The following is a 56,669-nucleotide window of genomic DNA, read 5'->3' on the forward strand; positions in this document are numbered from 1 at the left end:
GTTGACAAATTTTCTATCCAGGAATTGACTGGTTCGGTCCTGATTCACTACAACCCCAAGCAAATACAGAAACACCAGATCGTCGAATTGCTTGATACCGCGCTCGAAAAGACCGAGGATTTTACTCTTTCCCCGATCGATCTCGATCTGCCTGTGTCGGCTGCCTCCATCATCGTTTCGGCGGCCAGCCAGTTCTTGTTCCCGCTACTGACGCCCCTGAGCGCTGCGCTGTTTATTTATTCAGTCATTCCAAGCTTCAAGGGTGCATACGACGTCGTCGTGAAGGAGAAACGCCTAGGCGTGGATTTGCTCGATGCGATCGTCGTTTCCGCGTGTTTGGCGACCAACCAAATTTTTGCCGGCTCGGTGCTGGCAATGACCTTGAGTATCTCACGTAAATTGGTCGAACGAACTGAGCGTGATTCCAAGCGCATGTTGCTCAACGTATTTGGCAAGCAGCCGCGCTTCGTCTGGCTTGATGTCGATGGCACCGCAGTAGAAACGCCGCTCGAAAAAATCAAGAATGGCGACGTCATCATCATTCATACCGGAGAATCGGTACCGGTAGATGGCGAAGTCGTCGATGGCATGGCGATGATCGATCAGCATGCGCTGACAGGTGAATCTGCTCCCGCTGAGAAGATCAAAGGGGACAAGGTACTGGCCTCAACCACGCTGATCGCCGGCAAGGTTCGCGTCGCTGTAACGAGCGCGGGTCAAGATACGACGGCCGCTAAATTGGCGAAAATCCTCAATGAGACTTCGGGGCATACCCTGAAAGCGCAATCTAAGGGCCAAGCGCTGGCCGATCGGGCAGTCGCTCCAACCTTGGGCTTGGGCGCATTGGGTTTGGTGACACGCGGTGCCAACAGTGCGGTCGCCGTGGCGAACTGCGATCTCGGCACAGGCATCCGCATGGCGGCACCGATCGCCATGCTATCGTCGCTGACGCTGGCTGCACAACGCGGGATTCTGGTGAAGTCAGGCCGCGCATTGGAAACCATGAGCGAAATCGATACGTTTCTGTTCGACAAGACTGGTACTTTGACGCGTGAACGGCCCGAGGTTGGTCGAATCCTGACCTTCGACAAGCACGATGAGAATCAAATTTTGGCGTGGGCCGCCGCCGCAGAGAATAAATTCAGCCATCCAATCGCGAAGGCGGTGCTTGATCGCTTCAACCAACTCGGCCAGCCGATACCCGAAACCGACGAGACCAAATATGCAGTCGGCTATGGCATCACGGTTGGAGTGGAAGGCCACCTCGTCCACGTCGGCAGCGCGCGCTTTTTGACGCACGAAGGTATCTCGCTGCCGACTGAGCTCGATCGGGAAATCGAGCGCGTGCATGACGAAGGCAATTCGCTCATCGTGATCGGTGTGGATGGCGTGCTGGGTGGCGCTCTCGAACTAAAGGCCGCGCAGCGCAACGAAGCACAATTTGTAATCGACGGCCTGCGCGCGCGCGGTGCCAAGCATTTGGCAATTATTTCCGGCGATCATGAACAGCCCACGCGCAACCTTGCGCATAAGCTCGGTATGGATCGTTATTTCGCGGAGGTGTTGCCGCAAGACAAGGCACGTTACGTCAGGAAACTACAGAAAGAAGGCCGCCGAGTCTGCTTCATCGGCGACGGCGTTAACGATTCGATCGCTTTGAAGCAAGCTGATGTCTCGATCTCGCTGCGTGGTGCCTCAAGCATCGCCATCGATACGGCACAGGTGGTATTCATGGAAGAGGATCTCGAGAAACTCCTTCAACTATATGATGTGGCCGACGCTCTTCAGCGTAATATCAAGCGTAGCTGGCGCATGATCGTGGGTGCCAATGCAGCCTGTATTGCCGGCGCACTATTTGGCAATTTTGGCGTCATGCACTCGATGGTATTCAACCAGATCGGCGGCTTACTGGCTGTAGGTAATGGCCTGCTGCCCTTGCGCGAAGCTGCAAAGCTACAGCGCGAAAAAGATGAACTTGCATATTTTATTGCTGCACATAGCGAGAGCATAGTCTCGAACTAAGCGATTGAACGCAGTGCCCTTTTTTAGTGGCCTGCCCAGCAACGAATCAGGAGATGAATTTGCCGCAACATTATGGTCGAATTCAATATCTGAGAGATGCGGCCCGGATGGGACTCGCTTCCGACGCTGCCTTCTCGCGAGAAAAATTACGGCAGCGCCGGAATCGATTGATGATCGATTATCACCCCGATCATGGTGGGTCGAACCATATAGCAAGCGAGATCAATGTTACCTACGCGCGGATGGTTGCTTGGCTAGATAAACGCGATGCGCGGGATCGTGCGCGCCAACGTCTCAGTGCGCAGTTGCCTGCAACTTCTACTTCCGGGAAGGTCGCACAACATACAGAGACAGAGCCGACTCGCTCGGCGCTGTCGGAAACATTGCGAGCTGGAGCAAGTCAACTCTGGGCAGTGGCACTGGTGGTGGTAGCGACCTATGCAGCACTTCGCCGAGACAAGAACGAGTGAGTTTGCAATACTTCAGGCCGTGGTTTCCGAAATAAAGCCTGCGCCGCGCAATACCGCTTCAAGTCGCTCTTTCAACTCCTCTTTGCGAGCCTTCGTAAATAAAAGACGCGCCCACGCTGGAGCTGCACCGTATACCTCAATTCGCTCGTTGAAGAAAACGATCTCGATCGTCACTGGATCGGCCAGGATGCGCAGAAATTTTTCCTCACCGCGCTTGAGCCATTTGTAGGAAACCTCTCGCTCGAAAAGCGCTGCATTTTCGTCGAGTTGTGCTTCAACGGCGTGTCGCTTTTGGGACGTCAAGGTTGAATTGACTGGGAATACGTAAATTTGTTCAAGATCCATGATGTTGGGTATATCTCTAGCAGTTAGGATTGGTCTGCGCGGTCTACTGGCATTCTCGCATTGTGGATACGTGCTCGCAGTATCGAAGGAAGTAGCTGAGCCAGTACGGCTCGTCCGGGGCGGACCCGCCGGTACAGGCCCCAGCATCATCAGCAGTAGCTGGCTCCATTTAAGTTGGACCAAATCACCCAACCCGTAGCAGCAATGATCCAGCACGGCAGCTAGCGCATTGAGGCGTAACTGGCGCGCGCACCCCAATAACCATGCTTTAATCTTTGTCCAGAGCTTCCTTCCCGAGGCAATGCTGAGTGCCGCGACAGCAAGCGATGCGATGCCGGCAATTGCGCCGGTCATCACGGCCAAGCCGTCGCGCTCCGCCAAGCCGAGCGCAACGAGAAAAGCCGATGCCGCATGCTGCACACCACCGCCAATAATTGGAGCCATGCTGGCAAGGCCAAGCAGAAACAAAATCAACCCTAGGACGACGTTCATCGCTGGATGAAACACCCAGCTCCAACGCTGGCATGTAGCCTGCTCGGTACCTTCGATCAGATTCGAAATGCCGTGAATCAAAAGGCTGAGCGAATTTCGGGGAATCTTCCGACGCAGCAGACAACGTGGTAAATTGATACGACGACGGCCCAGCATCATATGGGCTCCAAGCGCGGCGGTCACACCGCCAGACAGCGGCTTGACATTGGATATGTCAAACACTCCAGCAGCCGCAAAAAAGGTGATCGAAGAAGCCGGGGAGTCCTTGCCCAACGCTTCAATGATATGATGAACCGTGAAATGTCGTCTCTGCGGGTACTTCGACAGCACGTTCCGCAAGCGTGCTGAAAACCTCTCCCGGTCATGTGAACTACTCGTATCAGACAGCGACGCGGCACGCGCAAGACGAGCTTGGCCATTACGCTGATTAGCGCGATGGGCTGTATTACCATCTGGAGTATGAGTCGCCATAAAAAATAACGCATAAGGAATGAGAATTAAGTAATAAGAGCCAAAAACAATCTACCTCACATTATAAATAAACCGTGCTGCCTACCAATTTCATCTCTTCTTTCAGTAAATCATACTCTCCCTCCGGCATTATCCGCAAAATCCAAAACACGAAAATCTTATATTAAAAACGCATATCATAAACACGAAAACCCTATTGCTAATAAAGCCACAATCAATGTTTAATTAAACCATAATGTGTAATTCATACGTTTGACATATAGGTTATGGCAAGGCAGCAGTCAGCCAAAAGGTACGGTTATTTTATTTGTAAAAGTACAGTCATGCTGGCCTATAAATATCAATCGGTAAGTCTGGCGAACAACGATTTTTCTGCTCGAGTCTCCATTCTTAAACATAAATGGGAGTCTCCATTTTTAAACATAAATAAAGGGATGTTATGACGGCACAATCTATAAGTGATCCTGATGAATCAGCGATTGCCCCTGCCGCTAATCCGGGACTCAAGGCACAGTGCCTAAGTTATGCGGAAGTACTGGCCCAGTCTGTATCGGTTATTGCACCATCTACCGTACCCGCCGCTATTCTAGGACTTATATTTGCTACGTCGGGTAACGGTGCCTGGCTCAGTTTTCTGCTCGGAATGGCGGGGCTCGTTCTGGTCAGCATCAATATCAACCGATTCGCCCAGCGATCAGCTTCGGCCGGATCGCTCTACAGCTATATCGTTCAAGGCCTAGGCCCGACGGCGGGTGCGCTTGGTGGATGGGCCTTGCTGTTTGGTTATGTGCTGACAGGGATGTCGACTCTTTGTGGTTTTGTGATCGTCGCGCAAAATCTGCTGACAGCACTCGGTTTGTCCATTCCCGTAACGATCCTTGCCAGCGCTGCACTTGTGAGTGCCGGTTGGCTAGCGGCACGCGACGTACAGTTTTCCGTTAAAGCCATGCTGGCGTTCGAGAGTGCTTCAATTGCCGCTGTACTCATACTGGGTATCGCTGTCTGGCAACACCAGGGATTTTCGCTGGATCATGCGCAGCTGACCCTCTCGGGCGCGACGCCTGGAGGGGTTCTAATGGGGATTGTGCTGGTAGTGTTCGGTTTCTCGGGGTTCGAGAGTTCGACTGCGCTGGGCGAAGAAGCCAAAGATCCCCTCAAAACGATCCCACGCTCCGTTACCCATAGCGTTATTGTGTCCGGGCTGATCTTCATCTTCATGACCTACGTGGTCGTTCTCGGTTTTCGCGACCTCCCCGACAATCTCGCTGAAACCGATTCGCCACTATCCCTTCTCTCGAACAAATTGGGCCTCCCATGGCTCGGCACATTCATCGACATCGGCGTTCTGCTGAGCTTTTTCTCGTGCACGCTCGCTTCGATCAACGCGACGGCTCGAATCGTTTACTCCATGGCGCGGCAAGGTCTTGCGCCGCGTGTATTAGGTCGCGCTCACCGCGTCAACAAAACGCCTCATGTCGCGATTGCCTTCGCATCTGGCTTGACGTTGCTTGCGGTCATTGCACTGATTCTGTCCGGTGTATCAGCATACGATGGACAAGGCTATTTCGGGACCTTGTGCAGTTTTGGCTTTCTTTCCGTCTACATCTTGATCGCCATCGCTGCACCGGCCTATTTGAGAAAAATAGGCTCGCTCACCAAGAGCGCAGTCCTGATTGCAATTTTCGCCGTCGTGTTCATGGCCATTCCTTTTCTTGGCGTCATCGGTGTCCCCGGCAGTGCATTGTTTCCCCCACCAAGCTATCCCGACAATCTATTGATCTGGGGGTTCGTGGCGTACATGGTGGTCGGCGCGAGTTGGTTGATCACGCTGCGCCGCTTACGCCCGGAAACTATTACTCATGTATTCGAGGCCAATGACCGCTTGCATTGAGCCGCGCGAAGCAAGGTTTTTCCCCAACGGCCGAACTGCCGGCATAACTCTGGAGATCATGTAATGTCTACTATCCAACAAGAAGCGGTGCAACCCGACCCTCTCGTCAGTCTGGGCGAGGCGATCGAATCGGCGGCGGGTTCCGTCAGTGGGGTCGCGGCTAACGCAAGCGTCTCAGCCAAGGCTGCGGCTCGCAAAGTCAAAGCCACGGCCAATTCCGGTGCTTATCATGCAGCCTATGGTGTCGCATACGGTGTCGTATTCAGTGCGGTGTTCCTCGTCGAACTGTTGCCGGAGAACAACGTTCTCCGTCGTGGTCTCGAAAATGGCGCGGAAGAAGGCCTCGACGCGGCCATCACAAAATCTGCCGCGCGCCGTGCCAAGCATCGTGTACTCATCGAGGCAGAGGAAGAAGAGCTTGAATTCGATCAAGAGGATGACGCAGTTCCTCATGTAGAGGAAAAGACCGCGCCGTCGAAAAAGAAGAGTACCGATAAATCTAATTGACTCCCCCTATAAAGGGAGGGGGAGGGGACTCCTGCTTCAATGAGGATAGGGATCAAGAATAGAGCTTCAAGAACTATTTTCGAGAATGCAATGCCTTGATTCCTTGAGTCTGTCAGAAATTCTGTGTGTGAGCCGGTTGGTTAATCAATCAGTCAGCGAGGATCTTTCTCCGAACTGGATCGCGAACTGAGCCTTGGCCGCATGCCAGGCTATGGGGGACTCTTCCATTTTTCTGTAATCTGGCGCAGTGCCAGCCAAATCAGCTTGGTAGCGGCCGCGGCCTGGTCGCAGGGAAAATGCCTTTTGTTGCGCACGGCTTTGCCTACCGAAGCATTCAGGCTCTCGATGGCGAGGTGGTGTAAATGATCTGGCGCACCTCGGCCTGGAAGGCGAAGAACGGTGTCATCGCCTTCCAATCACCCCGGCATCCGGGCCTGATAGACTGGCTTGAGCGCTGCGCTGATCGCCTTGCGTTCCTTTCAAGAGGCAAACTGCATCGAATAACGGATCAGGTGCACGATGCAGGTTTGCGCCACTGTTTCAGGGAACACGGCGGTGATGGCTTCGGGAAACCCCTTCAGGCCGTCGACCACGGCGATCAAGATCTCGTGGGTGCCACGCGCGAATCTCATTCATTACCCGCAGCCAGAATTTGGCGCCCTCGGTTTGCTCGATCCACAGGCCCAGCACTTTCTTGCCACCACAGTGGGCAGAGTGAAGGCAGATAGATCTGGTCGAACACTCCCATGCGGCGGAACGATGTAGCCATGTGAGCTTGTTCCCCAAATTTTTTATTGATGCATGCGTATGCGTGGAGTAGAGAGTAGAAGGAATCAAATGTATTTAAATATCATTTAAAACCTCAATTATTCAGACTTTAAATAAATGTTTCTGGTGTTTTTAATATAAGAAGATAATTTATTATTATTTTATATACTAATTATTGTGGCTTATCATAGCTCTCACCTTCTTCAACTTATTCGCGGGAGATTGCATGTAGGGTCAAACTAGCGGAACTACACCGTAATCGTGAATCCCTCGTGCGCGATCGAAAAAAGATCGTCAACCAGATACACGGCTTTCTGCTCGAATTCAGTATCAGCCTACCCGTTTAGTTAACCTCATGCTGTGAGTCATATATAGATAATCATGGGCATTCCGATTGGTACCAGACAGTATGCTCTGGTTATTACGTTACTTGCATTGTTACTAAATTCGCATTCCTGTCATTCAGGAGAAGCTAGAGAAGACCAAGACTGTGATTTTTATTCAAACCTGTTTGGTAGTTTAGGCGGAGCGCGCTCCTGGTTATGCCAGCATGGAATCAATGTAGAAGCTCAAACGGATGATGAAACTTGGCGTAACCTCCGTGGTGGCAAGCGTGAGAGGACTACGTATAATGGGGTCTTGACGATCAATATAGTACTTGACACAGAAAAACTATTTAATCTTAAAGGCGGATTATTCAATGTCAGTTGGATGAATATCCGCGGTCGCTCGATCAGTTACAGCCAACTGGCGGACTACAACACTATCAGTACCTGGGAAGCCTATACATCCAATCGACTGTTTGAGCTCTGGTATCAGCAAAGTTTTCTGAGTGAGCTGATGGATATAAAAATCGGTCAGCAGGCGTTGGATAGTGAGTTTATTGTCAGCGATATGGCCAGTTTGTATCTTAATTCAAACTTTAGCTGGCCAATGGGACCTTCAAGCAACCTGTATTCAAGTGGTGGTCCATCTTCGCCATTGGCGGCGTTGGGGGTTCGTTTTCGCTACCGACCTTCAGAGCAAACCACGCTGATGTTTGCTGTTACGAATGACAACCCAACCGGCCACTCTTTTTACAATGAAAAAGACCCTTCGAATCAGAGTGTGCATCCCCATGGGGACAATTTCAATTTGAAAACAGGTGCTCTGCTAATTGGTGAGCTGCAACATTCCATCGATTTACTTACGGAGCGGGAAGAGGGATTGCCGGGGACCTATAAACTTGGTGGCATGTATGACACGGCATACTTTCCAGATCAGCGCTGGGACAAAACAGGCCGTAAGCTAGCCGATCCCCAAAGCTCAGGAGATCCGGCATACCACCAAGGTAACTGGATCCTTTACGCCGTCGCCGATCAGACCCTCTGGCGGTCCTCTGTTGACACCGCCCGTACGCTGGGAGTTTTCGGACGGGTGACCAAGAACCGTAGCGACCGTAACGTCATTGACTGGGGTGTGGATGCGGGATTCAATCTGACCGCGCCTTTACCGGGGCGTGATGAGGATTCATTTGGAGTCGCTTGGGGCATGGGACACACTGGACGCCGTGCTCGCCGAGCTGACCGAGATGTCCAACAGCTTTCCGGGAGTTATTATCCCATCCGTAAAACGGAACACCACATGGAGATAACTTACCGAGCGCAGCTCGCACCCTGGTTAAGTATCCAACCAGATATCCAGTATATCTGGAACCCTGGTGGCGGTGTGCTCAAAGAAAATACGGATCGTCGAATGCACAATGAATTCATAGTAGGAATGCATTCTCAAGTTGTTTTCTAGCGCTACAGTTGCATATTTGCAACTGTAGCGCTAACGATCCGGCGCCAGGGGACGCTCCTCCCCAGCCAGCAGCCCGCGCAGGTGCAAAAGCAGCAGCAAGAGATACAGCAGTGCCAAGCCCCGGAAGCCGGCGAACAAGCCGAAGCGATCACTGAGCAGCCCGCCGAGCACCGCGCCAGTCACACCGCCGGCCATCCGGCCCCGCCTGAACACCCTGGTCAAGGCGGCCTCGTGAGATTTTGAACAAGTTCTCAAGTCGGGATCAGCTGCAATTGCATCCGTGCGGCGAAAGCCTGGACTTCGGGTCGATCCGCTGCCATGAGCGACAATGGCAGGCCTGCCTCCCGGGCCAGGCGGCAGGCTTCGTCCAGCAGGCGCTTGGCCACGCCGCGCCGCCGGGTGATCTTGCGCACGCACAAATGCGACAGTTGCCAGGCTTGCTCGCCACGCTGCAGGAGGGCGGCACCCAGTAGCCTGCCATTGAAGCGCCCGGCAATCAGGCTGCCCTGGCTCATACTGGCTTCGATCAAGGCTTCGGCGTTTGCATGGGGGGCCAGTAGCCAGGCCGGGGCGTCGGCGAAGATCTGCAGCAGATCGTTACGATCCTGTGCGCAAGGCTTGGTGATGGTTTCGACGAGGACGGGCATGCTGGCAGCTCCGGAGTGCGGGTCAGTCAGTGTAATGCCGGCATACATGCGTCGGTAGCCGGTCCAGGCTGGCATGCCTATAATGAGTGTCTTTTCCCGTTCGTTTTTGTGGAGCAGCAGGTGATGGCCGAACGTACGGCATCCGTCGAGCGCAACACTCTGGAAACCCGGATCAAGGCCACGGTCAATCTGGATGGAACCGGCAAGGCCCGGTTCGCCATCGGGGTGCCTTTTTTGGAGCACATGCTCGATCAGATCGCTCGCCATGGTTTGATCGATCTGGATATCGAATGCCAGGGCGATCTGGAGATCGATGATCATCATACCGTCGAGGATGTCGGTATTACGCTGGGCCAGGCATTCGCCAGGGCGGTCGGCGACAAGAAAGGCATTCGCCGCTATGGGCATGCCTATGTGCCGTTGGATGAATCGCTGTCGCGGGTAGTGATCGATTTTTCCGGCCGCCCAGGCCTGCAAATGCACGTTCCCTACACACGCGCTCAGGTTGGCCGGTTTGATGTGGACTTGTTTCAGGAGTTCTTCCAGGGCTTCGTCAACCACGCCCAGGTGACCCTGCACATCGATAATCTGCGCGGCAGCAATACCCATCACCAGATCGAAACCGTCTTCAAGGCCTTTGGCCGTGCGCTGCGCATGGCGCTGGAGCTGGACGAGCGCATGGCCGGGCAGATGCCTTCCACCAAAGGATGTCTCTGATGCAGACAGTAGCCGTCATCGACTATGGCATGGGCAATCTGCATTCGGTAGCCAAGGCGCTGGAGCATGTCGGCGCCGGCCGGGTGCAGATAACCAGCGATGCCCGGGAAATCCGCGAGGCTGACCGCGTCGTGTTCCCTGGTGTGGGAGCGATCCGCGACTGCATGGCCGAGATTCGCCGCCTGGGCTTCGATGCGCTGGTTCGCGAGGTCAGCGCCGACCGGCCGTTCCTCGGTATTTGTGTGGGTATGCAGGCGCTGCTGGAGCACAGCGAGGAAAATGCCGGCGTGGATTGCATCGGCCTGTTTCCTGGCCAGGTGCGTTACTTCGGCAAGGATCTGTATGAGAACGGCGAACACCTGAAAGTGCCGCACATGGGCTGGAACGAGGTCGGGCAGGCAGTGGATCACCCGCTCTGGCACAACATCCCGGACAAGGGCCGCTTCTATTTTGTGCACAGCTACTATATCGACGCCGGAAATCCGCGCCAGGTGGTCGGTCACGGACACTACGGCAGGAGCTTCGCCGCAGCGCTGGCCGAGGGTTCGCGTTTTGCCGTGCAATTTCATCCGGAAAAGAGCCATACCCACGGCCTGCAATTGTTGCAGAACTTCGCTGCCTGGGATGGGCGTTGGTAAATGGGTAAAGTCCGGCGGAAACCATCGATCCTGACCCTGGATACCGCCCAGGAGCAGGCCGCAGTACTGGTCCTCAAGCGCTTCTTGGCCGACCGCTTCGAACTCGAACGGGGCTCGTTCGAGGTGCAAGAGCTGCTGGAGCTGTTCAGCCGGGAAATCGCTCCTCACTACTACAACCAGGCGATCCTCGACGTACAGGCGCACCTGAAAGACAGGTTCGAGAGTATCGAAAGCGACCTGTGGGCGCTCGAAAAGAGCTGATCTTTACACCGATTTCAAAGAATTGAGCAGGTTCAACTGATGCTGATCATCCCCGCAATCGATCTCAAAGACGGCGCTTGCGTGCGCTTGCGCCAGGGCCGGATGGACGACTCCACGGTATTTTCCGACGATCCGGTGAGCATGGCCGCCAAATGGGTGCAGGCCGGTTGCCGGCGGCTGCATCTGGTGGACCTGAATGGCGCGTTCGAAGGCCAGCCGGTCAATGGCGAAGTCGTCACGGCCATCGCCAAACGCTACCCGCAATTGCCGATCCAGATTGGCGGCGGTATCCGTTCGCTGGAAACCATCGAGCACTACGTCAAGGCCGGGGTCAGCTATGTGATCATTGGCACCAAGGCGGTGAAGCAGCCGGAGTTCGTCGGTGAAGCCTGCCGCGCCTTTCCCGGCAAGGTGATCGTCGGCCTGGATGCCAAGGATGGTTTCGTCGCTACCGATGGCTGGGCGCAAGTCAGTCATGTGCAGGCGACTGATCTGGCCAGGCGTTTCGAGGCAGACGGTGTGTCCGCCATCGTCTATACCGACATCGCCAAGGACGGAATGATGCAGGGCTGCAACGTCGCCGCCACCGTCGCACTGGCCAAGGCTAGCCGGATCCCGGTGATTGCCTCCGGTGGCATCCACAATCTCGGCGATATCCAGGCGCTTCTGGATACCAACGAGCCCGGCATCATCGGCGCCATTACCGGCCGAGCGATCTACGAAGGTACGCTGGATGTGGCCGAGGCCCAAAGTCTGTGTGACCGTTTTAACGCCTGACCAAGACGTAGGGGCGACAACGGCAGCGCCTTGTCCTCCTTTCCGGTCATGCACGGTGGATAAGCGCGTTGCGCGTTATCCACTCTACACACCGAGGATACAAACATGGCCCTGGCCAAACGCATCATTCCCTGCCTGGACGTGGAAAACGGCCGTGTGGTCAAGGGTGTCAAGTTCGAGAATATCCGCGATGCCGGTGATCCGGTGGAGATCGCCCGGCGCTACGATGAGCAGGGTGCTGACGAGATCACCTTTCTCGATATCACCGCCAGCCATGAAGGGCGCGATACGACGCTGCATACCGTCGAGCGCATGGCCAGCCAGGTCTTCATTCCGCTCACTGTCGGTGGTGGGGTGCGTAGCGTGCAGGATATCCGCAACCTGCTCAATGCCGGTGCGGACAAGGTCTCGATCAATACGGCGGCGGTGTTCACCCCGGAATTCGTCGGCGAGGCGGCTGAGCGTTTCGGCTCGCAGTGCATCGTCGTCGCTATCGATGCCAAGCGGGTTTCCGCGGTTGGCGAAACGCCACGCTGGGAGATTTTTACCCATGGTGGCCGCAAGCCGACCGGGCTGGATGCGGTGCAATGGGCGCGGAAGATGGAAGGGCTGGGCGCTGGCGAGATCCTGCTGACCAGCATGGATCAGGATGGCATGAAGAACGGCTTCGATCTGGGCGTCACGCGCGCGATCAGCGAGGCGGTCGGAATCCCGGTGATCGCTTCCGGTGGCGTCGGCAATCTCGAACACTTGGCAGCTGGAATTATCGATGGCAAGGCCGATGCGGTATTGGCGGCGAGCATTTTCCACTTCGGCGAATACACCGTGCCGGAGGCCAAGGCCTATCTTGCCAGTCGCGGTATCGTAGTGCGCTGACGGCGGACGAGCGCGCCTAGGCGCGCCTTCGATATTTTGCTGCAGGACGTGGTCAGATAGGTATCCGCCAGGGAGCAATGCCATGTCGATGCGCTCGTACTGTTTCGCTGCTGTGGTGTTTTTCCTGGGCGCCTGTCATCACAGTGTGCTTGACGATCCGGCGGCAACGCTTGACGAGAAACTGACTGCGCTCGGCTTTCGGCAGGGCGAGAAGGTGGAGCAGGCCTGGCGCTATGACTTCGATGGCTGGCAGTTTCTGGATAATCGCCATATCGTGCTGGGCCGCTGGCCGAGTCGTTCCTATCTGATCGAGTTTTCCAATGAGTGTCGTATGAAATCCAGCAGTCGTATCGGCTATTCGACAACGGTCGGTAACCTGAGCCGCTTCGATCAGATCTTTTTCAGCGACACCGGCAATATTCCGGAGTTTTGCCGTATCGGGGAAATCTACCGGCTGGAGAAGGCGAACCAGCCCGCCAGGAATTGACAAGAATTCATCTGCTTTTTTTGCCATCTCAGTCTCCATCATCTCCCGGACTGCCCGCATCCGCAAAGCTCAATCCATGTTTGCGCAGCTTGTCGTGCAAGGTCTTGCGTGGCAGGCCGAGGGCTTCGGCTACGCTGCGCAGGGAGCTGTGCGGACGGGCCAGTTCAGCGGTGATCAGGACTCGCTCGAAGGCTTCCACCTGCTCGCCGAGGGTGCCGCCGGTGTAACTGACCGAGCTCGCTACCGTGCTGCCTGGCACGCTGTCCAGCTCCAACTCCAGACCGAGAGCGAAACGCTCGGCGGTGTTTTGCAGTTCGCGGACGTTTCCCGGCCAGGAGTGCTGTAGCAGCGGCGCCCGCTGGGCGGGTGTCAGGGTGCGGATGGGCAGGCCATGACGGGTGGCTGCGGTCTCGGCAAAATGCTGGAATAACGGCAGCACATCTTCCTGGCGCTCGCGCAGTGGCGGGATGCGCAGCGGGGCGACGTTCAATCGGTAATAGAGATCGGCCCGGAAGCGCCCCCGGTCGGCGGCTTGGCGCAGGTCTTCCTTGGTGGCGGCGATTACCCGGATATCCAGCGGGATCAGTTGATTGCCACCGAGTCGCTCGACTACACGCTCCTGCAGCAGGCGCAACAGCTTGACCTGTACGTCCATGCTCATGCTTTCGATTTCGTCGAGAAACAGGGTGCCGCCATTGGCGAATTCGAATTTACCGATGCGGCGCTTCTGCGCTCCGGTGAAGGCGCCCGGTTCGTGGCCGAACAATTCGCTTTCCACTACCGACTCGGCCAGGGCACCGGCATTGATGGCGACGAAAGGGCCATGGCTGCGACTGGAGAGATCATGCAGGGCACGGGCTACTACTTCCTTGCCCGAGCCGGTTTCACCAAGGATCAGCACATCGGCCTGGAGCGTGGCCAGGGCGGCGATCTGTTCGCGCAGCCGCTGCATCCCCGGCGACTGACCGATCAGTCGGGTTGCCAGTTGCTGGCGGTCGGCAAGTGCCAGGCGCAGGCTGCGGTTTTCCAGTACCAGGCGGCGCAGATCGAGGGCTCGGCGCACGCTATCCAGCAGGTGTTCACTGGGGAAGGGTTTTTCCAGAAAGTCGTAGGCGCCGGCCCGCATCGCCTGTACTGCCAGCGGGACATCGCCGTGCCCGGTAATCAGGATAACCGGCAGCTCGGCATCCTTGGCATGCAGTTGTTCGAGCAGTTCCAGACCATCCACGCCCGGCATGCGGATATCGCTGATCAGCACTCCCGGCCAGTCGTCCGGTAGTCGTCCGGGCAATCCTCGTGCATCGCCCAGGCTGACGACTTTCAGGCCGGCGAGATCGAGCGTCTGGCCGAGTGCCTGGCGTAGATGGGCATCGTCATCGACCAGGACTACCTGGATGTGGCTGTCGATCGAAATGTCGCTGCTCATCAGTGATGATCCTCATTGGAAAAGTCGCTGCCATTATCGGGGTCGGCACGGCGCAGATGCAGACTGAGCTGGGCTCCGCCTTGGGGGTGGTTGGCTATGCCTAGTTTGGCGCCGAAACCGCGTACCAGGCTATCGCAGATGGCCAGGCCAAGGCCCAGGCCTTCGGCCCTGGCCTTGGTGGTGAAGAACGGTTCGCGGGCACGTTCGAGTGCTTCGTGGGTGAAGCCTGGGCCATTGTCGCGAATGGTCAGTACCGTTTCATCTTCCTGGCGTACTGCGCTGATCCAGATGCGCCGCGGTCGAGGTGTTTCATTCAGGGCATCCAGGGCATTGCTCAACAGATTGGCCAGTACCTGGCGCAGCCGGGTTTCGCCGGCTTGTACCCAGAGCGTAGCTTCCGGCAGATCGCGAATCAGCTCCACGCTCATGCTCTGGCGCTGCCTGGCAAGCATGGCCAGGCTGTCGTCCAGCGCGGGTTGCAGGGCCACCCGTTCCGGGGCGTGCTGGTCGCGGCGGGCAAAGGCGCGCAGATGGGCGATGATCGAGGCCATGCGTGCGGTCAGGCCGCTGATCTGGCACAGATTGGCGCGGGCATCTTCGTTACGCCCGTGATCGAGCAGTACGCCGGCGTTATCGGCATAACTGCGGATCGCCGCCAGTGGCTGATTCAACTCGTGACTGATGCTGGCGGACATGGTGCCCAGCGCCGACAGTTTGCCCGCCTGCAGCAATTCGTCTTGAGCGCGTACCAGTTCCTGCTGGGCCTGTTCACGTTCGAGGACTTCTTCCTTCAAGCGCTTGTTCAGGGCTTCCAGGTCGTAGGTCCGTTCCTGTACGCGTACTTCAAGATCGCGCCGGAGCTGGGTTTCCAGCGCCAGTCGTTCGAGAAAATGCCGGCGGCGCTGCATCAACAGGCCAAGCCAGAGTAACAGCGCCAGCAAGGTCGCGCCGCCGATGGCCACCACGGTACGCACCGGGCGTTCGATCATGCTTTCCGGCGCGAGAATGCGTACTGTCCAGCCGATTTCCGGCAACTCGCGACTCTGGATCAGCCAGGTGTCGAAATTCAGGGTCAGAGGCGGTGGGTTGGTGGTTGGATAAGCGCGGTGCAGGGCGATTTGCTCGTGCTCCTCGGGATTCAGCGGACGGGTGGCACGAAAACGCCAGTCCGGACGCGAGGTGAGTACTACGACGCCGAAGCTGTCGGTCACCATCAATTGCTCGGGGGTCTGGCCCCACAGGTTTTCGGTATGGTCCAAGTCTAACTTGATCACTAGAACGCCAAGAATCCGTTCGCCTTCGCGTATTGCTGCGCTGAAGAAATAGCCACGTTTGCTGGAGGTGGTGCCGAAGCCGAAGAAATGACCCTGCTCGCCTCCCATGGCTTGCTGGAAATAGGGACGGAAGGAGAAATTGCGGCCAATGAAATTGTCCGAAGCCGCCGAATTGGATGCGCTCAGGGTCTTGCCCGTCGAATCCATCAGGTAAATCACATCGGCGTTGGTTCGCTCTCTCAGTTCATATAGCAGCTGATTGGCTTGCGCAACCGTTTGCAGCTCGTCTGGTCGATACAGCGCGTTGCGCAACACCGGCAGGTCGCCAAGGATGCCAGGCAGGACTTCATAGCGGCGCAGGGTGCCGAGCAGGTTGGCGACGTAGAGATCCAGGGTCTGCCGGTTCTGTTCGGTCAGTTCGTTGGTGTAGTAGCGTCCGGCCAGGTGCTGCAGCGGCCAGAGCAGCGGAGTCAGAACCAGTGCCAGGATGAACAGGCTGTGCCAGCGGGGCCGGCTCTCGAACAATCGGATCATGCGCATGCACCTGAAAGCCAGGCGCAATTATGCCTGTTCCTGCCGTCAAGACGGAGTCGTCAGGACGGAGCGCAGATCCGAAAGCCGGGTCAGGCCGTCAGGGGAATGTTGGGGTGGACGGATTGCTCCAGGCAGCGACTCAGCGCCGATTCCCAGTGTGGCAGGTGGACATTCCATTCACGTTGCAGACGCGAGCAGTCGAGGCGGGAGTTGAGCGGTCGCCGGGCGGCACTCGGGTAGTCCTTGGAACTGATCCTCTCGATTCGGGCGCAGGGTTTGTTTAGCTCCTTGAGCCGCTCGCCGATGCTGGTGGCGAAGCCATTCCAGGAGGTTTCCCCCGTGGAAGTGAGATGATAGAGGCCTTTGAGCGCCTGCTTTTCATCCTGCCAGCGACGGATCAACTGTGCCGTAATCGAAGCGATGGTGCCGGCCCAGGTGGGAGCGCCGATTTCATCGTCGACGATGGAGAGTTGTTCCCGCTCCTGCAGGAGGCGTTGCATGGTCAGGAGAAAGTTCTTGCCGTGCAGGGAATAGACCCAACTGGTACGCAGGATCAGACCCTCTCCACCGACCGCCTGGATCGCCTGTTCCCCTGCCAGTTTGCTCTCGCCGTAGGCATTCAACGGGTCGGGCTGGTCGTCTTCGTTGTAAGGACTGCTCTTGCGACCGTTGAACACATAGTCGGTGGAGTAGTGGATCAGTGGAATACCCAGCTGTGCCGCCTCTTCGGCCAGGCGACCCGGTGCGATGGCGTTTACCGCAAACGCCTGTTGGCGATCGGTTTCCGCCTTGTCGACCGCTGTATAGGCCGCAGGGTTGAGGATCAGGTCCGGTCGTAATTCCCGTACCTTTCGGGATATGTCTTCCGGGATAGCCAGGTTCAACTCGTGACTGCCAAAGGCAAAAATTTCCCCTTGACCGGCCAGGGCCAGTTGCAGCTCTTGCGACACCTGTCCCTTGCTTCCAGTAATCATGATTTTCATGCGAAATGCTCCGTTTCGCTCAGGCGAAGGCCGGCAGCATCCTTTTGAGATAGCTGTGGCGCTTCCTGCAGGGGCCATTCGATTCCCAGCTCGGGATCGCTCCACAGAAGGGCGCGTTCATGGGCTGGAGCATAGTAATCGGTCGTTTTGTAGAGAAATTCGGCCGTCTCGCTAAGAACCAGGAAGCCGTGGGCGAAGCCCTCCGGTATCCATAGCTGGCGGTGGTTCTGGGCGCTCAGGTGAACGCCGGCCCAGCGTCCGAAGGTAGGCGATGTCTTGCGCAGATCGACCGCCACATCAAAGACTTCGCCGGCAACCACGCGGACCAGTTTTCCCTGGGGTTGGCTGATTTGATAGTGCAGGCCACGCAGCACACCACGCTGGGATTTTGAGTGGTTGTCCTGGACGAAGTCACGCCGGATGCCGGTCGCCTCGGTGAAGCGGGCGGCATTGAAGCTTTCGTAGAAGAAACCACGCTCATCACCGAAGACTTTGGGCTCGATGATGAGTACGTCGGGAATCGAGGTTTCGATTACGTTCATAGGGTCTCACCGGCGATCTTGAATAGATACTGACCATAGCCGGTTTTGCCGAACATGTCGGCCTGAGTCAATAACTTGTTACGATCGATCCAGCCGTTCTGGTAGGCGATCTCTTCCAGGCAGGCCACCTTCAGCCCCTGGCGATGCTCGATGGTCTGTACGTACTGGGAGGCTTCCAGCAAGCTGTCGTGGGTGCCGGTGTCCAGCCAGGCGAAGCCTCGGCCCAGGCGTTCTACACGCAGATCGCCACGTTGCAGGTAGGCGTTGTTGACGTCGGTGATTTCCAATTCGCCGCGTGGCGAAGGTTTGATCGACTTGGCGATTTTCACCACATCGTTGTCATAGAAATACAGACCGGTAACTGCGTAGCTGGATTTGGGGGCTTTGGGCTTTTCTTCGATCGATAGCGCTTTGCCCGACTCATCGAAATCCACTACACCGAAGCGTTCCGGATCCTTCACCCAGTAACCGAATACAGTCGCACCGGTGGGGTGGGTAGCGGCACGATCGAGCTGGTCGCTGAAGTGCTGGCCGTGGAAGATGTTGTCGCCGAGGATCAGGCATACCGAATCCTGGCCGATGAATTCTTCGCCGATCAGGAACGCCTGGGCCAGGCCGTCCGGAGAAGGCTGTTCGGCAAAGGAAAGCTTGAGGCCGAACTGGCTGCCATCGCCCAACAGCTTGCGGTATTGCGGCAGATCCTGCGGTGTCGAGATGATCAGGATGTCGCGGACACCGGCGAGCATCAGGACCGAGATCGGATAGTAGATCATCGGTTTGTCATAGATCGGCAACAGCTGCTTGGACAGGCCTAGGGTGATGGGGTGCAGGCGAGTGCCAGAGCCACCGGCCAGAATGATTCCTTTCATGCAATTTTCTCCACTGAGCCCAGGCGTTCACGCTGATAGCTGCCGTCTTGTACGCGGCGGCACCATTCTTTGTTGTCCAGATACCACTGTACGGTTTTGCGCAGGCCGGTCTGGAAGGTTTCCTGCGGCACCCAGCCCAGGTCACGCTCGATCTTGCTGGCGTCGATGGCGTAGCGCAGATCATGGCCGGGGCGATCCTTGACGAAGGTGATCAGGTCTTCGTAGCGTTCGAGACCGGCTGGTTTGTTCGGCGCCAGCTCTTCCAGCAAGGCACAGATGCCGCGTACCACGTCGATGTTCTTCTGCTCGTTGTGCCCACCGATGTTGTAGGTCTCGCCGACCTTGCCTTCGCTGACTACTTTGAGCAGGGCGCGGGCATGGTCCTCGACGAACAGCCAGTCGCGGATCTGTGAGCCGTCGCCATAGACCGGCAGCTTCTTGCCTTCCAGCGCATTGAGGATCACCAGTGGAATGAGCTTTTCCGGGAAGTGATAGGGGCCGTAGTTGTTCGAACAGTTGGTGATCAGTACTGGCAGGCCGTAGGTCCGGTGCCAGGCGCGGACCAGGTGATCGGACGAAGCCTTGCTGGCCGAATAAGGCGAACTTGGCGCGTAGGGTGTGGTCTCGGTGAAGAGGTCGTCGACGCCATGCAGGTCGCCGTAGACCTCGTCGGTGGAGATATGGTGGAAGCGGAAGGCTGCCCGGCGGTTTTCCGGCAGGCTCAGCCAATAGGCACGAGTCGCTTCCAGTAACTGGTAGGTGCCAACGATATTGGTCTGGATGAACGCGGCCGGGCCGTCGATGGAGCGATCCACATGGGATTCGGCTGCCAGGTGCATGATGGCGTCGGGTTGGAATTGCAGCAGTGCCTCGCTGACGCGTTCATGGTCGGCAATATCCGCCTCGATGAACTGGTAGCGCGGGTCGCCTTCGATTTCGGCCAGCGATTCCAGGTTGCCGGCGTAGGTCAGCTTGTCCAGGTTCAGGACGTGGTGTTCGGTATTACGGATGAGATGGCGGATCAATGCAGAACCGATGAATCCGGCTCCACCGGTAACGAGAAGGCGCATAGTCGTGGGCTTCCTTGGCGCGTGATGAGCGAAGGCTCTGGAACTGTCGGCAGGATAGACATTGGTAGATAGTCAAAATTCCCCGGGCGCGGGCGAGTAATGCAAATTGTCCAAGTGGTCGAAATGCATAGGCTCGTACAGATAAATTCTGGTTACTGGCAATAGGGCTCTAGGCGGCGCGACGCTTGCCTTGCGGCGATCCATTATAGCAATCTGCCGGAAGCGGTCTTCAAAGGTGCTATTGGCCCAGCCCTGCCTTGAAGACGACACGGTTCCGGCCTTCATGCTTGGCCTGGTAGAGCGCTTTGTCGGCCTGGGCAATCAGATCCTGTGCTGCGCCGTCATGATTCGGGATGCAGGTCGATACGCCCAGGCTCAGGGTCAGCCTGCCAAGTGGCGTATTGTTGTTCTCGATGGCCGCTTCGAACACGGCGGCGCGGATTTTTTCGGCCACTTTCACGGCGCCTGCTTCGCCAGTGTCGGGAAGGATCACCGCCAACTCCTCGCCGCCGTAGCGCACGGGAATATCGGTATGCCGGTGCAACTGATTCTGGATATGGCCACTGACCTCGCGCAGGCATTGATCGCCGGCCTGGTGACCGTAGGTGTCGTTGTAGTTCTTGAAGTGGTCAATATCGATCAGGATGAACGACAGAAGCGTCCGGTCCGGGTTGGGGGGCAGGAAATATTGGCTGAGCACGCGCTCCATCTGGCGGCGGTTGGCCAGCCCTGTCAGAGCGTCTTCCGAGGCCAGGACTTCCAGACTGCGGTTCATTTCGGTCAGGGTCAGATGGGCTTGGCGCAGGCGGTCCTCCGTCTCGTGCCGTTTGCGGATGCCGGCGATGGTCTTCAGGCCGAGGGCAACGATCAGGATCAGTGGCCCCAGAGCTACTGCCGAACTGATGTAGGCGCTTGTGCGCCATTCCCTGAATGCCCGGCATTCTTCCAGCCCGACAACAATATAAAAGGGCAGGGTCTTGCTGGCGCTGAAGCCGACGATTCGCCGTATTCGGTCGATCGGTGAACTATAAGTGGTCACACCTTCGGTTTCGCCCTGCTGGATCGCGTTGTAGGCCGCCCCACCAATGACGCTTGTGCCGATTTCACTCTCCTTGAACGGCATTCTGAGCAGTGTCGTACCGTCTTTGCGAATCAGGCTGACCAGCGCGTTCTCATCAAGGTTGAGGTTCCGGTAGAAGCTCAGGAACGTCTGAACCTTGAGCGTGACCATGGTGATGCCCAGAAACCGGCCTTGGCTGTCGCTCATGCGCTGCGAGACAGTGAATACCCAGTCGCCGCTGGTCCGGCTGCGAATCGGTGGCGCGAGATAGATGTCGGGGCTGGGGTCGTTCAGGTGGTGCTGGAAATAATTCCTCTCGAAGAAATTGCCACCGGTGGGTAGCTCCAGCGAGCTGAAAATCTGGTTACCTTTGGCGTCGTAGACGAATATGCCCTGGATTTCCGGATAGCTGCTGGCTTGGGCCCGGGCCACGCTTTTCAGGCGCCTGAGTTCATCTGGTGTGAGCTTGTCCTTTTCGAGGCGTTCGACCAACCCCAGCAGGATGGTGCTGGAGTGCAGGATCGACGATTCGGCATTGCGCAACAGAACGGTAGACAGGTTGGCGACATCCTGGTCATGCCGCTGCAACTGGTCGAAGTACTCACTTTGAATCTGCCAGCCAGTGAGTCCGATAATGGTCATGCAGACGATAGCGATCAGCCCGCTGGTCTGGTGTATCGCCTGATCGGGGCCGGCTGTGCCGAACAGCCACCGGATGGTGCGTTTCGGTTTGCCTGGCTGGTCGGTCATCGCAGTTTTTCTCGGTTCGTCGGGATTCGGGTTGGACTTGTACACCTGGGGTCAACGTAGACAGCCTTTTCCCGGTGACAGGTTCTGGCCTGGCGAAATAGAGGTCGGGAAAAGAATCGGATTCATTACCTGATCCGTTATCGCAGGTGGCCGGACGCATGCATCCGCAAGCTCGAATGATTCCGCGATTTGCAGCTGGTTATGGTATCACTCCGGCTCCAAATTACGCCGCTCGGTATTTTGCCACGATGCGAGAGGGTGATCCGCATGGGTATGAAGGCGTTTCGCACCGTATGGCGCCCGGCAGGTCTGAGCAGGAGCGACTCGCTGGGCCATCTGGAGCGGACGGGCAAAAACAACCAGCTGTCGCGCATCGAACCGGCACCCAGGGAACCGATACCCTGTAGTACCAGAACACTGTTGTACAGCTATCACTGAAGGATTTATGAAATGAAAGACAAGCTCGTCATCGGCAATTGGAAAATGAATGGCAACTGCGAGGAAAATCAGCGTCTGCTGGCCGAAGCGCTGCCGGAGCTGGCCGCCGTGACCGGTGTCGAGGTAGTGGTCTGTCCGCCTTTTCCCTATCTCGCCCAAGTCGGCGCTCAATTGCAGGGGAGCCCGGTAAGCCTGGGCGCACAGAACGTCAATGCCAAGGAGCGGGGCGCTTTCACCGGCGAGGTCAGCGTGCCGATGCTGAATGACTTCGAGTGTCGCTTTGTGCTGGTCGGCCATTCCGAACGGCGGACTCTGTTCGGTGAAACCGACGAGATGGTGGCGGAAAAATATGCTGCCGCCCTCTCGGGTGGAGTGATCCCTGTGCTGTGCGTGGGTGAAACCCTGGAGCAGCGGCGTGCCGGGCTTGCCGAAAACGTCATCGTCGGGCAGTTGCAAGCCGTTGCCAGCCGCGTCGGTGGTGAAGCCATGGCGGCTGGCGTGATCGCCTACGAACCTCTCTGGGCGATCGGGACCGGCGAAAGTGCCACGCCCGAGCAGGCTCAGCAAATCCATGGTCATATCCGCCAGTGGCTGGCCGGACAGCTTCCCTCCGGCACTGCCAGTCCCCGATTGCTTTACGGTGGCAGCCTCAAGGCGGATAACGCCCCGGCGCTGTTTGCCCAACCGGATATCGACGGCGGCCTGGTCGGTAGCGCCGCGCTGGAAGCCCAGTCCTTCGTTACCATTTGCCGGGTTGCCCAGGCTTGCCAATGAATCTTGACCCGGCCAACCCGGATTACTCCAGGCGGTGAAGGGCGAATGCTGTTTTTCCTGCAAGGCATATTCATCCGATCAGGGTGACAGCAAGGCTTCCCGGGATGTTCGATGCCGTCGGGTGCGATCTCATGAGCCAGACTTCGATTTCGCGTACCGGGGTCGCTCTGATGGTAAAATCGCCGGCTTGCAGCAGGGAGATTGCACATGCTTGTGAAAAAGCCGGCCAGCCGTCGTGCGCCCGTTGAACCGGGAGCCGGGCGGTTGGTGCTCGATACCGAGTTCCACGACAAGAAGTTTCGTACCTGGATCACCGCCAAGCCCGGCTTGCAGCCTGATGATGCCGAGCTTGCCGGAGCCGAGCAGGTGCGCGTGGCGGTGCTTGCCAATCATCACCAGACCACCATGACCCTGAGCCATATGCTCAAGACCGCGCAGAGCGGGGATGCCTTGGTGATTGTGTGCAACACTCCGAAGGCCTATCAAGCGGCACTATCCTATCTCGGTTACGCTGCCGACAGGCCCTGACACAGCTCCCAAGCCTGTTCTAGTGGTTTGGTTCTGCCGCTTCAGGATTGATGCGGTTCTACGTCTTGCGAGCCGAATGCCACCCGGTTCCGGCCTGTGCGCTTGGCTTCATAGAGCGCCTTGTCTGCCTCCAGGATCAGGTCATTCGGTGCTGTGCACTGGGGGCCGGGCGTGCCGGTCGCAACTCCCAGGCTGACGGTCAGCCAGCCGAGGCTGCTTCCAGCGTGCTCGATCCGCTCTTCGAAAATGGCGACTCGAATCTTTTCTGCAACGATCTTGGCGCCCGTTTTACCGGTACGCGGAAGGATGATCGCCAGCTCTTCGCCGCCATAGCGGGCCGGAATATCCGAGTGGCTGCGCAACTGTCGGCAGATGCAGTTGCCGACCTGGCGCAGGCAGCGGTCTCCGGCCTGGTGGCCGTAGGTGTCGTTGTAGCTCTTGAAGTTGTCGATATCCAGCAGGATAAAGGACAGCGGTTCGTTGTTAAATTCGGCCCGCAGAAAATGCTGGCTCAGCGCGATCTCCAATTGTCGCCGGTTGGCCAGGCCGGTGAGCGCATCCTGCGAAGCCTGGATTTCCAGGCCCCGGTTAGCCTCGGCGAGTGTGGCGTAAGCCTGCTGTAATTGCAGTTCCTCCTGCTGTCGAAAGCGGATGCTGCCAATGATCTTCAGGCCAAAGCTGATAATAACGGCCAGGGCTACGAGTACGGCTGCCGAGGTGGCATAAAGGCTCTTGCGCCAGGATTCGAAGGCATAGCTTTCATCGAGCCCTACCGCCATATAGATGGGCAGGATCTTGCTGGCTGTGTAGCCAGAGATCCGGCGCACGCCGTCAAAGGGCGAATCGAGTATCAGGACGCCTTGCTCCGAGCCTTGCTGGATCGCCTGGACGAGCAGACCGCTGGCCGTGCCTTTGGGTAAGTCTTCTTCGCGAAAAGGATAGCGGACCAGGATCGAGCCATCGGTGCGGGCAAGGTGAATGATGCCTTGCGGGCCGAGATTCAGGCTCTTGTAGAAATCCAGGAAGGTTTGGGCCCTGAGTGTCGCCAGGGCGACGCCGGCGAACTTGCCATCCAAGTCGTTGATCCGGTGGCTAACAGTGATGATCCAGTCGTTGGTGGTTCGGCTGCGGATTGGCGTTCCGATATGGGTCCCCAGCCCGGAATCGAGCAGGTGGTGGCGGAAATAATCGCGGTCGGCATTGTTGACGCCGGACTTGAGCGGCAATGTGCTGAGCAGCCACTTGCCCTTGGCATCGTAGAGAAAGATACCCTGAAGTTCCGGATAGAAGCCTGCCTGAACCCGGGCCAGGTGGCTCAGGCGTTCCAGGGCCGCCGGGTTGCTACCGTCGTTCTGCAGCCGCTCGATCAACCCCAGCAGGATAGTGCTCGAATGCAGGATAGAGGCTTCCGTATTGTGCAGCAGCGCGGCGGAGAGGTTGGCCACGTCTTTTTGGTATTGATGAGCCTGATCCGTGTATTCCTCTCGTACTTGCCAGATGCTCAGTGCAAGGATGGTCACGCAGACGACGGTGAGTAGGATACTTGCCTGTTTCGTCGTCTGGTCCGAATCGAGCGGAATCTGGGGGAGTGTCTTGCTGTAACTCATTGACGATTGATCTTCACGAAGGTGGTAGAGGCGTTATTCAGCACCTTGGTACCAGAGCAGGCTGGGCTTTTTCGCTAACGATGGCAATTGGTCTTTGGTGCGGTCTGGATTGCCCTGGCAGGGGCAGGCGTTCAGGAGTACCAGGACCGGGATGCCAGTGTCATGCCTGCTTGGGAGTGGCCAAGGTGGCCTCCTGATCAGTCGTTGCCAGCAGGACTTGGCGCATGGCCTGGGCGGCGATCGACAGTTCGTGGTCGGTACGGGTGAGCAGACCGATGCGCCGCTCGATCACGGGATCGTTGAGCGCCACACAGCGGGCTCCGACTTCATGCATCTGCCCAATGCACAGTGAAGGTACGGCGCTCACGCCCAGCCCGCAGGCAACCATGCGGCCTATGGTAGCCAGTTGATGGCTTTCGAAGGCGACCGGGAGCCTTTCTCCGCGAACGGCAAGATGCTGTTCCAGCAGCAGGCGCACGGCGGAAGGACGTTGCAGGGTGATGAAGTCTTCTTGTAGCAGCTGTCCCCAGCTTACCTTTTCCTGTTCGGCCAATGGCGAGTCGGCGGGCAATACGGCGACAAAACGGTCTAGGTACAGCGAGTCGAACGCCAGGTTGTCGGAGGCTTCCGGCTCGAAGCCGATCCCCAGTTCGACCCGGCGATTGCGCACCATCTCGATGACCTGTTCGTTGATTACATCGTGCACCGTGACGTTTACCTTGGGGTAGTGCTGGCGGAAAACTTTCAATGCGATGGGCAGTAGGTTAGCCGCGAAGGAGGGCATCGCGGCGACGCCGACCTGGCCCAGTTGCAGGGTGAAACGCTGGCGCAGCACTTGTTCGGCATTATCCCAATCCACCAGCAGACGGCGGGCGAGCGGCACCAGGGTTTCGCCTTCTGGGGTCAGGGTCACGCTACGCGTGGTGCGGCTGAGCAGGCGCCCACCGAGCGACTCCTCCAGCCCCTTGATCGTCAGGCTCAGGGCCGGTTGCGACAGATGCAGGCGCTCGCCGGCCTGGGCAAAGCTCAGGGTTTGCGCCACGGCGAGAAAGGCTCGCAGTTGTTTTATGGTCATTTATAAGAAATCCAAATCATTGGATTGAAAAATCAAACTTAACAAATAAGTTCGGGCGAGCAACACTTCATTTCAGGCCGTCCCTCCGACAGCTTGCCTGTCGGTCGAACATCACCAGCATAAAAGAGGCAAGCAGCATGTCTGGACTCGACAAGCGAGTAAGCACCTACGAACAAGCCCTGGAAGGTCTCGGCGACGGCATGACAGTCCTCTCCGGTGGTTTCGGCCTGTGCGGCATTCCGGAAAATCTGATCGCCGAAATCCGCCGGCGGCAGGTCAGGGACCTCACCGTGGTTTCGAACAACTGTGGCATCGACGGCTTCGGCCTGGGGGTGCTGCTCGAAGATCGGCAGATCCGCAAGATGATCGCCTCCTATGTCGGCGAGAACGCGCTGTTCGAACGCCAATTGCTCAATGGCGAACTGGAGGTCGAACTGACCCCGCAAGGCACCCTGGCCGAAAGGCTGCGGGCTGGCGGCGCAGGTATCCCGGCTTTCTATACGGCGACCGGTTATGGCACGCCGGTCGCCGAAGGCAAGGAAGTGCGCGATTTCAACGGCAAGCACTACATCCTGGAGCGGGCGCTCATCGGCGACTTCGCTATCGTCAAAGGCTGGAAGGCGGACTATTTCGGCAATGTCATCTACCGGCATACCGCGCAGAACTTCAATCCGCTCGTCGCCATGGCCGGCAGGATCACCGTGGTCGAGGTGGAAGAGATTGTCGCGCCGGGCGAATTGGAGCCCAGCCAGATCCATACGCCCGGTATTTATGTGAACCGCCTCATTCTCGGGCATTTCGAGAAACGTATCGAAAAACGCACCTTGCGCGCCTGATCCCGGACGCTGACCAGACAGACAATAGAGGCTTCGTGCAATGACCCTTTCCCGTGAACAAATGGCTCAGCGCGTGGCGCGCGAGCTGCAGGACGGTTACTACGTCAATCTGGGCATCGGTATTCCTACCCTGGTGGCCAACTATGTGCCCGAGGGCATCGATGTGATGCTGCAGTCGGAAAACGGCCTGCTCGGCATGGGTGAGTTTCCCGCCGAGGCGGAACTGGACGCCGACATGATCAACGCTGGCAAGCAGACCGTGACCGCCCGCCCCGGCGCATCGATCTTCGACTCAGCCGAATCTTTCGCCATGATCCGCGGCGGCCATGTCGACCTGACGGTGCTCGGCGCCTTCGAGGTCGATGTGGAGGGCAACATCGCGTCCTGGATGATCCCCGGCAAGCTGATCAAGGGGATGGGCGGGGCGATGGATCTGGTCGCCGGTGCCGAGAACATCATCGTCATCATGACCCACGCTGCCAAGGACGGGGCTTCCAAACTCTTGCCGCGTTGCTCGCTGCCGCTGACCGGCGCCGGTTGCATCCGGCGGGTACTGACCGACCTGGCCTATCTGGAAATCGAGAACGGCGCTTTCGTGCTCAAGGAGCGCGCGCCAGGAGTGAGTGTGGAGGAGATCGTCGCCAAGACCGCCGGCAAGTTGATCGTGCCCGAGCATGTGCCGGAAATGACCTTCTAACCGTTTACCCGCTGATTGGGAGAATCTTCATGCAAGACGTTGTCATTGTCGCTGCCACACGCACTGCCATCGGCAGTTTCCAGGGTGCCTTGGCCCAGATTCCGGCAAGCGAGCTGGGTGCCACCGTCATCCGGGCGCTGCTCGAACGTACAGGGCTGGCTCCGGCCGAAGTGGATGAAGTCATCCTGGGCCAGGTCCTGACCGCCGGTGCGGGGCAGAATCCGGCCCGGCAGGCCGCGATAAAGGCCGGCTTGCCGGAAACCGTACCGGCCATGACCATCAACAAGGTCTGCGGCTCGGGACTTAAAGCCCTGCATCTGGCGACCCAGGCGATCCGTTGCGGCGATGCCGACGCCATCATCGCCGGTGGGCAGGAAAGCATGAGCCTGGCGCCCTATGTTTTGCCAGGGGCGCGGACCGGCCTGCGCCTGGGCCATGCCAGTCTGGTCGATACGCTGATCAGCGATGGGCTGTGGGATGCCTTCAACGATTATCACATGGGCATCACGGCGGAAAACCTGGCGGAGAAATACGCCATCGCCCGCGATACCCAGGACGCTTTCGCCGCGGCTTCCCAACAGAAGGCGCTGGCCGCCATCGAAGCTGGACGTTTCCGGGATGAGATCACACCGGTGAACGTTGTGCAGCGCAAGGGTGGAGCGCTGTTTTTCGATACCGATGAGCAGCCGCGTACCGGCACCACGATTGACGCCCTGGCCAAGTTGCGACCGGCATTCAAGAAGGACGGCTCGGTCACGGCCGGCAACGCCTCGACCCTCAACGACGGAGCCGCTGCCGTGCTGCTGGTGAGTGCTGCCAAGGCACAACAACTGAACTTGCCGGTGCTGGCCACGATCAAGGCCTATGCCAGCGCCGCCGTCGATCCGGCGATCATGGGGATTGGTCCGGTGGCAGCCACGCGTCGCTGTCTGGAGAAAGCCGACTGGACGCTCGACCAGCTCGATTTGATCGAAGCCAACGAAGCCTTCGCTGCCCAGGCGCTGTCGGTGGGTAAGGAACTGGGCTGGAATCCGGAGATCGTCAACGTCAATGGCGGCGCGATTGCCCTGGGTCACCCCATTGGTGCTTCCGGTTGCCGCGTGCTGGTCACGCTGCTGCACGAAATGATCCGCCGTGGGTCGCATAAGGGGCTGGCTACCTTGTGCATCGGTGGCGGGCAGGGTGTGGCCTTGGCGCTGGAGCGCGGCTGATGAACCGCCTGTAAGCGCTAATTCAAATAAAAACAGGAGCTTATATATGACATCAGCTTCTCTGGTTATCCTTGGTGCCGGTCTCATGGGCGTCGGTATCGCCACCCATTTCGCCCGGCATGGGCATAGTGTGCTGCTGTACGACCCGTCGCCGGAGCGACTCGCTGAAGTTGCGGACGAAGCGCAGGCCATCCTGGCAGAGCTGGCCGATGCCGATCAGTTCGACCACGTGCAGACGAACGAAGTCCTTGCACGACTCAGGACTACGCAGCAATTGACGGATGTCGCCCGTGCCCGATTGCTGATCGAGGCGATTCCCGAGCGGCTCGAACTTAAGCGGGCACTCTATGCCGAGTTGGAGCGAAGCATTGCTGCCGATGCCATCATCGCCAGTAATACCAGCGGTCTGCTACCGGATGCGCTGGCCGAGGGAATGCAGCACCCCGAGCGATTGCTGATCACGCATTTCTGGAACCCGCCACACCTGATTCCGCTAGTGGAAATCGTCCCGGGCAGCCGCACGCGTGCCGAGCATCTGGAGCAGGTCCGGGCGCTGCTGGCAGGGCTGGAACTGGAAGCCGTGGTGCTGGACAAGGCCTGCCCCGGGTTCATTGGCAATCGCCTGCAGTTTGCCGTGTTGCGCGAGGCGCTGCATCTCGTGCAGAGCGGCGTTGCCAGTGCGGCGACCGTCGACCGAGTGATGCGTGCCTCGCTCGGGCGACGCTATGCCATGGTCGGCCCGCTGGAGGCTGCCGATATGGGGGGGCTGGATACCTTCCTGGATATTTCCCGGCATCTCATGTCGAGCCTGGCCAAGGACGAGGCGGTACTGGCCTTGATCGAAGAAAAGGTCACGCAGGGGCAGACCGGTCTGCGTAGCGGCGAGGGGTTCTATCGCTGGGACACGGCCCGTTGCGAGCGAATTCTCAAGCGCCGCGCCCATCAACTGCGTCATGCACTGAAACCCTGACAAACAGAGCGCTCGCAGGGTAGATGGACGAAGCCAGCCACCCTGTTGAACGTATCGATAGACCGCAACGGGGTGGCAATTGATGACACGCCCTAATGCCAACGCAACACCGCTGCTCGAAAACAACAAAATGTCGGTCGACCCGCCGGCGATAAGGAGTAGTCATGAGTGTTCTGATCGCCCTGGCGGCGCTGGGTTTGCTGATGTTCGCCGCCTATCGCGGCTACAGCGTCATTCTCTTCGCCCCCATCGCTGCCTTGGGCGCTGTACTGCTTACCGATCCCAGCGCCGTGGCGCCGGCTTTTACCGGCGTGTTCATGGACAAGATGGTCGGCTTCATCAAGCTCTATTTTCCCGTTTTTCTGCTCGGTGCGGTGTTCGGCAAGCTGATCGAATTGTCTGGGTTCTCGCGTTCCATTGTCGTCGCGGCGATCGACGTGCTGGGCCGGCGGCGGGCGATTCCGGTGATCGTCGCGGTTTGCGCCCTGCTGACTTACGGCGGAGTTTCCCTGTTCGTGGTGGTGTTCGCGGTGTATCCCTTCGCGGCCGAGATGTTTCGCCAGAGTGGCATCCCCAAGCGCCTGATTCCGGCCACGGTGGCGCTGGGGGCATTTTCCTTCACCATGGATGCCTTGCCCGGCACGCCGCAGATTCAGAACATCATTCCCACCAGCTTCTTCGGCACCACCGCCTGGGCCGCGCCCTGGCTGGGGTTGAGCGGCTCGGTGTTCGTCGTTTGCGTCGGCCTGCTGTATCTGGAGCGGCAGCGGCGCAAGGCTTTGGAGAAGCGTGAAGGCTACGGCAGCGAACTGCGCAACGAGCCGGAAACGCCGGCAGATATTCCGCTACCGCACCCTTTGATCGCACTGCTGCCGCTGGTACTGGTGGGCCTGCTCAATCTGGCGTTCACTCACTGGATTCCCCTGTGGTATGGCAAGACCCACAGCCTCATGTTGCCAGGACTGGCGCAGCCGGTGCAGACCGAAATCGGCAAGATCACCGCCATCTGGGCGGTAGAAGCGGCCCTCTTGACCGGTATTCTGGTCGTCGGCCTGTTTGGTTTCCGGGTCATTCGCGGGCGGCTCGCCGAAGGCAGCCGAACCGCGGTAGGCGGAGCCATGCTGGCCTCGATGAATACCGCATCCGAGTATGGCTTCGGGGCGGTGATCGCTGCCTTGCCGGGTTTTCTCTTGTTCTCCCAGGCCCTGCAGGCAATCCCCAACCCACTACTCAACGAAGCCATCAGCGTCACCCTGCTGGCCGGGATCACCGGTTCGGCTTCGGGGGGGATGAGCATCGCCCTGGCGGCCATGGCCGATACCTTCATCGCTGCCGCGAACCAGGCGCAGATTCCTCTGGAAGTGCTGCACCGCGTCGCCGCCATGGCCAGCGGCGGGATGGACACGCTGCCACACAACGGTGCGGTGATCACCCTGCTGGCAGTCACCGGACTGACCCACCGCGAAGCCTACGGCGGCATCTTCGCCATCACTCTGATCAAGACCACGGCGGTGTTGTTCGTCATCGGCGTGTTCTACCTGACCGGCATCGTCTGAACGAGGAAAACATCATGAATCTGCAAGGCAAGACGGCACTCGTCACCGGCTCCACCAGCGGCATCGGCCTGGGTATTGCTGAACGCCTGGCCGAGGCCGGCGCGCGCCTGATTCTCAACGGCTTCGGTGACGTCGATGCGGCCAAAGACAGCGTTGCCCGCCATGGCCAGACGCCGGGTTATCACGCCGCCGATCTCAGTGATCCGGCACAAATCGACGAGCTGATGCGTTACGCCGAACAGGATTTCGGTGGCGTCGATATTCTGGTCAACAATGCTGGCATCCAGTACGTGTCGCCGGTGGAGGACTTCCCCGCGGCCAAGTGGGATGCGGTGATCGCCATCAACCTGTCCGCGGTGTTCCACACCAGCCGCCTGGCGCTGCCCGGCATGCGCGAGCGCGGCTGGGGACGGATCGTCAATGTGGCATCGGTACATGGGCTGGTTGCCTCGAAAGAAAAGGCGGCCTACGTCGCGGCCAAGCATGGGGTGATCGGCCTGACCAAGGTCATCGCCCTGGAAACCGCTTGCACCAGGATCACGTGCAATGCCATCTGTCCCGGCTGGGTGCTGACGCCTTTGGTGCAGCAGCAGATCGACAAACGCGCCGCAGTCAGTGGTGATCTCCAGCAGGCGCGCGATGAATTGCTGGCGGAGAAGCAGCCATCGCTGGAGTTTGTGACGCCTGGGCAACTCGGTGAACTCACCCTGTTTCTGTGCAGCGATGCGGCCGAGCAGGTGCGCGGTGCCGCCTGGAACATGGATGGCGGCTGGCTGGCGCAATAATCAGAACAATAACTAGGAAAATACCGATGACTGCCGCTATCGAAGACAGCCGCTACGCGCGCTTTGCGCTGCGTTGCTCGAACTGGGCCGAACGCTGGTTTCCCGATTCCTGGGTCTTTGCCGTACTGGCCGTGGTCATCGTCGCGCTGGCGACGCTGGCCATGGGGGCAAAACCCGCCGAGACCGCCAAGGCCTTCGGAGATGGCTTCTGGAGCCTGATTCCCTTCACCATGCAGATGGCCTTCGTGGTCATCGGCGGTTATGTCGTCGCCAGCTCACCGCCGGCAATCCGCCTGATTGAGCTGCTTGCGGCAGTCCCGAAGAACGGTCGTTCGGCCGTCTGCTGGGTCGCCTTGATATCGATGCTGGCTTCCTTACTGAACTGGGGGTTGAGTCTGGTGTTCGGTGGGCTGCTGGTCCGGGCGCTGGCCCGCCGTGACGAGCTGCGCATGGATTACCGCGCCGCCGGTGCGGCCGCCTATCTCGGGCTGGGAGCGGTATGGGCGCTCGGGCTATCGTCTTCTGCCGCACAGTTGCAGGCGAATCCGGGTAGTCTGCCGCCGTCGATCCTGGCGATCACCGGGGTGATTCCTTTCACCCAGACCATCTTTCTCTGGCAATCCGGCGTGCTGCTGCTGGCACTTACGCTGGTGTCGCTGATGGTCGCCTATGCCACTGCGCCGGGGGCCGCCAGTGCGCGCGATGCCAAGGCCTGCGGCATCGATCCAGGTTTCGTGCCGCCCCCCATGGCGCAACGCACCCGGCCCGGCGAGTGGCTGGAATACAGCCCGCTGCTGATCATTCTGCTGGTGCTGCTTGCCGTGGGCTGGCTGGTTCAGGAGTTCGCCAGCAAGCCGGCCATCGAGGCGATTTCCGGGCTCAATACCTATAACCTGCTGTTTTTGACGCTCGGGGCGCTGCTGCACTGGCGCCCGCGCAGTTTCCTCGATGCTGTGTCCCGCGCGGTGCCGACCACGGCCGGGGTGCTGATCCAGTTCCCCTTGTACGGCTCCATCGCCGCGATCATGACCAAGGTCGGCGGCGGTGACGGCCAGACTGTGGCTCATCACATTTCCACCTTTTTTGTGCAAATCGTCGCGCACGATACCTTTGCACTGCTGATCGGCGTCTATTCGGCCATTCTCGGCTTCTTCATTCCCTCCGGCGGCGGCAAGTGGATCATCGAGGCACCCTATGTGATGCAGGTGGCCAACGAACTGAACTTCCATCTGGGCTGGGCCGTGCAGATCTACAATGCTGCCGAGGCACTGCCCAATCTGATCAACCCGTTTTACATGCTGCCGCTACTGGGCGTGCTGGGGCTCAAGGCGCGCGATTTGATCGGCTTTTCCTTCGTCCAGTTGCTGGTGCACATACCGTTGGTGCTGGTATTGCTCTGGGGGTTGGGGACGACGCTGGAGTACTTGCCGCCGGTCATGCCGGCAGGCGGATAAAGGCAGAGAATGCCACTGTGCTCGACACGCTCGGAGCGGCTGAAATATTTGGGTACGACAGCGCAGAGAAACCGACGAATAGCAAAATGCTTACAAGAAGTCGCGGAGTTTTACTCTATCGTTTTGCCAACTGGATCACTAATCTACCTACATGGACTGCAGCACAGGATGTGCTCAGGGATGTCAAGGACGAACAACCGGGCCAGGATGGCAGCTTGACAGGATGTCGAGTAAGGTTAGAAAAACCCGCTTAGGCGGGTTTTTCGCTTTCCAAGGCATGCACGAGAGCGTGACCCGTTCGAAAAGCGATCCAGCATGGTAGCTGAAAAATGCGCTTTGTTCGCTTTTCAGGCTGTTGTGCGGCATTCAGATCTGCACCCGTGTCCCCAATTCGATCACCGCATTGTCTGGCAGCCGGAAGTACTCGACCACCCGGCCAGCATTGCGAGTCATGATGGCGAACAGCTGCTCGCGCCAGGTGACCATGCCACTGCCAGCCCTGGGCATGATGTTTTCGCGGCTGAGAAAGTAGGTGGTTTCGAATGCCGGAATGCGCAGCCCCTGGGATTCCGCCAGCATCAGGGCTTTGGGCACGTCGGGAATGTTCATATAGCCGAAGTGCAGTGTGACGCGCCAGAAGCCGCGTCCCAGCGGCTCGATTTCCACGCGCTTGTCCATGCCGAGCCAGGGCACTTCGTGGAACACCACGGTCAGAATGATGTTGTGCTTGTGCAACACTTCGTTGTGCTTGAGGTTGTGCAGCAGCGCCTGCGGCACCGTGTCCGGGTTGGCCACGGCGTACACGGCCGTGCGCTGGCCACGATGCAGGGTAATCTGCGGGTCGAGGTTGTCGATGAAGGTCTGCAGATTCGTGCCATCCTTGCGGATGCTGTCCGCCACCAGTTGGCGACCATGCGACCAGGTGCTCATGAGCAGGAACAGCAGTGCCGCCAACGCCAGCGGAAACCAGCCGCCGGCAAAGAACTTGATGGCGCAGGAAGCGACTAGGATGACATCGATGAGCAGAAACAGTGCAGTGGCGGCGATGGCGATGGATTTTGGTACGCCCCAGCCCGCACGCACCACAAAGTAAGTGAGCAGAGTAGTGATCAGCATGGTCAGCGTCACGGCGATGCCGTAGGCGCCGGCCAGCGCGGACGAGCTCTGGAAAATCAGCACCGCAATGATCACCCCGGCCAGCAGCGCCCAGTTGACAGCTGGCATGTAGATCTGTCCAGCCTCCTTGACCGAGGTATAACGAACCTCCATGCGTGGCAGGAAGCCGAGCTGGATGGCTTGCTTGGTCATCGAATAGGCACCGGAAATCACCGCCTGGGACGCGATGATCGCCGCCAGGGTGGCCAGCACCAGAGCCGGCGGTAGCCAGCTTTCCGGGAAAAGGTGATAGAAGGGGTTTTCGATCGCGGCCGGGGTACTCATCAGCAGTGCGCCCTGGCCCATGTAGTTGAGTGCCAGGCTGGGCAATACCAGGCCGGCCCAGGCCAGCTGGATCGGTTTGCGACCGAAGTGGCCCATGTCTGCGTATAGCGCTTCGGCGCCGGTCAGGGCCAGTACGATGGCACCTACGGCAGCGAACAGCTGCCAGCCTTGCGTGCTTAGAAATACCCAGGCGTGCAGCGGATTGAGCGCCGCGAGAATGGCCGGCTGCCGAGCGATATGGCTGATCCCCGTGATCCCGAGGGTGACGAACCAGAGCGCGATGATCGGTCCGAACCATTTGCCAACGAAACCGGTGCCCAGGCGCTGAATGACAAACAGTCCGATCAGGATGACCAGCGTGAAGGGGATCACGTAGGGTTCGAGCGTCGGAGCGAGCAGTTCCAGCCCTTCCGTCGCACCGAGCACTGAAATCGCTGGAGTAATGACACTGTCGCCATAGAACAGCGTAGCGCCGAATACCCCCAGCAACAGCAGGGCGTGACGCAGCGCCGGGCGTGCCTTGACGGCCTTGGCCGCCAGGGTGGTGAGTGCCAGCCCGCCGCCTTCGCCATCGTTGTCGGCACGTAGGATCAGGATGACGTACTTGAGCGTGACGACCAGTATCAGTGCCCAGAAGATCACCGAGACAGCGCCGATCAGGTTGGCGTGATTCAGTGCCAGACCGGTGGCCGGGGAGAAGATTTCTTTTACCGTATAGAGCGGGCTGGTGCCGATGTCACCGTAGACCACGCCGATGGCGCCCAGGGTAAGTGCGGCAAGGTTGCGATTGTGCCCGGAATGAGCCGGGCGGGAGGATTCGAGATCCGTGACGGATTCGCTCATGGTCGGCCTGTCGAAAGATGGAAAACGGCCGCAGTGTGCGTCTGCCGATATCAGGAACGCATAAGGATCGCCGGATTTTTATCCAGCATTGCCAGGCTCCATCAAGCGGTAGCCGACCCCGGGTTCAGTCAGTAGCAGGCAGGGTTCGGCGGAATCGGCTTCCAGTTTGGCGCGCAACTGGCCCATGTAAAGGCGCAGATAATGGGTATGTTCGACGAACTCGTTGCCCCAGACATCCGTCAGTAGTTGCCGGTGCGTGACCACTTGGCCTGCGCTCCTCGCCAGGCGAGCCAGCAATTTGAATTCGGTGGGAGTGAGATGCACGGTTTCTCCATGCAGCGCTACGCGATGTGCGGCTAGGTCGATTTCCAGGCCGTTGCGCTGATAATGGGTCACCGCCGCCTGTAGCCGGGTGCCGCGATGGCGCAGCGCCACACGCATGCGTGCCAGCAGCTCACCCACGCTGAACGGTTTGACCAGGTAATCGTCCGCTCCGGCGTCCAGCAGGCGGATCTTCTGGCCATCGTCGTCACGGGCGGAAATCATGATTACCGGCACGTTCCGCTCGCGACGCAGAAGAGCCAGCACAGCTTCGCCTTCACCGTCGGGCAGGCCGAGATCCAGCAGGACCAGATCGATGCCGGCCCCAGCATGGGTCAGTACGGCCTGTGCGTCTGCCAGAGTGGCGGAGGTGATTACCCGGTAGCCTTCCACCTCGATGACTTCGCGTAGCGTGGCGCGCAGATCGCGGTCATCCTCTACCAGCCATACGCAGAGACTCATGAGTGGGGTGCCTCGTGTGGCCGATGGGGTGGCAGTGGCGTCAGCGGCAAGCTGCATTCGAAACAGGCGCCCCCGCCTTCACGCGGGCGATAATACAACTGTCCGCCATTGACCCGGGCGATGGCCCGGCACAACGCCAGGCCAACGCCGACGCCTCGGTGCATTGCGGTATCCGGCGCGCCGCCGCGCTCGAAGGCGGTAAATACCCGCTCGCGCCATTCAGGGGCGATGCCCGGGCCGCGATCCAATACGGCCAGGAGCAGTCGGCCGTTCTCCTGGCGTGCCTGCACCTCGACTGCTGTGCCGGCATCGCTGTATTTCAGGGCGTTGTCGAGCAGATTGTCCAATAGTTGTACCAGCAGTACGGCGTTGCAGCGCAGCAGGGGAAGGCCGGGAGCCAGCCGGGCCTGCACGCGCCGCTCGGGATCGCGGCGGCGCACGCGCTGCAACACCGAACCGACGATTTCCTCTAGCGATTCCCAGTCCATGCGCAGTTCCAGGTCAGGAGAATCCAGGCGGGCCAGTTGCAGGGTGTTGTCGGTCAGACGGGTCAGCGCCTGGGCTTCATCGACAATGGTTGCAGCCAGGCGCTGGCGCTGGTCGGACGAAAGGCGTTCATTCTGCTCCAACAGCGCAGAGGCTGCCCCGAGAATAGTGGCCAGCGGTGTCCGGTGGTCATGGGCGATAGCGGCCAGCAGTGTGTTACGCAAGCCTTGCAGCTGGGCTTCTGCATGGGCCGTTCTGGCCAGGTACAGGGTATGTGCCCGCTCCAGGGCCAAGCCCATTTGATCACAGAGTGCCTGGGCATGTTCACGCAGCGGCAGGCTCCGGGCGATTTCGTCGGTAACCGGTAGCAGGGCCGCACCGAAACTGGCGGTGCGCCCACGCATAGGCAGGAACCAGGCGTTCTGTTCCTCATGACGCCCGGTTCCCGGCCCCATGGCCTGGGAGGTTGTCAGGATCAGGCGCAGGCCATCGTATTGGTCGATCGAGGCGCGGCCGCGCAGCAGGCGGTTTTCGCCATTGGCCGGGGTGTCCTGTCCGGGGATCAGCAGCGTTACCGGGCCGCCAGTCAGTTGTTCCAGTGTCTCGCCCAGCAGGTCCACCTGTTCCAGTGGCGCGCGAGCATCTCGCAGCGCCTCGCCCAGCATGCGCAGTTGATCGGCTTGCTGGGCATGTCTTCTGGCTTCGTGTGCCAGAGCGCGCTGGCGCCCCATCAGCAGGGCCACGATCCAGCTCACCGCGAGCATGGTTATCAACAGCAGTACCTGTTCGCGCAAGTCGACGACCAGGGTGCCGCGCGGCGAGACGAAGGCCCAGTTGAAGGCCAAAATAGCCATGGCGCTACTGCATAGCGAGGCCAGGGGGGATAGCGATAGGGAAACCAACGCGGAAGCCAAAACCAGCAGAATCGCCAGATTGGCCAGGTCGAGATAACCATCCAGCAGCGACATGCAGAGTCCGGTGGCTAGCCAGACGGCGACCGCAGGCCACCAGTGGCGCGGTTTGGGATTCGCTTCGGTCGAACTCTCCATCGGTCTCTGTGCGCCAGGTGGGTCATCGGTGCAGTTGTACCATTGCGCTGAGCGAGCATTCGAGCCTGATGCAAGCGGTTTTCTACAGCCTTGAAAGCGCGGTGCTGTCTTCGTGCGGGTGGATCTGGAGCAGTTTGTCGATGCTTTGAGCGTACAGTTGAAAGCCCAGGCGCATGCTGTTGTTGTGGGTGCCGCCATCGATCAGCAGCAGCTGTTTGGGCTCGCGGGCAGCGGCGTAGAGCTCCCGGCTGAAGCGCGAGGGCACATACGGATCTTCGGTCCCGTGTACGATCAGCAATGGCACGCCGACATGCTCGATCTTGTCCAGTGAGTCGAATTTTTGCGATAGCACCCAGCGGACCGGCAAGGAGGTATTCGTTACTGCCGCCGCCACATCGGCCAGGTTGGTGAAGGTGGATTCGATGATCAGGCCACGCATCTGCTGCGGCGTACCGTTCCGCTTGGCAGCGCGGCCCATTTCTGCGGCCAGATCCACGGCGATCGCGCCACCGAGCGAGTGGCCGTAGAGCAACCGCTTTTGCGGGTCGGGTTGCAGCTGTTTCAGGCGCTCCCAGGCGATTCGCGCATCTTCGTTGACGCTGCGTTCCGAGGGTAACTCGCCAAGGCTCTTGCCGAAGCCGCGGTAATCGATGGCCAGTACCGAAAACCCCATGTCATGCAATTGCTCGATACGAAACAACTGGCCGGTGAGATTCCAGCGCGAACCATGCAGGTACAGCACCGTCGCGGCGTCGGCCTGCGCCGCAGGCCACCACCAGGCATGGATATTCTGGGTTTTGCCGAAGGTGCTAGGGGTCAGGTCCAGTTCCTCGACCGCATCCGGCAGGCCGCTGTACCAACTGGCCGTGCCGGGTTCGATCCGAAAGACCAATTCCCGCTCGGTGCGCTCGAGTGTGGTGCAGCCGATCGGTAGGCCGATAAGCGTTATCGCCAGTAGTACCAGCCTTTGCCAGCGGGCCTTGATATGTGAAAACAGCGTATGCGACATGGGCGTCTCTCCAACAGCAAGCGTTTTGTCATGCAAAATAAACGCCTTCTGAGGGGAGTGGCACAGGAAAAATAAGCGGGTGGCAGGAAGGCGAGAGTAGCGGGGAGCGTTGCCTGCTCCCCGTCGCGGTAGTTTCCTGCTTTATTGCGTCAGTTCGAGGACACGGTCGACCAGCTTGTTGATGCCGGTGGCGGCCTCGCCGATATTCTTGGCGAGCATATAGGCGGGAGTGGTGACCAGCTTGTGTGCGCTGTCCTCGACAATATCCTCGACGGCGCAGGCTTGGTGCCGGGCGCCCATGTCGCGTACGGCGGCGGCTGCGTCACTGTCCTCCTGGCCCAGGGTGCAAATCACTCCGGCACCGTAGATCTGCGCGGCCATGGCCGGTGCGATACAGATCAGACCGATCGGTTTGCCTGCCTGGGCGAAGGATTTGGCGACACTCAGCACATCGGGCTGCACGCTGCTGGCAGCGCCTTGGATGGCGAAATCGGAAAGGTTTTTCGCCGCACCGAAACCGCCCGGCACGATCAGTGCATCGAAATCGTCCACGCGGGCTTCGCGCAAACTCTTGATCTGGCCGCGAGCCAGGCGCGCCGATTCGACCAGCACGTTGCGGCTTTCTGCTGTCTCTTCGCCAGTCAGGTGGTTGATGACGTGCAGTTGCGAGATATCGGGCGCGAAGCACTGTACCTCTGCACCGCGCTGGTCGAGACGCAACAGGGTGATCACGCTTTCATAGATTTCCGAACCGTCGTAGACGCCGCAGCCGGAAAGGATCACTGCCACTTTCTTGTTCATTGAAAAATCTCCTGCTCGAGGTGGAAATCGATTCGATATTAGGGCCTATCATCGGTTGCTTGCGCAAAGTAACGCGGAAACGACTACTGGCAGGCCCTGTCAAGTCTATGCGCTTACGGGTTTCGAACATGGTGGGAATCAGGCGTTCGACCATTGTGGCACGCTGGTGCAATGATGTTGTGCCTATGGGGCATTGGCAGGCGCGCTCGAGGCTCGTCACAATGGCTCGAAGCGGTCTCCTGTCGATAACAGGCGCGGCTGTCATTATTTGGTCATCAAAATGGCTTAAAACTGTCATGTTTCCCCGTTTCAGCGGGTCTGGAGTGTGTTGTGAGTTTTGTCCCTGCCAACCGGTTGTTTCCCGCTACACGCCTGCGCCGTAACCGGCGCGATGACTTTTCCCGGCGCTTGGTGCGAGAGCACAGTCTGACTGTCGACGACCTGATCCTGCCGGTCTTTATCCTCGACGGCGAAAACCGCCGCGAGCCGATTCCCTCGATGCCGGGTGTCGAGCGGCTATCGATCGATCTGCTGTTGAAAGAGGCAGAAGAACTGGTGGAGCTGGGTGTTCCCTGCATCGACCTGTTTCCCTATATTCCGACCGAGCGCAAATCGCTGGATGCTGCCGAGGCCTGGAATCCGGATGGCTTGATCCAGCGCGCCATTCGCGCCCTGCGCGAGCGCTTCCCGGAGCTTGGGGTGATGACCGATGTGGCGCTCGATCCCTATACCACCCACGGGCAGGATGGCATCATCGATGCGGACGGCTATGTCCAGAACGACATCACCATCGATGCGCTGGTCAAGCAGACCTTGTCCCATGCCGATGCTGGAGCACAGATTGTTTCGCCTTCGGATATGATGGACGGCCGCATCCAGGCACTGCGTGAAGCGCTGGAGCTGGCCGAGCATACCAACGTGCGCATCATGGCCTATTCGGCCAAGTACGCCAGCGCCTACTACGGTCCGTTTCGTGACGCCATCGGTTCGACTGGCAACCTGGGCAAGGGCAACAAATACACCTACCAGATGGACCCGGCCAACGGCGACGAAGCCCTGCACGAGATCGCCCTGGATCTGGCCGAGGGTGCCGACATGGTCATGGTCAAGCCGGGCATGCCTTATCTGGATGTCCTGCGTCGGGTAAAAGACGAGTTTCGCGTACCCACTTTCGTCTATCAGGTCAGTGGCGAATATGCCATGCACATGGCTGCCATCCAGAATGGCTGGTTGAGCGAAGAGGTAATCCTCGAATCGCTGATCGCCTTCAAGCGGGCCGGAGCGGACGGAATCCTCACCTATTTTGCAAAGCATGCCGCACAACGATTGAAGAGGGGGCATTGACCCCACGAGGCCAGCCAATGATCGACGAAGGACTCAACAAGACCGAACAGGAAAGCATTGCACCCGATGCGAAGGTTCCCGCTTTGCCCAAAGCCGCATCGGTAGACAACGGCGAGCATAGCGCCATAGCCGTGGCGCCGGTCGAGGCAGTGGAGCTCCAGAATGCCCAACTGCTTCACATTCCTGGCCTGGACGACACCAGCCTGTACATCAACCGCGAACTGTCGTTGCTGGAATTCAATATCCGTGTGCTGGAACAGGCGCTGGATGAATCCTGCCCGCTGCTGGAGCGGCTGAAATTTCTCCTGATCTTTTCCAGCAACCTGGACGAGTTCTTCGAAATTCGCGTGGCCGCGCTGAAAAAGCTGATCACTTTCGCCCGCGAACAGGCTGGTGCCGATGGTCTGCTGCCGCACGCGGCGCTGGTGCATATCGCCGAGATAGTGGGCCGGCAGGTCGAGCGCCAATATGCGATTCTCAACGACATCCTGCTACCGGAGCTGGCCAAGCAGCAGATCCGCTTCATTCACCGCCGCCACTGGACGGCCAGGATGAAGACCTGGGTCCGGCGCTATTTCCGTGACGAAATCGCCCCGATCATCACCCCCATCGGGCTCGATCCGACTCATCCGTTCCCCCTGCTGGTGAACAAAAGCCTGAATTTCATCGTCGAGCTGGAAGGCATGGATGCCTTTGGTCGCGACTCGGGACTGGCGATCATCCCGGCACCGCGCCTGCTGCCGCGGATCATTCGCATACCGGAAGAAGTGAGCGGGCCGGGGGACAACTTCGTCTTCCTGTCCTCGATGATCCATGCCCATGCCGACGATCTGTTCCAGGGCATGAAGGTCAAGGGATGTTACCAATTCCGCCTGACGCGCAATGCGGCCCTGTCAGTGGATGAGGACGTGGAAGATCTGGCTCGCGCACTGCGCGGCGAGCTGTTCGCGCGACGCTACGGCGACGCGGTGCGGCTGGAAGTGGCCGACAATTGTCCGCAGCACCTCACCGACCAACTGCTCGTGCAGTTCGGCCTGAGCGAGACCGAGCTTTATCGCGTCAACGGGCCGGTCAACCTGACTCGCTTGTTCAGTGTCACCGGTCTGGAAGACCATCCCGAGCTGCAGTACCAGCCGTTCACTCCGAGCATCCCCAAAGGCTTGCAGAACATCGAAAACATCTTCCAGATGATCGCGCGCCAAGACATTCTCTTGCTGCATCCCTATGAGTCCTTCACGCCGGTGGTGGACTTGCTGCGTCAGGCTGCCAAGGATCCAACTGTGGTGGCGATCAAGCAGACGCTGTACCGCAGCGGCGCGAATTCCGAGATCGTCGATGCCCTGGTCGAAGCAGCCCGCAACGGCAAGGAAGTTACCGCGGTGATCGAGCTGCGCGCGCGTTTCGACGAGGAGTCTAACCTGGCGCTGGCCGGGCGCCTGCAACAGGCCGGTGCGGTGGTGATCTACGGTGTGGTCGGCTACAAGACCCACGCGAAGATGATGCTCATCCTGCGGCGCGAAGGTGACGATTTCGTGCGCTATGCGCATCTGGGCACTGGCAACTATCACGCCGGCAACGCCCGCCTGTATACCGACTACAGCCTGCTGACCTCGGACGAGGCGCTCTGCGAGGATGTTGCCAAGCTGTTCGGCCAGTTGATCGGCATGGGCAAGGCGCTACGCATGAAAAAACTCCTGCACGCGCCATTCACCCTGAAGAAAGGCATGCTCGACTTGATCGCCCAGGAAACCTTGCACGCTCAGGAAGGCCGGCCGGCGCATATCATCGCCAAGGTCAACTCGCTGACCGATCCGAAGATCATTCGCGCCCTGTACAAGGCCAGCCAGGCTGGTGTACGGATCGATCTGATCGTGCGCGGCATGTGTTGCCTGCGCCCGAACGTTCCCGGTGTTTCGCACAATATTCATGTGCGTTCGGTTGTCGGCCGCTTCCTCGAACACAGTCGCGTCTATTACTTCCTGAACGATGGTGGCGAGGAGAAACTGTACCTGTCCAGCGCCGACTGGATGGAGCGCAACCTGGACAAGCGCGTCGAGACCTGCTTCCCGATCGAAGGCAAGAAGCTGCTGCTGCGGGTAAAGAAAGAGCTGGACCTGTATCTGCACGACAACACCCAGAGCTGGATTCTGCAGCCCGACGGCAGCTATGTCCGCCTTGCACCCACTGGTCATCAAAGCTCGCGCAGTTCGCAGAACGTCCTGCTGGAAAAACTGACGGCAGCCAACGTGCTGGTGCGTTGATGGCTTGAAACACGTGGCAAGGCTGGATCCGGATGGAGATAGATCATCCAGTTCCAGCCTTGTCGCTTACTTCACTCTCAGCGTGAAGTTGATGCGCTCGAGCCACTGGGCTTCCTGAGCGAAATCGGCCTGGGTCAGTGGATGGCTTGCCAGCCACCCATCGGGGAAGGTCACATCCAGGCTGTTCTCGCCAGCCTGCAGGGTGATGGCCGGCGCCTCCTGTGGTCCGCGGATATGATGGAACAGAATGGCGAAGCGCAGCAGTACGCAGAGCCGGGTGATCTTGAGGCTGTTCTCTGACAGTTCCTGGATCTTGCCGGCAGGAATATTGCGGCGGTGGCCACGGACCAGAAGCGCCAGCGTATGCTGGTCGTCCCGGGAAAAGCCCGGCAGGTCGGAGTGCTCGATCAGGTAGGCGCCGTGCTTGTGATAGTGATAATGGGCAATATCCAGGCCCACTTCATGCACTCGCGCGGCCCAGCCGAGCAGCTCCCGGTCGTGCTCCTCGTTCAATGCCCAGGTCGCGCGGATTTGATCGAAGGCTTCGAGTGCCTTGGCTTCGACCCTGGCAGCCTGTGCCGTATCGACGTGATAGCGGACCATGAGGTCGGTCAAGGTGCGTTCGCGTATATCTTCATGGTGATGGCGACCGATCAGGTCATACAGCACACCTTCGCGCAATGCGCCTTCCGAATGCCCCATGCTGGTAAGTTCCAACGCATCGAAGACTGCTTCGAGGATGGCTACGCCTGCCGGTAGGACACTGCGGCGGTCGGGTTTGACGCCATCCAGATCGATCTTGTCCACCTCGCCGATCTTCAGCAGCTTGCGTTTGAGCCAGGCCATGCCTTCGCGATTGATCTCGCCGTTGCCATGGCCGCCGGCCTCGATCGCCTGGCCTACCGCCCGAACGGTACCGGAGGCACCGATCGCCTCCTGCCAGCCAAGGCGGCACAGACTGTTCTCGATCGTCATCAATTCGAGGCGAGCCGCGGTATAGGCCTGGGCAAAGCGACTCGCAGTGATCTTGCCGTCGCGAAAATGCTGCTGGGTAAAACTGACACAGCCCATTTGCAGGCTCTCCCGCAGCTGGGACTCGAAATCCTGGCCGATGATGAATTCCGTGCTGCCGCCGCCAATGTCGACCACCAGGCGCCTGCCGGCCAGGCTGGGGATCGTGTGTGAAACGCCGAGATAGATCAGGCGTGCCTCTTCCCGGCCGGAAATGACTTCGACCTGATGCTTGAGGATTTCCTCGGCACGGCGAATGAATACGGCACGGTTGCGGGCAACACGCAGGGCGTTGGTGCCGACGATACGCACAGCATCCTGCGGCAGGGAATTGACCATCTGGGCAAAGCGGCTGAGACAGTTCAAGCCCCGCTGCATTGCCTCTTCGCTGAGGTTGCGCTCTTCATCGATACCCGCGGCCAGTTGCACTTTCTCGCCAAGCCGCTCGAGGATACGGAGATTGCCGTCGTCGGAACGTGCAAGCACCATGTGGAAGCTGTTGGAACCCAGATCGATGGCGGCAATCAGGGGGTAATTCTTGATGGCTTGCGGCATTCTAAAACTTCTCGCAATAGTTCGGCGCAATCGTGCCACGATGAGCGGGCTTCGCCAACGAAAGGTTGCTGATCGGCAGTACCGTTCAGTACCGGCTTGCGCTTGTCAGAGCGCTTCGCTGTGACCAATTGCCTCATGTCTGCGGCGTGAGCGGGACGGCAGCGGCTTTCCGATGTGTGTCGTGCCGGGCTATCATATGTCTACTTACTGTCTCAAGACCTGGAGAGATCCATGAGCGATTATATTACCAACGTGACCGATGACAGTTTCGATCAGGACGTTCTTCAGTCAGAAGGCCCCGTTCTGGTCGACTACTGGGCCGAATGGTGCGGTCCCTGCAAGATGATTGCACCGGTCCTCGACGAAATCGCCAGGGAGTACCAAGGCAAGCTGAAAGTCTGCAAGCTGAACATCGATGAAAACCAGGGAACGCCCGGTAAGTACGGCGTACGCGGCATACCGACGCTGATGTTATTCAAGAGCGGCAATGTCGAAGCGACCAAGGTTGGCGCCTTGTCCAAATCGCAGTTGACTTCCTTCCTGACCAGCAATATTTGAACCTCTCGGGTTGGCAATGCCCTTGTGTGATTCGTCGGATGGCATAGGCGAATTCTTCATTTGGCTGGACGCTTTGGTTCTGCGGTGCTAAATTCGGCACCGCGACCTTTTTTTGCGTCGCTCTCTGCAGGCTGTCGCCAACGCGCCTTTGCCTGACAAACAACGAAAACCGTCCGTCTTTCGCCGCGCGGCTTCTCGAGCTTCCGCTTCCCTCATCCTTCCCGACTTTTTATGAATCTGACCGAACTCAAGCAAAAGCCTATTACCGAGCTGTTGGAAATGGCCGAACAAATGGGCATCGACAACATGGCCCGTTCGCGCAAGCAGGATGTGATCTTCGCCCTGCTGAAGAAGCATTCGAAGAGCGGAGAAGAGATTTCCGGGGATGGCGTGCTGGAAATCCTTCAAGACGGTTTCGGCTTCCTGCGCTCCGCTGACTCCTCCTATCTGGCCGGTCCCGACGATATCTACGTTTCGCCAAGCCAGATTCGCCGCTTCAACCTGCGTACCGGTGACACCATCATCGGCAAGATTCGTCCGCCCAAGGAAGGCGAACGCTATTTCGCGCTGCTCAAGGTCGACTCGATCAATTTCGACCGTCCCGAAAACGCGAAGAACAAGATTCTCTTCGAGAACCTGACGCCGCTCTTCCCCAATGTGCGCTTGAAGATGGAAGCCGGCAACGGTTCCACCGAAGATCTCACCGGCCGGGTCATCGACCTGTGCGCGCCGATCGGCAAGGGCCAGCGTGGTTTGATCGTCGCACCGCCCAAGGCGGGCAAGACGATCATGTTGCAGAATATTGCCAGCAATATCACGCGCAACAATCCGGAAGTGCATCTGATCGTCTTGCTGATCGACGAGCGCCCGGAAGAAGTGACTGAAATGCAGCGCACCGTGCGCGGTGAAGTGGTCGCCTCCACGTTCGACGAACCACCGACCCGCCACGTGCAGGTTGCCGAGATGGTCATCGAGAAGGCCAAGCGCCTGGTCGAGCACAAGAAGGATGTGGTCATCCTGCTCGACTCCATCACCCGTCTGGCGCGAGCCTACAATACGGTGATTCCCAGCTCTGGCAAAGTGCTTACGGGGGGTGTCGATGCTCATGCCCTGGAGAAGCCCAAGCGCTTCTTCGGTGCGGCACGCAACATCGAAGAAGGCGGTAGCCTGACCATTCTCGCCACCGCACTGGTGGAAACCGGTTCGAAAATGGACGAAGTGATCTACGAGGAATTCAAGGGCACCGGTAACCTGGAGCTGCAACTGGATCGGCGTATCGCCGAGAAACGCGTATTCCCCGCAATCAATATCAACCGTTCAGGTACTCGCCGCGAAGAGCTGTTGACCAGCGAGGAAGAGCTGCAGCGCATATGGATCCTGCGCAAACTGCTGCATCCGATGGACGAAATCGCCGCCATCGAATTCCTGCTGGACAAGCTGAAGGATACGAAGACCAACGACGAGTTCTTCATGTCGATGAAGCGAAAATGACCGACAGGCGGCAGGCCGCCTGAGGCTGGAGGCCGAACGAGGGTATGTCGTTTCGTTCGGCCTTCGGCCTCCAGCGATTCAGTGCGAGGGGCCGATGCAATACCGTGATCTGAGAGATTTCCTTCGTGCGCTCGAGCAGCGCGGCGAGCTCAAGCGCATCCAGGCACCGATTTCACCGGTACTGGAAATGACCGAGATTTGTGATCGTACCTTGCGCAAGGGCGGTCCAGCGCTGCTTTTTGAAAACCCGACCGGATACGATATTCCGGTGCTGGGCAACCTCTTCGGTACGTCAAAACGCGTAGCTTTGGGCATGGGGGTGGAAGATGTTTCAGAGCTGCGCGAGATCGGCAGGCTGCTGGCTTTCCTGAAGGAACCTGAACCGCCGAAGGGGTTGAAGGATGCCTGGTCCAAGTTGCCGATTTTCAGAAAGGTCCTGGCCATGGGGCCCAAGGTGCTCAAGGATGCGCCCTGCCAGGAAGTGATTGTGGAAGGCGATGATGTCGATCTGGCAAAAATTCCGGTGCAAACCTGCTGGCCTGGCGATGTCGGGCCACTGATTACCTGGGGGCTCACTATTACGCGTGGTCCGAACAAGGAGCGGCAGAATCTCGGAATCTATCGCCAGCAGGTGATTGGTCGCAACAAGTTGATCATGCGCTGGCTCAGCCATCGGGGGGGCGCACTGGACTTCCGGGAGTGGTGCCAGAAATATCCTGGGCACCCTTATCCTGTGGCAGTAGCGCTTGGGGCTGATCCGGCAACCATTCTCGGCGCGGTTACGCCAGTACCCGATACGCTGTCCGAATATGCCTTTGCCGGTTTGCTGCGCGGCAGTCGGACCGAATTGGTCAAGTCCATTGGCAGTGACCTGCAGGTACCAGCGGGTGCCGAAATTATCCTGGAAGGGCATATCCAGCCTGGCGAAATGGCCGATGAAGGTCCATACGGCGACCATACCGGTTATTACAACGAGGTAGATCGTTTTCCAGTCTTCACTGTCGAGCGCATCACCCATCGCCGCAACCCTATCTATCACAGTACCTACACCGGCCGCCCGCCGGACGAACCGGCGATCCTGGGCCTGGCGCTCAACGAAGTCTTCGTGCCGATCCTGCAGAAGCAGTTTCCGGAGATCGTCGATTTCTATCTGCCGCCGGAAGGTTGTTCCTACCGGATGGCTGTGGTCACGATCAAGAAGCAGTATCCAGGGCATGCCAAGCGAGTGATGCTGGGGGTCTGGTCTTTCCTCCGCCAGTTCATGTATACCAAGTTCGTGATCGTCACCGATGATGACATCAATGCCCGCGACTGGAATGATGTGATCTGGGCCGTCACCACGCGAATGGACCCCAAGCGGGATACCGTGCTGATTGACAACACGCCTATCGATTACCTGGATTTCGCCTCGCCGATTTCCGGTCTGGGTTCCAAGATGGGTCTGGATGCTACCCATAAATGGCCGGGGGAAACCAATCGCGAGTGGGGGCGGGCCATCGTCCAGGATGAGACGGTCAAAAAGCGGGTCGACGAATTGTGGCAGCAACTGGGGATCGATTGATCGTTTTATCCGGCCGCTTTCTTGTCTATCGAGCTAGCTCAGACGAAAAGCCTTGCGAAAAGAGGATTCGATGAATATCACCCTGCAACCATCCGGTTTCAAACTTGATGTCCGGCCCGGGGAGAGAATCCTCGAAGCAGCCCATCGGCTCGGTTACGAGTGTCCCCACGGTTGTCGCGATAGCGCCTGTCATGTCTGTGCGGCGCTGCTGGTGGAAGGGCGAGTTCGCCAGAACGGCGTCGAAATGAATCAGGGAGAAATCTTCACCTGTCTTGCCGAGCCGCTGGAAGACTGCCTGGTGCATTGGGACGGTGTGCTGGCATCAAGCGTGCTGCCGGTTCGTGAGCTGACTTGCCAGCTCATCGAATGCCAGGCGGTGGGCGGCGATGTCTATCGTGTCCGCCTGTTGGCGCCGGAAGGAGAGATGCCGCTCTACCATGCCGGGCAATATCTGCTGCTACAGCGTGAGACTGGCGAATTTTCCGCCTTTTCGCTGGCTTCGGCTCCACATCAGGGGCGGGAACTCGAATTGCATGTTTTTGCTCGCGACGGTAGCAGTAAAGGGCTGCCTGGATATCTGGACCGTGAAGGCACTGCCCGGATTCGCTTGCCGTTCGGTGATGCTCATCTGGCCGAACTGCCCGACGGCCCGCTGGTTTTGCTTGCCGCCGGCACCGGAATGGCACAAATGCACAGTCTGATCGAGCATTGCCGGGCCCGGGGATTCACCCCCCCCATACATCTGTACTGGGGCGTGCGCAGGGCGGAAGACTTCTATGAAATCTCGCATTGGGCGGATTGGCAGAAGCTGCCGGGGCTGTCCTTGCATAAAATCGTCAGTGACGGTTGGGAAGGTCGCGGCGGTCTTCTGTACCAAGCCATACGCGAAGATTTCACCGACCTGAAGGGGCTGCACATCTACGCCAGCGGTTCGCCTACCATGGTTTATGCAACGTTGGATGCCTTGGTTGAAGCCGGCATGGATGCACACCAGATGCGCGCAGATGTATTCGCCTACGCGCCACGCAGTTAGGGTATTTTGCTGGCTATGTCGCGGCTTGCGGGAAGGCTGGCCTGTTAGGCTGGTGGCGTATTCCTTTCGCGAGGTGGTTATGCGGTGCTGGATCGTTCTGCTATGTCTTGTGGCCGGGGCTTTTGTCGTGCAGGCCGAGGAGGAGGCGGCCAAAGGTCAGGCCAACAAGGTTTCCTATGTCAGTCTGTTTCCCGCCCTGGTCGGCAATTACGGCACGGGCCCGAAACTCCAGTATTACAAAGCCGATGTGGCATTGCAGGTCACTGGCGAAGAACCTGCCAAACAGGTCAAATACCATGAGCCGCTGATCCGTAATCAACTCGTAATGCTGTTTTCCCAGCAGACCGAAGACACCTTGGGTTCCATCGAAGCCAAGGAAAGGCTTCGTCAGCAAGCGCTCAAGCAGGTCCAGGCCATTCTGACCCAGGAAGAAGGCAAGCCACTGGTGGATGACTTGCTGTTCAATAATCTGATCGTTCAGTAAAAGGATACACCGGCAGGCTACTGAACGGTTGCGTCGGTATTTTTCGTGCATCGCCTTGTGCCAACAATCCGATTCGGCCCGGATGGCTTCAAATGAAATGTACGTATGTGTTTTTCTGGGCACAGCATCATGGAATTATTGGGGCTGCCTGATTGAGAATGGCTCGCCGCTGCGCAATGCCGGTGACTGCCGTGATGGATAACGCCAGGTCTGGAAAAACCGTATCGACCAACCGAGAAAACTGGATGTGCTCGGGTTGGTTATTTGATCGCCTGGCAGGGGGAGGCGAGCCGTTTATGAAGCGCAAGCCGGATATCTTATGGGTTTTGGTAGTTTTGTTCAGTCTGGGCGTCGTTACCACCGGCTATACCCAAAGCTTGATGGCGGACAGGGCCGATCACCAGGTTTCGATATTCGGGCGAAAACCTGGATAGAGCAGTAGCCTTTGAGCCATACATGGCGAATTCGACGGATGACTGGCAGCGCTATCTAGCAAGCCGCAGAGGATACCAGCCCGCGTCCGTCACCGTCGCATCAAGGGTTACATCCCACTTTTCCAGATCGAGCCGATCAACTTTCTGGCACTCGTGGGCGAGGCCAAGCAGGATGGGGCGTCGAGCGTTGTGGCGGTGGTTACGAAAAGCCAGGCTGCGATCGTAGAAGCCGCCACCCATACCCAGGCGTCCGCCCTGGGTATCGAACCCCACCAATGGCAGCAGCAGCAGATCCAGGGCCCAGACCGGGCGCTGGCGTGCAGCCTTGGAAAGTGGCTCGGCAATACAAAATCGGTTGCGGCGCATCGGTTCGCCGGGACGTACTCGCTGAAAAGCCATTCGAGTACCTGGCCAGGTTTTCAGGACCGGCAGGTAGGTCGCCTTACCGCGGCGCTGGGCGGCCTGCAGTAATATTCGGGGGTCGATTTCACCGTCGTTCGCCAGATACAACGCGATGTGCCGGGCACGACGAAACAGCGGATGCTGGGCCAACTGGCGATAGAGCCGTTGCGCGGCGCGATGCTGCTGGCTGCAGGACAGACTGCGGCGCTTTTGGCGCAGCAGGCGGCGAAGATCACGACGTGACAGGTCTTCGGCCTGGATCAATAAGGTGAGCTCCCCGGCATGCCGCTGCTGGCGTAGGCCCTTGAACCCGAAAGTTCAAGGTGGTGACTGCCGGAAACCATAAGGCTTTCCGTCAGGCGGACATGCACACCGGTCTCACGCACAGTCCCCGTTTTTTTGCGTATCGGGAGAGGGACAGCACCGGCTGGCGTACATGCCAGGGAGTCAGGCGGAGTATAACGCAATGAGCGCGGCATCCATCAGCTATCAGTGGAATTCGGATCATTGGTCAGAGCTGTATCCACTCTCTCCAACAGTTTGCGCACGTGCTCGCGGGTGTCGCCGGCTTCGGCATCGAGATGCTCGCTCTTGTGCAGAAATTCATGGGTGATATTCAGGGCGGCCATGACGGCTACACGCTCGGTGCCGATCACTTTGCCGTGACTGCGGATCTGCCGCATCCGTCCATCGAGGTGGCGGGCCGCACTTTCGAGATTTTCACGTTCCTCGGGCGGACAGGCGATACAGTATTCCTTGTCGAGGATACTGACGGTAACGGTAACGGTGAGAGGCTGGTTCATGAGTCCTGCTCCAGGGCTTTCAGGCGCGAAATCATCAATTCGACCTTCGATCGTGCGGTTTCGTTCTTTTCAATGTGCTGGGTACGTTCTTTTTGCCAGGTTTGCTCGCTGGCCCGTAGCGCGTGATTTTCGGTTTCAAGCTGTTCGATACGCTGAATCAGCTGTTCGATCTTGCTGGCCAGCAGGTGCAGGTCGGCGTTTTCCATGGGCTCTCTGGATGGCTGCGAGGTGACAAGCTCTGGGGCGTGCATGGTCTTGGCTTGTCTGCCAGTGCTAGGATACGGGGTAGTCATTCTATTCATTGCCGTGGTTTACGCCTAGCCGTCATGTCGATTCAGAACTCGCCTTATACTGCCTTTGCCGGATTACTGACCAACAGTGGTTCGTCCGTTTCGCCCGCCGAGCTGCATGGCCTGCTGCTTGGCCGCAGCTGTGCCGGCGCTGGTTTCACTGTCGATCCCTGGCTGGAGGATGCAGCCGAGCTCCTGGGTGTGGTTCCGGAGGATCGGTTGCGCCAGGCGTTGGTCGGTTTGCAGGAGATGGCCAAGGGTGAGCTGGCCAGTAGCGATATTGCACTCATCCTGCTGCTGCCCAGCGACGAGATGCCGCTGGCCGAGCGGGCCGCAGCCCTGGGGCAGTGGTGTCAGGGGTTTCTGGCGGGCTTCGGCCTGGCCGCCGGCAGCCGGACGTTAAGCCAGGATGCGACGGAAACCTTGCAGGATCTGGCGGCCATCGCCCAGGTGGAAAACCGCTTGGACGAATCGGAAAATGGCGAAAACGACTATATGGAAGTGATGGAGTATCTGCGTGTAGCACCACTGCTGCTGTTCACGGAATGCGCCGCCCCGGTCGAGGCTGATATGGCCGAGCCCGAACCCAAGCCGCCCCTCCACTGATTGAAGCGAGTCTGCCCATGATCCGTATCCCGCAATCGGAATATGCCCTTCGGCGCAAGGCGTTGATGGAACAGATGGAGCCTGACAGCATCGCCATCCTGCCTGCCGCTCCCGTGCATATCCGCAATCGCGATGTCGAGCATGATTACCGCCAGGACAGTGATTTCCAGTACCTGTCCGGCTTTTCCGAGCCCGAGGCGATAATTGCTCTGATTCCCGGTCGCGAACACGGGGAGTACATCCTGTTCTGTCGCGAGCGTAACCCGGAGCGTGAACTCTGGGATGGATTGCGGGCTGGCCAGGAGGGAGCGATACGCGATTTCATGGCCGACGATGCCTTCTCCATTGCGCATATCGATGAAATCCTGCCCGGCTTGATCGAAGGTTGTTCACGGGTCTACTACGCGATCGGCAGCCATTCCGAATTCGATCTGCAGGTACTTGGCTGGATCAACAGTATCCGCGCCAAGGTGCGCCAGGGCGTCCAGGCACCGCGTGAATTCATCTCGCTCGAACCTCTATTGCATGATATGCGGCTGTACAAAAGCGCGACTGAAGTGGCGGTGATGCGCTATGCCGCTGAAGTATCGGCGCGAGCCCATGTGCGGGCGATGCAGGCCAGTCGTGCCGGACTGTACGAGTATCACCTCGAAGCCGAGCTGGACTATGAATTTCGCCAGGGCGGTGCCCGCCAAGCGGCCTATGGTTCCATCGTTGGTTCCGGCCGCAACGCCTGCATCCTGCATTATCGCGAGAACGACGCCGTGCTTGCCGATGGCGATCTCGTGCTGATCGATGCCGGTTGTGAAATTGATTGCTACGCCAGTGATATCACCCGGACATTTCCGGTTAGCGGACGTTTCACGCCTGAGCAGAGGGCCATCTACGAGTTGGTGCTGGCTGCGAATATCGAAGCGTTCGAGCACATTGCTCCCGGCCGCCGCTGGAATGAGGCACACGATGCGACGGTGCGCGTCATCACGGCCGGTTTGGTCGAGCTGGGGCTGCTGCAGGGTGAAGTCGATGCCCTGATCGAAAGCGAAGCCTACAAACCCTTCTATATGCACAAAGCCGGACACTGGCTGGGTATGGATGTACACGATGTCGGCGATTACAAGATCGAGGGTGAATGGCGGCTGCTGGAGCCGGGGATGAGCATGACCGTCGAACCGGGTATCTATATCGCTCCGGATGAGCAACGTGTGCCGGAGAACTGGCGTGGCATCGGTGTCCGGATCGAGGACGATGTCATCGTGACCGAGAACGGGTGTGAAGTCCTTACTTCCGGGGTACCTAAAGCTGTGGCCGATATCGAGGCGCTGATGGGCGCTGCCCGGACAAGGATGGCCTGAGGTGATACAGGATGAGATTGCGATCATTGGTGGCGGGCTGGTCGGTGCCAGCCTGGCTCTGGCCTTGCAAACGGGAGCCCGGCGGCGTGGCTGGCGGATTCGACTGATCGAGCCGTTTATCCCGGGAGCCGGTTACCAGCCCAGCTACGATTCGCGCTCCTCGGCGCTTTCCTTCGGAACCCGGCAACTTTACCAGCGTCTGGGGATATGGTCGCGCATCGCCGAGCGGGCCGAGCCAATCCTGCAGATCCAGGTGTCCGAACGCGGGCGCTTTGGTGTAACTCGTCTGGATGCTGCCAAGGAAGGTGTTTCGGCGCTTGGCTACGTGGTCGACAATGCCTGGATCGGCCATTGTCTGTGGCAGGCTCTGGACGATGAGGTGGTCATTCGCGACTGTCCTGCCGAGGTTCGTCAACTGCAGGCCGATGAGCGCGGCTATCGGCTGGAGTTGGCCGATGGCCGCAAGCTTGTCTGCTCGCTGGCCATCCTGGCCGATGGCGGGCGTTCGGGGCTGCGTGAGCAACTGGGCATCCTGGCACAGACCAGCAGCTACGCCCAGACGGCGCTGATCGCCAATCTGACCGCGAGTCGCCCGCATGGCGGAGTGGCCTACGAGCGTTTCAGCAAGGATGGTCCGATGGCGCTGCTACCCTTGCCGGAAAATCGCTGCGCCCTGGTCTGGACTCGTCCCGAGGGCGACGCCGACCGTCTGCTCGGTTTGAGCGACGCAGCCTTTCTCGAAGAGTTGCAGCAGGCGTTCGGCTATCGTCTCGGCACGTTTCGTCAGATCGGCGAACGCTATGTCTATCCGCTGGCGCTGGTCGAGGCTGAAGAGCAGGTCCGTTCCGGTCTGGTCGTGCTCGGCAATGCTGCGCATAGCTTGCACCCGATTGCCGGGCAGGGCTACAACCTGTCCCTGCGCGATGCCCAGGCCCTGGCTGAAACCCTGTTGCAAAGCCCGGCTGCCCCGGGAGACCTGGCTACCCTGCGTGGTTACTACGAACGTCAACGTGCGGATCAGCGACTGACCATCGGTTTTTCCGACCGACTGGTGCAGCTGTTCGGCGATTCCGGCCGACTGGTTTCGCTGGGGCGTACTCTCGGACTGGTAGCACTCGATCTGCTGCCATCGGCCAAACGAAGCTTCGCCCGTCAGGCCATGGGCCTGGGAACCCGGGACTGAATGCACCGTTCTCATCGCATGTACATTCAAGACAAGGGGATATCATGCAAGCGGATCTGATCATCGTCGGCGCCGGGATGGTCGGTAGTGCGCTGGCCCTGGCCCTGAAGGACGCCGGGCTGAATATCGTGCTGATCGACAGCGATGCGCTCGAGGTGCGGCCATTTTCCTCCGGCCAGCCGTTCGAGCCACGGGTCAGTGCTTTGTCCGCTGCCAGCCAGCGTATTCTCGAACACCTGGGGGCCTGGCCGGGCATTGTTGGTCGGCGCGCCAGTCCCTATACCGATATGTGCGTATGGGATGGAACCGGTACCGGGCAGATTTGTTTTTCCGCCTCTTCCGTGCATGCCGAAGTGTTGGGGCATATCGTCGAGAACCGAGTGGTACAGGATGCGCTGCTGGAACGCCTGAAGACGTGTGCTGCAGTCGAACTGGTCGCTGGCACCCGGCTGGAACAGTTGCAGCGCAAAGGCAATGACTGGCAACTGACCCTGGCAGACGGGCGCTGCTACCGTACGCCTTTGGTCGTCGCCGCAGACGGCGCCAATTCGGCGATTCGCCGGCTGGCCGGTTGCAAGACCCGCGAGTGGGATTACCTGCATCATGCGATTGTCACCAGCGTGCGTTGTGCCGGTACGCACCAGCGGACCGCCTGGCAGCGCTTTACTGATGATGGTCCGCTGGCTCTCTTGCCCTTGGTGCGCAATGGTGATGAGCACTGGTGCTCGATTGTCTGGTCCTGCACGCCGGAGCAATCCCGGCGGCTTATGGAGTTGGACGATGTCGCTTTCGCCGAGGCGCTCGGCACCGCTTTTGAAGAACGCCTCGGCAAGGTGCTCGAAGCCGATCCGCGCCTGTGCATCCCGTTGCGTCAGCGGCATGCCAAGCGCTATGTGCAAACCGGCCTCGCGCTGATCGGCGATGCTGCGCACACGATCCATCCCCTGGCCGGGCAAGGCGTGAACCTGGGCTTTCTCGATGCGGCGGTATTGGCCGAAGTCCTGTTGCACGCCCACGAGCGTGGCGAGCAATTGTCCGACTTGCGTGTCCTCAGCCGCTTCGAACGTCGGCGCATGCCGCAGAATCTGGCGATGATGGCAGCGATGGAGGGCTTCGAGCGCCTGTTCCAGGCTGACTCCGTGGCCTTGCGGTGGCTGCGCAACGTGGGGCTGAAGCAGGTGGAAGCCCTGCCAGGTGCCAAATCGCTGTTCGTACGCCAGGCGTTGGGACTGACCGGTGATCTGCCGGAGCTTGCCCGCGCCTGACTATAGCCAATGCTTGCGATACCTTCGCCGACTTC

Annotated in this window: 52 protein-coding genes, 1 other RNA gene and 2 pseudogenes (1 of these 55 only partly in view); 32 read left to right on the top strand and 23 right to left on the bottom strand. The window is 58.9% G+C overall.

Annotated elements, in window-relative coordinates; all coding sequences use genetic code 11:
- A protein-coding gene (locus tag FHR87_RS04715) for a heavy metal translocating P-type ATPase (RefSeq protein ID WP_221189731.1) crosses the window boundary here: on the top strand, positions 1–2,022 show its 3' portion. It extends 546 nt beyond the left edge of the window; only the last 2,022 of its 2,568 coding nucleotides appear in the window; the start codon falls outside the window, past its left edge; it ends in the stop codon at positions 2,020–2,022.
- 53 nt (positions 2,023–2,075) lie between these two features.
- Positions 2,076–2,492, top strand: a complete 417-nt coding sequence (locus tag FHR87_RS04720; RefSeq protein WP_183165562.1) for a J domain-containing protein — start codon at positions 2,076–2,078, stop codon at positions 2,490–2,492.
- 12 nt (positions 2,493–2,504) lie between these two features.
- Here FHR87_RS04720 and FHR87_RS04725 read toward each other — a convergent pair whose 3' ends face one another.
- Positions 2,505–3,668: an exopolysaccharide biosynthesis protein gene (locus tag FHR87_RS04725; RefSeq protein WP_183165563.1), complete on the bottom strand. Its 1,164-nt coding sequence runs from the start codon at positions 3,666–3,668 to the stop codon at positions 2,505–2,507.
- Positions 3,669–4,239: 571 nt separating this feature from the next.
- Here FHR87_RS04725 and FHR87_RS04730 point away from each other — a divergent pair.
- Both FHR87_RS04730 and FHR87_RS04735 read left to right on the top strand, forming a co-directional pair.
- The gene (locus FHR87_RS04730) at positions 4,240–5,691 is read left to right on the top strand and encodes an APC family permease (protein WP_183165564.1); all 1,452 of its coding nucleotides are present in this window, start codon (positions 4,240–4,242) and stop codon (positions 5,689–5,691) included.
- 63 nt (positions 5,692–5,754) lie between these two features.
- On the top strand, positions 5,755–6,198 hold the full coding sequence (locus FHR87_RS04735; protein WP_183165565.1) for a hypothetical protein: 444 nt from the start codon (positions 5,755–5,757) through the stop codon (positions 6,196–6,198).
- A 144-nt stretch (positions 6,199–6,342) separates the two neighbouring features.
- Here FHR87_RS04735 and FHR87_RS19115 read toward each other — a convergent pair.
- Positions 6,343–6,900, bottom strand: a pseudogene (locus FHR87_RS19115) (transposase); the annotation flags it as partial.
- 305 nt (positions 6,901–7,205) lie between these two features.
- Here FHR87_RS19115 and FHR87_RS04745 point away from each other — a divergent pair.
- Positions 7,206–7,310, top strand: a pseudogene (locus FHR87_RS04745) (IS110 family transposase); the annotation flags it as partial.
- Positions 7,311–7,347: 37 nt separating this feature from the next.
- A complete protein-coding gene (locus tag FHR87_RS04750; RefSeq protein WP_183165567.1) occupies positions 7,348–8,748 on the top strand; it encodes a carbohydrate porin in 1,401 nt (466 codons plus the stop codon).
- A gap of 30 nt (positions 8,749–8,778) precedes the next feature.
- On the opposite strand, the gene FHR87_RS04755 is transcribed toward FHR87_RS04750, so the two are convergent.
- Positions 8,779–8,970: a hypothetical protein gene (locus FHR87_RS04755; RefSeq protein WP_221189732.1), complete on the bottom strand. Its 192-nt coding sequence runs from the start codon at positions 8,968–8,970 to the stop codon at positions 8,779–8,781.
- A gap of 29 nt (positions 8,971–8,999) precedes the next feature.
- Entirely contained in the window at positions 9,000–9,395 is a 396-nt protein-coding gene (locus FHR87_RS04760; RefSeq protein WP_183165569.1) for an acetyl-CoA sensor PanZ family protein, read from the bottom strand.
- A 123-nt stretch (positions 9,396–9,518) separates the two neighbouring features.
- Between FHR87_RS04760 and hisB the strand changes: the two genes are divergently transcribed.
- The 6 genes from hisB to FHR87_RS04790 all read left to right on the top strand — a co-directional run bounded on the left by hisB (position 9,519) and on the right by FHR87_RS04790 (position 13,151).
- Entirely contained in the window at positions 9,519–10,112 is a 594-nt protein-coding gene (hisB, locus tag FHR87_RS04765; RefSeq protein WP_183165570.1) for an imidazoleglycerol-phosphate dehydratase HisB, read from the top strand.
- Positions 10,112–10,750, top strand: coding sequence for an imidazole glycerol phosphate synthase subunit HisH (gene hisH / locus FHR87_RS04770; protein WP_183165571.1), 639 nt, complete (start codon positions 10,112–10,114; stop codon positions 10,748–10,750). Before hisB ends, hisH begins: the two co-directional genes overlap by 1 nt.
- Positions 10,751–11,011, top strand: a complete 261-nt coding sequence (locus tag FHR87_RS04775; protein WP_183165572.1) for a DUF2164 domain-containing protein — start codon at positions 10,751–10,753, stop codon at positions 11,009–11,011.
- A gap of 39 nt (positions 11,012–11,050) precedes the next feature.
- Positions 11,051–11,788, top strand: a complete 738-nt coding sequence (gene hisA, locus FHR87_RS04780; RefSeq protein WP_183165573.1) for a 1-(5-phosphoribosyl)-5-[(5-phosphoribosylamino)methylideneamino]imidazole-4-carboxamide isomerase — start codon at positions 11,051–11,053, stop codon at positions 11,786–11,788.
- 105 nt (positions 11,789–11,893) lie between these two features.
- Positions 11,894–12,664, top strand: coding sequence for an imidazole glycerol phosphate synthase subunit HisF (gene hisF / locus FHR87_RS04785; protein ID WP_183165574.1), 771 nt, complete (start codon positions 11,894–11,896; stop codon positions 12,662–12,664).
- 82 nt (positions 12,665–12,746) lie between these two features.
- Positions 12,747–13,151, top strand: a complete 405-nt coding sequence (locus FHR87_RS04790) for a DUF6491 family protein (protein ID WP_183165575.1) — start codon at positions 12,747–12,749, stop codon at positions 13,149–13,151.
- Positions 13,152–13,179: 28 nt separating this feature from the next.
- On the opposite strand, the gene FHR87_RS04795 is transcribed toward FHR87_RS04790, so the two are convergent.
- From FHR87_RS04795 to FHR87_RS04825, 7 genes are all read right to left on the bottom strand, one after another.
- A complete protein-coding gene (locus FHR87_RS04795; RefSeq protein ID WP_183165576.1) occupies positions 13,180–14,577 on the bottom strand; it encodes a sigma-54-dependent transcriptional regulator in 1,398 nt (465 codons plus the stop codon).
- Positions 14,577–16,391 carry a sensor histidine kinase gene (locus FHR87_RS04800; RefSeq protein ID WP_420826723.1) on the bottom strand — a complete coding sequence of 605 codons (1,815 nt, stop codon included), beginning with the start codon at positions 16,389–16,391 and terminating at the stop codon, positions 14,577–14,579. Before FHR87_RS04800 ends, FHR87_RS04795 begins: the two co-directional genes overlap by 1 nt.
- Positions 16,392–16,474: 83 nt before the next feature.
- Positions 16,475–17,368, bottom strand: a complete 894-nt coding sequence (gene rfbD, locus FHR87_RS04805) for a dTDP-4-dehydrorhamnose reductase (protein WP_183165578.1) — start codon at positions 17,366–17,368, stop codon at positions 16,475–16,477.
- On the bottom strand, positions 17,365–17,910 hold the full coding sequence (rfbC, locus tag FHR87_RS04810; RefSeq protein WP_183165579.1) for a dTDP-4-dehydrorhamnose 3,5-epimerase: 546 nt from the start codon (positions 17,908–17,910) through the stop codon (positions 17,365–17,367). Before rfbC ends, rfbD begins: the two co-directional genes overlap by 4 nt.
- Positions 17,907–18,779 carry a glucose-1-phosphate thymidylyltransferase RfbA gene (gene rfbA, locus FHR87_RS04815; protein WP_183165580.1) on the bottom strand — a complete coding sequence of 291 codons (873 nt, stop codon included), beginning with the start codon at positions 18,777–18,779 and terminating at the stop codon, positions 17,907–17,909. The genes rfbC and rfbA overlap by 4 nt, the downstream gene beginning before the upstream one ends.
- Positions 18,776–19,849, bottom strand: coding sequence for a dTDP-glucose 4,6-dehydratase (gene rfbB / locus FHR87_RS04820; RefSeq protein WP_183165581.1), 1,074 nt, complete (start codon positions 19,847–19,849; stop codon positions 18,776–18,778). Before rfbB ends, rfbA begins: the two co-directional genes overlap by 4 nt.
- A 238-nt stretch (positions 19,850–20,087) precedes the next feature.
- Entirely contained in the window at positions 20,088–21,659 is a 1,572-nt protein-coding gene (locus FHR87_RS04825; RefSeq protein ID WP_183165582.1) for a sensor domain-containing diguanylate cyclase, read from the bottom strand.
- 450 nt (positions 21,660–22,109) lie between these two features.
- On the opposite strand from FHR87_RS04825, the gene tpiA reads away from it, so the two are divergent.
- Positions 22,110–22,871, top strand: coding sequence for a triose-phosphate isomerase (gene tpiA / locus FHR87_RS04830; protein ID WP_183165583.1), 762 nt, complete (start codon positions 22,110–22,112; stop codon positions 22,869–22,871).
- A 207-nt stretch (positions 22,872–23,078) separates the two neighbouring features.
- On the top strand, positions 23,079–23,399 hold the full coding sequence (locus FHR87_RS04835) for a hypothetical protein (protein WP_183165584.1): 321 nt from the start codon (positions 23,079–23,081) through the stop codon (positions 23,397–23,399).
- 41 nt (positions 23,400–23,440) lie between these two features.
- Here the strand turns inward: FHR87_RS04835 and FHR87_RS04840 are convergent, their stop codons facing one another.
- The gene (locus tag FHR87_RS04840; protein ID WP_183165585.1) at positions 23,441–25,006 is read right to left on the bottom strand and encodes a sensor domain-containing diguanylate cyclase; all 1,566 of its coding nucleotides are present in this window, start codon (positions 25,004–25,006) and stop codon (positions 23,441–23,443) included.
- A gap of 160 nt (positions 25,007–25,166) precedes the next feature.
- Complete coding sequence (locus FHR87_RS04845; RefSeq protein WP_183165586.1) at positions 25,167–26,081, bottom strand: LysR family transcriptional regulator; 915 nt, start codon at positions 26,079–26,081, stop codon at positions 25,167–25,169.
- A gap of 137 nt (positions 26,082–26,218) precedes the next feature.
- On the opposite strand from FHR87_RS04845, the gene FHR87_RS04850 reads away from it, so the two are divergent.
- The 7 genes from FHR87_RS04850 to FHR87_RS04880 all read left to right on the top strand — a co-directional run bounded on the left by FHR87_RS04850 (position 26,219) and on the right by FHR87_RS04880 (position 33,590).
- The gene (locus tag FHR87_RS04850) at positions 26,219–26,917 is read left to right on the top strand and encodes a CoA transferase subunit A (RefSeq protein WP_183165587.1); all 699 of its coding nucleotides are present in this window, start codon (positions 26,219–26,221) and stop codon (positions 26,915–26,917) included.
- A gap of 40 nt (positions 26,918–26,957) precedes the next feature.
- Entirely contained in the window at positions 26,958–27,614 is a 657-nt protein-coding gene (locus tag FHR87_RS04855; protein WP_183165588.1) for a CoA transferase subunit B, read from the top strand.
- A 29-nt stretch (positions 27,615–27,643) separates the two neighbouring features.
- Positions 27,644–28,825, top strand: coding sequence for an acetyl-CoA C-acetyltransferase (locus FHR87_RS04860; protein WP_183165589.1), 1,182 nt, complete (start codon positions 27,644–27,646; stop codon positions 28,823–28,825).
- A 46-nt stretch (positions 28,826–28,871) separates the two neighbouring features.
- On the top strand, positions 28,872–29,795 hold the full coding sequence (locus FHR87_RS04865; RefSeq protein ID WP_183165590.1) for a 3-hydroxyacyl-CoA dehydrogenase family protein: 924 nt from the start codon (positions 28,872–28,874) through the stop codon (positions 29,793–29,795).
- Between the two features lie 164 nt (positions 29,796–29,959).
- Complete coding sequence (locus FHR87_RS04870) at positions 29,960–31,351, top strand: GntP family permease (protein ID WP_183165591.1); 1,392 nt, start codon at positions 29,960–29,962, stop codon at positions 31,349–31,351.
- A gap of 14 nt (positions 31,352–31,365) precedes the next feature.
- The gene (locus FHR87_RS04875; protein ID WP_183165592.1) at positions 31,366–32,136 is read left to right on the top strand and encodes a 3-hydroxybutyrate dehydrogenase; all 771 of its coding nucleotides are present in this window, start codon (positions 31,366–31,368) and stop codon (positions 32,134–32,136) included.
- A 26-nt stretch (positions 32,137–32,162) separates the two neighbouring features.
- Positions 32,163–33,590 carry a short-chain fatty acid transporter gene (locus FHR87_RS04880; RefSeq protein WP_183165593.1) on the top strand — a complete coding sequence of 476 codons (1,428 nt, stop codon included), beginning with the start codon at positions 32,163–32,165 and terminating at the stop codon, positions 33,588–33,590.
- A 366-nt stretch (positions 33,591–33,956) separates the two neighbouring features.
- Here the strand turns inward: FHR87_RS04880 and FHR87_RS04885 are convergent, their stop codons facing one another.
- The 5 genes from FHR87_RS04885 to elbB form a co-directional block, all read right to left on the bottom strand.
- Positions 33,957–35,873 (bottom strand): potassium transporter Kup, encoded by a 1,917-nt coding sequence (locus tag FHR87_RS04885; protein WP_183165594.1) that lies wholly within the window; start codon positions 35,871–35,873, stop codon positions 33,957–33,959.
- A 78-nt stretch (positions 35,874–35,951) separates the two neighbouring features.
- Positions 35,952–36,656 (bottom strand): response regulator, encoded by a 705-nt coding sequence (locus tag FHR87_RS04890; protein ID WP_183165595.1) that lies wholly within the window; start codon positions 36,654–36,656, stop codon positions 35,952–35,954.
- Positions 36,653–38,191, bottom strand: coding sequence for a sensor histidine kinase (locus FHR87_RS04895; RefSeq protein ID WP_183165596.1), 1,539 nt, complete (start codon positions 38,189–38,191; stop codon positions 36,653–36,655). Before FHR87_RS04895 ends, FHR87_RS04890 begins: the two co-directional genes overlap by 4 nt.
- Before the next feature lie 82 nt (positions 38,192–38,273).
- A complete protein-coding gene (locus FHR87_RS04900) occupies positions 38,274–39,200 on the bottom strand; it encodes an alpha/beta hydrolase (protein ID WP_183165597.1) in 927 nt (308 codons plus the stop codon).
- Between the two features lie 141 nt (positions 39,201–39,341).
- Positions 39,342–40,001: an isoprenoid biosynthesis glyoxalase ElbB gene (gene elbB, locus FHR87_RS04905; RefSeq protein WP_183165598.1), complete on the bottom strand. Its 660-nt coding sequence runs from the start codon at positions 39,999–40,001 to the stop codon at positions 39,342–39,344.
- A gap of 330 nt (positions 40,002–40,331) precedes the next feature.
- Between elbB and hemB the strand changes: the two genes are divergently transcribed.
- Together hemB and ppk1 are read left to right on the top strand one after the other, a co-directional pair.
- Positions 40,332–41,345: a porphobilinogen synthase gene (gene hemB, locus FHR87_RS04910; protein ID WP_183165599.1), complete on the top strand. Its 1,014-nt coding sequence runs from the start codon at positions 40,332–40,334 to the stop codon at positions 41,343–41,345.
- Between the two features lie 17 nt (positions 41,346–41,362).
- A complete protein-coding gene (ppk1, locus tag FHR87_RS04915) occupies positions 41,363–43,606 on the top strand; it encodes a polyphosphate kinase 1 (RefSeq protein WP_183165600.1) in 2,244 nt (747 codons plus the stop codon).
- A 66-nt stretch (positions 43,607–43,672) separates the two neighbouring features.
- Here the strand turns inward: ppk1 and ppx are convergent, their stop codons facing one another.
- Positions 43,673–45,172 (bottom strand): exopolyphosphatase, encoded by a 1,500-nt coding sequence (gene ppx / locus FHR87_RS04920; RefSeq protein ID WP_183165601.1) that lies wholly within the window; start codon positions 45,170–45,172, stop codon positions 43,673–43,675.
- Positions 45,173–45,403: 231 nt separating this feature from the next.
- Here ppx and trxA point away from each other — a divergent pair, with 231 nt between their 5' ends.
- The 5 genes from trxA (at position 45,404) to FHR87_RS04945 (ending at position 50,299) form a co-directional block, all read left to right on the top strand.
- Entirely contained in the window at positions 45,404–45,730 is a 327-nt protein-coding gene (trxA, locus tag FHR87_RS04925; RefSeq protein WP_183165602.1) for a thioredoxin TrxA, read from the top strand.
- 231 nt (positions 45,731–45,961) lie between these two features.
- Entirely contained in the window at positions 45,962–47,221 is a 1,260-nt protein-coding gene (rho, locus tag FHR87_RS04930) for a transcription termination factor Rho (protein WP_183165603.1), read from the top strand.
- A gap of 94 nt (positions 47,222–47,315) precedes the next feature.
- The gene (gene ubiD, locus FHR87_RS04935) at positions 47,316–48,782 is read left to right on the top strand and encodes a 4-hydroxy-3-polyprenylbenzoate decarboxylase (protein WP_183165604.1); all 1,467 of its coding nucleotides are present in this window, start codon (positions 47,316–47,318) and stop codon (positions 48,780–48,782) included.
- A 70-nt stretch (positions 48,783–48,852) separates the two neighbouring features.
- Positions 48,853–49,815, top strand: a complete 963-nt coding sequence (locus FHR87_RS04940) for a CDP-6-deoxy-delta-3,4-glucoseen reductase (protein ID WP_183165605.1) — start codon at positions 48,853–48,855, stop codon at positions 49,813–49,815.
- 79 nt (positions 49,816–49,894) lie between these two features.
- The gene (locus tag FHR87_RS04945) at positions 49,895–50,299 is read left to right on the top strand and encodes a flagellar basal body-associated protein FliL (protein ID WP_183165606.1); all 405 of its coding nucleotides are present in this window, start codon (positions 49,895–49,897) and stop codon (positions 50,297–50,299) included.
- Between the two features lie 485 nt (positions 50,300–50,784).
- Here the strand turns inward: FHR87_RS04945 and FHR87_RS04955 are convergent, their stop codons facing one another.
- From FHR87_RS04955 to FHR87_RS04970, 4 genes are all read right to left on the bottom strand, one after another.
- Positions 50,785–51,399 carry a 5-formyltetrahydrofolate cyclo-ligase gene (locus tag FHR87_RS04955; RefSeq protein ID WP_183165607.1) on the bottom strand — a complete coding sequence of 205 codons (615 nt, stop codon included), beginning with the start codon at positions 51,397–51,399 and terminating at the stop codon, positions 50,785–50,787.
- A gap of 6 nt (positions 51,400–51,405) precedes the next feature.
- Positions 51,406–51,584: non-coding RNA, 6S RNA (gene ssrS / locus FHR87_RS04960), on the bottom strand.
- Between the two features lie 33 nt (positions 51,585–51,617).
- The gene (locus FHR87_RS04965; protein WP_183165608.1) at positions 51,618–51,938 is read right to left on the bottom strand and encodes a cell division protein ZapA; all 321 of its coding nucleotides are present in this window, start codon (positions 51,936–51,938) and stop codon (positions 51,618–51,620) included.
- Positions 51,935–52,144 carry a TIGR02449 family protein gene (locus FHR87_RS04970; RefSeq protein ID WP_183165609.1) on the bottom strand — a complete coding sequence of 70 codons (210 nt, stop codon included), beginning with the start codon at positions 52,142–52,144 and terminating at the stop codon, positions 51,935–51,937. Before FHR87_RS04970 ends, FHR87_RS04965 begins: the two co-directional genes overlap by 4 nt.
- Positions 52,145–52,264: 120 nt before the next feature.
- Here FHR87_RS04970 and FHR87_RS04975 point away from each other — a divergent pair, with 120 nt between their 5' ends.
- The 4 genes from FHR87_RS04975 to FHR87_RS04990 are packed head-to-tail and all read left to right on the top strand — an operon-like array spanning position 52,265 to position 56,634.
- The gene (locus tag FHR87_RS04975) at positions 52,265–52,834 is read left to right on the top strand and encodes a YecA/YgfB family protein (protein WP_183165610.1); all 570 of its coding nucleotides are present in this window, start codon (positions 52,265–52,267) and stop codon (positions 52,832–52,834) included.
- 17 nt (positions 52,835–52,851) lie between these two features.
- Positions 52,852–54,186: a Xaa-Pro aminopeptidase gene (gene pepP / locus FHR87_RS04980; protein ID WP_183165611.1), complete on the top strand. Its 1,335-nt coding sequence runs from the start codon at positions 52,852–52,854 to the stop codon at positions 54,184–54,186.
- 1 nt (position 54,187) lies between these two features.
- Positions 54,188–55,369, top strand: a complete 1,182-nt coding sequence (gene ubiH / locus FHR87_RS04985; RefSeq protein WP_183165612.1) for a 2-octaprenyl-6-methoxyphenyl hydroxylase — start codon at positions 54,188–54,190, stop codon at positions 55,367–55,369.
- Positions 55,370–55,413: 44 nt separating this feature from the next.
- On the top strand, positions 55,414–56,634 hold the full coding sequence (locus FHR87_RS04990) for a 2-octaprenyl-3-methyl-6-methoxy-1,4-benzoquinol hydroxylase (protein ID WP_183165613.1): 1,221 nt from the start codon (positions 55,414–55,416) through the stop codon (positions 56,632–56,634).
- Positions 56,635–56,669 lie beyond the last annotated feature (35 nt).

Origin of the sequence: Azomonas macrocytogenes (assembly GCF_014191985.1) — a bacterium.
Classification (GTDB): Bacteria; Pseudomonadota; Gammaproteobacteria; order Pseudomonadales; family Pseudomonadaceae; genus Azomonas; species Azomonas macrocytogenes.

Excerpts from the sequence above, each read along its gene's own strand:
- FHR87_RS04900 (WP_183165597.1), bottom strand. The coding sequence starts at position 39,200 with ATGTCGCATACGCTGTTTTCACATATCAAGGCCCGCTGGCAAAGGCTG.
- FHR87_RS04790 (WP_183165575.1), top strand. The coding sequence starts at position 12,747 with ATGTCGATGCGCTCGTACTGTTTCGCTGCTGTGGTGTTTTTCCTGGGC.
- ubiD (WP_183165604.1), top strand. The coding sequence starts at position 47,316 with ATGCAATACCGTGATCTGAGAGATTTCCTTCGTGCGCTCGAGCAGCGC.
- FHR87_RS04895 (WP_183165596.1), bottom strand. The coding sequence starts at position 38,191 with ATGGAGAGTTCGACCGAAGCGAATCCCAAACCGCGCCACTGGTGGCCT.
- FHR87_RS04885 (WP_183165594.1), bottom strand. The coding sequence starts at position 35,873 with ATGAGCGAATCCGTCACGGATCTCGAATCCTCCCGCCCGGCTCATTCC.
- FHR87_RS04875 (WP_183165592.1), top strand. The coding sequence starts at position 31,366 with ATGAATCTGCAAGGCAAGACGGCACTCGTCACCGGCTCCACCAGCGGC.
- FHR87_RS04975 (WP_183165610.1), top strand. The coding sequence starts at position 52,265 with ATGTCGATTCAGAACTCGCCTTATACTGCCTTTGCCGGATTACTGACC.
- rfbD (WP_183165578.1), bottom strand. The coding sequence starts at position 17,368 with ATGAAAATCATGATTACTGGAAGCAAGGGACAGGTGTCGCAAGAGCTG.
- FHR87_RS04855 (WP_183165588.1), top strand. The coding sequence starts at position 26,958 with ATGACCCTTTCCCGTGAACAAATGGCTCAGCGCGTGGCGCGCGAGCTG.
- tpiA (WP_183165583.1), top strand. The coding sequence starts at position 22,110 with ATGAAAGACAAGCTCGTCATCGGCAATTGGAAAATGAATGGCAACTGC.
- FHR87_RS04775 (WP_183165572.1), top strand. The coding sequence starts at position 10,751 with ATGGGTAAAGTCCGGCGGAAACCATCGATCCTGACCCTGGATACCGCC.
- FHR87_RS04850 (WP_183165587.1), top strand. The coding sequence starts at position 26,219 with ATGTCTGGACTCGACAAGCGAGTAAGCACCTACGAACAAGCCCTGGAA.
- FHR87_RS04720 (WP_183165562.1), top strand. The coding sequence starts at position 2,076 with ATGAATTTGCCGCAACATTATGGTCGAATTCAATATCTGAGAGATGCG.
- rfbB (WP_183165581.1), bottom strand. The coding sequence starts at position 19,849 with ATGCGCCTTCTCGTTACCGGTGGAGCCGGATTCATCGGTTCTGCATTG.
- FHR87_RS04990 (WP_183165613.1), top strand. The coding sequence starts at position 55,414 with ATGCAAGCGGATCTGATCATCGTCGGCGCCGGGATGGTCGGTAGTGCG.
- FHR87_RS04730 (WP_183165564.1), top strand. The coding sequence starts at position 4,240 with ATGACGGCACAATCTATAAGTGATCCTGATGAATCAGCGATTGCCCCT.
- rho (WP_183165603.1), top strand. The coding sequence starts at position 45,962 with ATGAATCTGACCGAACTCAAGCAAAAGCCTATTACCGAGCTGTTGGAA.
- ppk1 (WP_183165600.1), top strand. The coding sequence starts at position 41,363 with ATGATCGACGAAGGACTCAACAAGACCGAACAGGAAAGCATTGCACCC.
- trxA (WP_183165602.1), top strand. The coding sequence starts at position 45,404 with ATGAGCGATTATATTACCAACGTGACCGATGACAGTTTCGATCAGGAC.
- FHR87_RS04795 (WP_183165576.1), bottom strand. The coding sequence starts at position 14,577 with ATGAGCAGCGACATTTCGATCGACAGCCACATCCAGGTAGTCCTGGTC.
- FHR87_RS04760 (WP_183165569.1), bottom strand. The coding sequence starts at position 9,395 with ATGCCCGTCCTCGTCGAAACCATCACCAAGCCTTGCGCACAGGATCGT.
- FHR87_RS04890 (WP_183165595.1), bottom strand. The coding sequence starts at position 36,656 with ATGAGTCTCTGCGTATGGCTGGTAGAGGATGACCGCGATCTGCGCGCC.
- hisH (WP_183165571.1), top strand. The coding sequence starts at position 10,112 with ATGCAGACAGTAGCCGTCATCGACTATGGCATGGGCAATCTGCATTCG.
- FHR87_RS04825 (WP_183165582.1), bottom strand. The coding sequence starts at position 21,659 with ATGACCGACCAGCCAGGCAAACCGAAACGCACCATCCGGTGGCTGTTC.
- FHR87_RS04840 (WP_183165585.1), bottom strand. The coding sequence starts at position 25,006 with ATGAGTTACAGCAAGACACTCCCCCAGATTCCGCTCGATTCGGACCAG.
- hisF (WP_183165574.1), top strand. The coding sequence starts at position 11,894 with ATGGCCCTGGCCAAACGCATCATTCCCTGCCTGGACGTGGAAAACGGC.
- FHR87_RS04880 (WP_183165593.1), top strand. The coding sequence starts at position 32,163 with ATGACTGCCGCTATCGAAGACAGCCGCTACGCGCGCTTTGCGCTGCGT.
- FHR87_RS04945 (WP_183165606.1), top strand. The coding sequence starts at position 49,895 with ATGCGGTGCTGGATCGTTCTGCTATGTCTTGTGGCCGGGGCTTTTGTC.
- FHR87_RS04965 (WP_183165608.1), bottom strand. The coding sequence starts at position 51,938 with ATGAACCAGCCTCTCACCGTTACCGTTACCGTCAGTATCCTCGACAAG.
- pepP (WP_183165611.1), top strand. The coding sequence starts at position 52,852 with ATGATCCGTATCCCGCAATCGGAATATGCCCTTCGGCGCAAGGCGTTG.
- FHR87_RS04970 (WP_183165609.1), bottom strand. The coding sequence starts at position 52,144 with ATGGAAAACGCCGACCTGCACCTGCTGGCCAGCAAGATCGAACAGCTG.
- FHR87_RS04800 (WP_420826723.1), bottom strand. The coding sequence starts at position 16,391 with ATGCGCATGATCCGATTGTTCGAGAGCCGGCCCCGCTGGCACAGCCTG.
- ppx (WP_183165601.1), bottom strand. The coding sequence starts at position 45,172 with ATGCCGCAAGCCATCAAGAATTACCCCCTGATTGCCGCCATCGATCTG.
- elbB (WP_183165598.1), bottom strand. The coding sequence starts at position 40,001 with ATGAACAAGAAAGTGGCAGTGATCCTTTCCGGCTGCGGCGTCTACGAC.
- FHR87_RS04865 (WP_183165590.1), top strand. The coding sequence starts at position 28,872 with ATGACATCAGCTTCTCTGGTTATCCTTGGTGCCGGTCTCATGGGCGTC.
- FHR87_RS04835 (WP_183165584.1), top strand. The coding sequence starts at position 23,079 with ATGCTTGTGAAAAAGCCGGCCAGCCGTCGTGCGCCCGTTGAACCGGGA.
- FHR87_RS04750 (WP_183165567.1), top strand. The coding sequence starts at position 7,348 with ATGGGCATTCCGATTGGTACCAGACAGTATGCTCTGGTTATTACGTTA.
- FHR87_RS04845 (WP_183165586.1), bottom strand. The coding sequence starts at position 26,081 with ATGACCATAAAACAACTGCGAGCCTTTCTCGCCGTGGCGCAAACCCTG.
- hisB (WP_183165570.1), top strand. The coding sequence starts at position 9,519 with ATGGCCGAACGTACGGCATCCGTCGAGCGCAACACTCTGGAAACCCGG.
- hisA (WP_183165573.1), top strand. The coding sequence starts at position 11,051 with ATGCTGATCATCCCCGCAATCGATCTCAAAGACGGCGCTTGCGTGCGC.
- rfbC (WP_183165579.1), bottom strand. The coding sequence starts at position 17,910 with ATGAACGTAATCGAAACCTCGATTCCCGACGTACTCATCATCGAGCCC.
- FHR87_RS04735 (WP_183165565.1), top strand. The coding sequence starts at position 5,755 with ATGTCTACTATCCAACAAGAAGCGGTGCAACCCGACCCTCTCGTCAGT.
- FHR87_RS04860 (WP_183165589.1), top strand. The coding sequence starts at position 27,644 with ATGCAAGACGTTGTCATTGTCGCTGCCACACGCACTGCCATCGGCAGT.
- rfbA (WP_183165580.1), bottom strand. The coding sequence starts at position 18,779 with ATGAAAGGAATCATTCTGGCCGGTGGCTCTGGCACTCGCCTGCACCCC.
- FHR87_RS04940 (WP_183165605.1), top strand. The coding sequence starts at position 48,853 with ATGAATATCACCCTGCAACCATCCGGTTTCAAACTTGATGTCCGGCCC.
- FHR87_RS04870 (WP_183165591.1), top strand. The coding sequence starts at position 29,960 with ATGAGTGTTCTGATCGCCCTGGCGGCGCTGGGTTTGCTGATGTTCGCC.